Annotated in this window: 44 protein-coding genes and 1 tRNA gene (1 of these 45 running past the window's edge); 22 read left to right on the top strand and 23 right to left on the bottom strand. The window is 37.7% G+C overall.

Annotated features, from left to right (window positions below):
* Both R2Q16_RS10205 and R2Q16_RS10200 read left to right on the top strand, forming a co-directional pair.
* On the top strand, positions 1-621 hold the final stretch of the coding sequence (locus tag R2Q16_RS10205; protein ID WP_316736856.1) for a LysM peptidoglycan-binding domain-containing protein. It extends 903 nt beyond the left edge of the window; 621 of the gene's 1,524 nt are visible here — the last part of the coding sequence; the start codon falls outside the window, past its left edge; it ends in the stop codon at positions 619-621.
* Positions 614-1,255 (top strand): uridine kinase, encoded by a 642-nt coding sequence (locus tag R2Q16_RS10200; protein WP_316737663.1) that lies wholly within the window; start codon positions 614-616, stop codon positions 1,253-1,255. Before R2Q16_RS10205 ends, R2Q16_RS10200 begins: the two co-directional genes overlap by 8 nt.
* A 37-nt stretch (positions 1,256-1,292) precedes the next feature.
* On the opposite strand, the gene R2Q16_RS10195 is transcribed toward R2Q16_RS10200, so the two are convergent.
* From R2Q16_RS10195 to R2Q16_RS10180, 4 genes are all read right to left on the bottom strand, one after another.
* A complete protein-coding gene (locus R2Q16_RS10195; RefSeq protein WP_316736855.1) occupies positions 1,293-1,955 on the bottom strand; it encodes a 3-oxoacid CoA-transferase subunit B in 663 nt (220 codons plus the stop codon).
* A 70-nt stretch (positions 1,956-2,025) separates the two neighbouring features.
* A complete protein-coding gene (locus tag R2Q16_RS10190; RefSeq protein WP_316736854.1) occupies positions 2,026-2,727 on the bottom strand; it encodes a CoA transferase subunit A in 702 nt (233 codons plus the stop codon).
* A gap of 300 nt (positions 2,728-3,027) precedes the next feature.
* Positions 3,028-5,406: an endonuclease MutS2 gene (locus R2Q16_RS10185; RefSeq protein WP_316736853.1), complete on the bottom strand. Its 2,379-nt coding sequence runs from the start codon at positions 5,404-5,406 to the stop codon at positions 3,028-3,030.
* 2 nt (positions 5,407-5,408) lie between these two features.
* Complete coding sequence (locus R2Q16_RS10180; protein WP_316736852.1) at positions 5,409-5,789, bottom strand: DUF4296 domain-containing protein; 381 nt, start codon at positions 5,787-5,789, stop codon at positions 5,409-5,411.
* A gap of 69 nt (positions 5,790-5,858) precedes the next feature.
* Between R2Q16_RS10180 and R2Q16_RS10175 the strand changes: the two genes are divergently transcribed.
* From R2Q16_RS10175 to R2Q16_RS10160, 4 genes are read left to right on the top strand one after another with little or no spacing between them, the layout of a single operon-like run.
* The gene (locus tag R2Q16_RS10175) at positions 5,859-6,560 is read left to right on the top strand and encodes a YggS family pyridoxal phosphate-dependent enzyme (protein ID WP_316736851.1); all 702 of its coding nucleotides are present in this window, start codon (positions 5,859-5,861) and stop codon (positions 6,558-6,560) included.
* 56 nt (positions 6,561-6,616) lie between these two features.
* A complete protein-coding gene (locus R2Q16_RS10170) occupies positions 6,617-7,084 on the top strand; it encodes a GNAT family N-acetyltransferase (protein ID WP_316736849.1) in 468 nt (155 codons plus the stop codon).
* Positions 7,085-7,087: 3 nt separating this feature from the next.
* On the top strand, positions 7,088-8,356 hold the full coding sequence (locus R2Q16_RS10165) for an aspartate kinase (RefSeq protein ID WP_316736847.1): 1,269 nt from the start codon (positions 7,088-7,090) through the stop codon (positions 8,354-8,356).
* Positions 8,357-9,544 (top strand): THUMP-like domain-containing protein, encoded by a 1,188-nt coding sequence (locus R2Q16_RS10160; RefSeq protein ID WP_316736845.1) that lies wholly within the window; start codon positions 8,357-8,359, stop codon positions 9,542-9,544. It begins immediately after the preceding gene.
* 59 nt (positions 9,545-9,603) lie between these two features.
* On the opposite strand, the gene R2Q16_RS10155 is transcribed toward R2Q16_RS10160, so the two are convergent.
* The 4 genes from R2Q16_RS10155 to R2Q16_RS10140 form a co-directional block, all read right to left on the bottom strand.
* Positions 9,604-9,801 carry a cold-shock protein gene (locus R2Q16_RS10155; RefSeq protein ID WP_316736844.1) on the bottom strand — a complete coding sequence of 66 codons (198 nt, stop codon included), beginning with the start codon at positions 9,799-9,801 and terminating at the stop codon, positions 9,604-9,606.
* 177 nt (positions 9,802-9,978) lie between these two features.
* Entirely contained in the window at positions 9,979-10,614 is a 636-nt protein-coding gene (locus tag R2Q16_RS10150; protein WP_316736843.1) for a peroxiredoxin, read from the bottom strand.
* 190 nt (positions 10,615-10,804) lie between these two features.
* Entirely contained in the window at positions 10,805-11,899 is a 1,095-nt protein-coding gene (locus R2Q16_RS10145; protein ID WP_316736841.1) for a trypsin-like peptidase domain-containing protein, read from the bottom strand.
* An 8-nt stretch (positions 11,900-11,907) separates the two neighbouring features.
* The gene (locus R2Q16_RS10140; protein ID WP_316736839.1) at positions 11,908-12,474 is read right to left on the bottom strand and encodes a sigma-70 family RNA polymerase sigma factor; all 567 of its coding nucleotides are present in this window, start codon (positions 12,472-12,474) and stop codon (positions 11,908-11,910) included.
* A 206-nt stretch (positions 12,475-12,680) separates the two neighbouring features.
* On the opposite strand from R2Q16_RS10140, the gene R2Q16_RS10135 reads away from it, so the two are divergent.
* The 5 genes from R2Q16_RS10135 to R2Q16_RS10115 all read left to right on the top strand — a co-directional run bounded on the left by R2Q16_RS10135 (position 12,681) and on the right by R2Q16_RS10115 (position 15,623).
* Entirely contained in the window at positions 12,681-12,896 is a 216-nt protein-coding gene (locus R2Q16_RS10135) for a hypothetical protein (RefSeq protein WP_316736837.1), read from the top strand.
* Between the two features lie 95 nt (positions 12,897-12,991).
* A complete protein-coding gene (locus R2Q16_RS10130) occupies positions 12,992-13,189 on the top strand; it encodes a hypothetical protein (protein ID WP_316736835.1) in 198 nt (65 codons plus the stop codon).
* A gap of 110 nt (positions 13,190-13,299) precedes the next feature.
* The gene (locus tag R2Q16_RS10125; protein WP_316736833.1) at positions 13,300-13,512 is read left to right on the top strand and encodes a hypothetical protein; all 213 of its coding nucleotides are present in this window, start codon (positions 13,300-13,302) and stop codon (positions 13,510-13,512) included.
* 131 nt (positions 13,513-13,643) lie between these two features.
* Entirely contained in the window at positions 13,644-14,990 is a 1,347-nt protein-coding gene (gene purB, locus R2Q16_RS10120; protein ID WP_316736831.1) for an adenylosuccinate lyase, read from the top strand.
* An 81-nt stretch (positions 14,991-15,071) separates the two neighbouring features.
* On the top strand, positions 15,072-15,623 hold the full coding sequence (locus R2Q16_RS10115) for a NifU family protein (protein WP_316736830.1): 552 nt from the start codon (positions 15,072-15,074) through the stop codon (positions 15,621-15,623).
* Positions 15,624-15,698: 75 nt separating this feature from the next.
* Here R2Q16_RS10115 and R2Q16_RS10110 read toward each other — a convergent pair whose 3' ends face one another.
* The 5 genes from R2Q16_RS10110 to R2Q16_RS10090 form a co-directional block, all read right to left on the bottom strand.
* Complete coding sequence (locus R2Q16_RS10110) at positions 15,699-16,490, bottom strand: inositol monophosphatase family protein (protein WP_316736829.1); 792 nt, start codon at positions 16,488-16,490, stop codon at positions 15,699-15,701.
* 55 nt (positions 16,491-16,545) lie between these two features.
* On the bottom strand, positions 16,546-17,697 hold the full coding sequence (locus R2Q16_RS10105) for a prolipoprotein diacylglyceryl transferase (RefSeq protein WP_316736828.1): 1,152 nt from the start codon (positions 17,695-17,697) through the stop codon (positions 16,546-16,548).
* Positions 17,698-18,126: 429 nt separating this feature from the next.
* The gene (mtaB, locus tag R2Q16_RS10100) at positions 18,127-19,449 is read right to left on the bottom strand and encodes a tRNA (N(6)-L-threonylcarbamoyladenosine(37)-C(2))-methylthiotransferase MtaB (protein WP_316736827.1); all 1,323 of its coding nucleotides are present in this window, start codon (positions 19,447-19,449) and stop codon (positions 18,127-18,129) included.
* A 91-nt stretch (positions 19,450-19,540) separates the two neighbouring features.
* Positions 19,541-20,107, bottom strand: coding sequence for a UbiX family flavin prenyltransferase (locus tag R2Q16_RS10095; protein WP_316736825.1), 567 nt, complete (start codon positions 20,105-20,107; stop codon positions 19,541-19,543).
* Positions 20,108-20,606: 499 nt separating this feature from the next.
* Complete coding sequence (locus tag R2Q16_RS10090) at positions 20,607-21,485, bottom strand: OmpA family protein (RefSeq protein ID WP_316736823.1); 879 nt, start codon at positions 21,483-21,485, stop codon at positions 20,607-20,609.
* 295 nt (positions 21,486-21,780) lie between these two features.
* Here R2Q16_RS10090 and R2Q16_RS10085 point away from each other — a divergent pair, with 295 nt between their 5' ends.
* A complete protein-coding gene (locus tag R2Q16_RS10085; RefSeq protein ID WP_316736822.1) occupies positions 21,781-22,080 on the top strand; it encodes an RNA-binding protein in 300 nt (99 codons plus the stop codon).
* A gap of 185 nt (positions 22,081-22,265) precedes the next feature.
* On the opposite strand, the gene R2Q16_RS10080 is transcribed toward R2Q16_RS10085, so the two are convergent.
* Together R2Q16_RS10080 and xth are read right to left on the bottom strand one after the other, a co-directional pair.
* Positions 22,266-22,541 carry a hypothetical protein gene (locus tag R2Q16_RS10080; RefSeq protein ID WP_316736820.1) on the bottom strand — a complete coding sequence of 92 codons (276 nt, stop codon included), beginning with the start codon at positions 22,539-22,541 and terminating at the stop codon, positions 22,266-22,268.
* A gap of 112 nt (positions 22,542-22,653) precedes the next feature.
* Positions 22,654-23,424 carry an exodeoxyribonuclease III gene (gene xth, locus R2Q16_RS10075; protein ID WP_316736818.1) on the bottom strand — a complete coding sequence of 257 codons (771 nt, stop codon included), beginning with the start codon at positions 23,422-23,424 and terminating at the stop codon, positions 22,654-22,656.
* Between the two features lie 87 nt (positions 23,425-23,511).
* Here xth and R2Q16_RS10070 point away from each other — a divergent pair, with 87 nt between their 5' ends.
* A complete protein-coding gene (locus R2Q16_RS10070) occupies positions 23,512-23,637 on the top strand; it encodes a hypothetical protein (protein WP_316736817.1) in 126 nt (41 codons plus the stop codon).
* 18 nt (positions 23,638-23,655) lie between these two features.
* Here the strand turns inward: R2Q16_RS10070 and msrA are convergent, their stop codons facing one another.
* Both msrA and R2Q16_RS10060 read right to left on the bottom strand, forming a co-directional pair.
* The gene (gene msrA, locus R2Q16_RS10065; RefSeq protein WP_316736816.1) at positions 23,656-24,147 is read right to left on the bottom strand and encodes a peptide-methionine (S)-S-oxide reductase MsrA; all 492 of its coding nucleotides are present in this window, start codon (positions 24,145-24,147) and stop codon (positions 23,656-23,658) included.
* Between the two features lie 164 nt (positions 24,148-24,311).
* Positions 24,312-24,396: transfer RNA gene (locus R2Q16_RS10060), tRNA-Ser, on the bottom strand.
* Positions 24,397-24,651: 255 nt separating this feature from the next.
* Here R2Q16_RS10060 and R2Q16_RS10055 point away from each other — a divergent pair.
* Complete coding sequence (locus R2Q16_RS10055; protein WP_316736815.1) at positions 24,652-24,852, top strand: hypothetical protein; 201 nt, start codon at positions 24,652-24,654, stop codon at positions 24,850-24,852.
* A 33-nt stretch (positions 24,853-24,885) separates the two neighbouring features.
* Here the strand turns inward: R2Q16_RS10055 and R2Q16_RS10050 are convergent, their stop codons facing one another.
* On the bottom strand, positions 24,886-25,167 hold the full coding sequence (locus R2Q16_RS10050) for a hypothetical protein (protein WP_316736814.1): 282 nt from the start codon (positions 25,165-25,167) through the stop codon (positions 24,886-24,888).
* A gap of 210 nt (positions 25,168-25,377) precedes the next feature.
* Between R2Q16_RS10050 and R2Q16_RS10045 the strand changes: the two genes are divergently transcribed.
* The 3 genes from R2Q16_RS10045 to R2Q16_RS10035 all read left to right on the top strand — a co-directional run bounded on the left by R2Q16_RS10045 (position 25,378) and on the right by R2Q16_RS10035 (position 26,845).
* A complete protein-coding gene (locus tag R2Q16_RS10045; RefSeq protein ID WP_316736812.1) occupies positions 25,378-25,620 on the top strand; it encodes a hypothetical protein in 243 nt (80 codons plus the stop codon).
* A 14-nt stretch (positions 25,621-25,634) separates the two neighbouring features.
* Complete coding sequence (locus R2Q16_RS10040) at positions 25,635-25,850, top strand: hypothetical protein (protein ID WP_316736810.1); 216 nt, start codon at positions 25,635-25,637, stop codon at positions 25,848-25,850.
* Positions 25,851-25,999: 149 nt separating this feature from the next.
* Complete coding sequence (locus R2Q16_RS10035) at positions 26,000-26,845, top strand: alpha/beta hydrolase (protein WP_316736808.1); 846 nt, start codon at positions 26,000-26,002, stop codon at positions 26,843-26,845.
* Between the two features lie 9 nt (positions 26,846-26,854).
* On the opposite strand, the gene R2Q16_RS10030 is transcribed toward R2Q16_RS10035, so the two are convergent.
* Complete coding sequence (locus tag R2Q16_RS10030) at positions 26,855-27,052, bottom strand: hypothetical protein (RefSeq protein ID WP_316736805.1); 198 nt, start codon at positions 27,050-27,052, stop codon at positions 26,855-26,857.
* A gap of 182 nt (positions 27,053-27,234) precedes the next feature.
* Here R2Q16_RS10030 and R2Q16_RS10025 point away from each other — a divergent pair, with 182 nt between their 5' ends.
* Both R2Q16_RS10025 and R2Q16_RS10020 read left to right on the top strand, forming a co-directional pair.
* Entirely contained in the window at positions 27,235-29,211 is a 1,977-nt protein-coding gene (locus R2Q16_RS10025) for an ATP-binding protein (RefSeq protein ID WP_316736803.1), read from the top strand.
* Positions 29,212-29,291: 80 nt separating this feature from the next.
* Positions 29,292-30,326, top strand: a complete 1,035-nt coding sequence (locus R2Q16_RS10020; protein WP_316736800.1) for a basic secretory protein-like protein — start codon at positions 29,292-29,294, stop codon at positions 30,324-30,326.
* Positions 30,327-30,375: 49 nt separating this feature from the next.
* Here the strand turns inward: R2Q16_RS10020 and R2Q16_RS10015 are convergent, their stop codons facing one another.
* The 3 genes from R2Q16_RS10015 to R2Q16_RS10005 are packed head-to-tail and all read right to left on the bottom strand — an operon-like array spanning position 30,376 to position 52,469.
* Positions 30,376-32,343, bottom strand: a complete 1,968-nt coding sequence (locus tag R2Q16_RS10015; protein ID WP_316736799.1) for an OmpA family protein — start codon at positions 32,341-32,343, stop codon at positions 30,376-30,378.
* 39 nt (positions 32,344-32,382) lie between these two features.
* Entirely contained in the window at positions 32,383-33,354 is a 972-nt protein-coding gene (locus tag R2Q16_RS10010) for a type IX secretion system membrane protein PorP/SprF (protein WP_316736796.1), read from the bottom strand.
* A gap of 56 nt (positions 33,355-33,410) precedes the next feature.
* On the bottom strand, positions 33,411-52,469 hold the full coding sequence (locus R2Q16_RS10005) for a Calx-beta domain-containing protein (protein WP_316736794.1): 19,059 nt from the start codon (positions 52,467-52,469) through the stop codon (positions 33,411-33,413).
* 686 nt (positions 52,470-53,155) lie between these two features.
* Between R2Q16_RS10005 and R2Q16_RS10000 the strand changes: the two genes are divergently transcribed.
* On the top strand, positions 53,156-54,508 hold the full coding sequence (locus tag R2Q16_RS10000) for a hypothetical protein (protein ID WP_316736792.1): 1,353 nt from the start codon (positions 53,156-53,158) through the stop codon (positions 54,506-54,508).
* A gap of 196 nt (positions 54,509-54,704) precedes the next feature.
* Here the strand turns inward: R2Q16_RS10000 and R2Q16_RS09995 are convergent, their stop codons facing one another.
* Complete coding sequence (locus tag R2Q16_RS09995; RefSeq protein ID WP_316736790.1) at positions 54,705-56,576, bottom strand: helix-turn-helix transcriptional regulator; 1,872 nt, start codon at positions 56,574-56,576, stop codon at positions 54,705-54,707.
* A 211-nt stretch (positions 56,577-56,787) separates the two neighbouring features.
* On the opposite strand from R2Q16_RS09995, the gene R2Q16_RS09990 reads away from it, so the two are divergent.
* Positions 56,788-57,120 carry a DUF4870 domain-containing protein gene (locus R2Q16_RS09990; RefSeq protein WP_316736788.1) on the top strand — a complete coding sequence of 111 codons (333 nt, stop codon included), beginning with the start codon at positions 56,788-56,790 and terminating at the stop codon, positions 57,118-57,120.
* 166 nt (positions 57,121-57,286) lie between these two features.
* On the top strand, positions 57,287-57,671 hold a 385-nt coding region (locus tag R2Q16_RS09985), incomplete at its 3' end, for a hypothetical protein (protein ID WP_316736787.1).

The raw sequence follows: 57,671 nt of genomic DNA, 5'->3' as shown, positions 1-57,671 counted from the left end.
CCTTCAGATATTGTCACTGAAATCCCTCCGGTTAAAGAAACAACTGCCCCTGCAATTGTTAAAGAAACACCAAAAGAAGAAAGCTTTATTTATAATGTTGGTAGCGGAGAAACTATTTTTTCAATTGCTAAAAAATTCAACCTTACAGCTTATCAAATTAGAACAGCGAATAAGTTAAATGATAATGCCGTAACTGTTGGGCAAAAATTATTAATTCCTAAAGCACCTGAACCTAAATCTGTTGCTGAGTTGGCAAAACAAGAACAAGAAAGTAATCCGGATAGTACCTCATTTAAAGACCCAAAATTGCGTGGTGCGCCAAGCAGATACGGCTTAAGTCAGATAGATGAAAAAGGTGCGGCCGTTTCCATTTCTGACCCGGATTTAGATGCGAGCAAAATGTTGGTTTTACATCGCACTGCGCCAATTGGAACCATTATAAAATTAACCAACCCAATGACTAATCGTACTGCTTTAGCCAAGGTTGTTGGTAAATTTACAGAGAACGAATCGACAAAAGATGTTATAATTGTAATGACTAAAGCTGTGGCAGACTCTTTAGGCGCTTTAGATAAAAGATTTTACTGCAATTTAACGTACGGTGTGCATGAGCTTGAATAAAAAACCATTTATTATTGGTATTGCCGGAGGAAGCGGTTCCGGAAAAACTTTTTTTTTAAACTGTTTTCTTCATCATTTCAAACAAGATGAGGTTACTCTAGTTTCTCAGGATGATTATTACATCCCGGCAGGAGAAATGACCCAGGAGGAAAACAAACTTTATAATTTTGATTTACCATCTACTATTGATAGTGAACAATTTTTAAAAGACATTAAGCAACTGATGAACGGAGAAGTTGTTTACAAAAAGGAATATAACTTTAACAATCCCTTAGCGGTTGTAAAAATTCTAGAAATCAAATCAGCTCCAATTATAATTGTTGAAGGTTTATTTATCTTACATTTTAAAGAAATCGCAGCTTTATTAGATCACATGATTTTTATTGATGCTGATGAACAAGTTGCATTAGACAGACGCATTAAACGTGATGGTTTGGAACGCGGTTATCCGGAAGATGATGTTTTATACAAATGGCACAACCATGTTTTGCCAGCCTATAAGGAATATCTGCTTCCCTATAAAAATACTTGCCATAAAATAGTATTGAATAACACAGATGAACCTGAAGAGATTATTGCCGTTACAGAAGAAATATCCGTTGAACTAAGAAACAGTATTTTAATTGATAATTAACAATAAAGGCCTCGAAAAATTCGAGGCCTTTATTGCTTTAGTTTAAGCTCATTTCTGGAATTTCGCCTTCTACAATTAACTTACCTAAAGTAGATTGCTGAATAAAATCGATACCAACACCAGGTGCTCTCTCTAGAAGCTTAAAACCTCCTTCTGGTAAAATATCTAAAACAGCTAATTCAGTTACCACTTTCTTAATACATTTAACGCCTGTAAGCGGTAAAGTGCATCTAGTTAACAACTTACTCTCTCCTGCTTTATTTATATGTTGCATGGCAACAATTATGTTTTTTGCTGATGCCACCAAATCCATAGCACCGCCCATACCTTTAACCATTTTGCCCGGAATTTTCCAATTGGCGATATCGCCATTTTCTGAAACTTCCATTGCTCCCAAAATGGTCAAATCAACTTTTTGAGCCCTTATCATGCCAAAGCTCATGGCAGAATCAAATATAGACGAGCCTGGCAAAGTGGTAATGGTTTGTTTCCCTGCGTTGATTAAATCTGCATCTTCTTCGCCCTCAAAAGGAAATGGCCCCATGCCTAACAATCCATTTTCTGATTGAAGTACAATATTTATATTATTGGGTATATAATTTGCAACCAGTGTAGGAATCCCTATACCAAGGTTAACATAATACCCGTCTTTTATTTCTTTAGCTATACGCTGTGCGATTTGTTCTTTGGTTAAACTCATTGTTTTTTAATGATTGAATTTCGAATTAAAGAATTTTGAATGGATGACCAATAGTCAATTGAGAAAAGGACTAATTATTCTTTCTCATCGTTCTTTGTTCAATTCTCTTTTCGTAATCTTTTCCCTGAAAAATTCTGTGGACGTAAATTCCTGGTGTGTGAATATGATCTGGGTCAAGTACCCCTGCTTCAACTAATTCTTCAACTTCGGCAATGGTAATTTTACCTGCCATTGCCATAACCGGATTAAAATTTCTACTTGTAGAACGGAAAACTAAATTTCCTGCTGTATCGCCTTTCCATGCCTTTACAATTGCGTAATCTGCATCAAAAGCATATTCCATTAGGTATTCCTTACCATCAAAATTTCTGATTTCTTTACCTTCGGCAACTTCAGTACCTACACCAGCCGGCGTAAATATTGCAGGCATTCCATAACCAGCGGCTAAACATCTTGTAGCCAAAGTTCCTTGTGGAATTAATTCAACTTCGAGTTCTCCACTTAGAAGTTGTCTTTCAAATTCAGCATTTTCACCAACGTAAGAAGAAATCATTTTTTTAACCTGATGTTGTTTTAACATCAACCCAATTCCAAAGTCATCTACTCCGGCATTATTAGAAATACACGTTAAATCTTTTACGTTTTTACTAACTAAAGCATTTATACAATTCTCCGGGATGCCACAAAGACCAAAACCACCAAGCATTATTGTAGCGCCATTAGATATATCTTGGATTGCCTCTTCAGCTCCTGACACAACTTTATTTATCATTTTATGAATTTTTGGTTAGGCCACTAAAGTACAAAACATAATCTTAAATCTACCGTTAAGTATAAAACACCATTGAAGAATAATCAATTGGAATTATTCTAAATAACTTTATCTTTGTGCAGCAATGATTTACGAGAGAGACGACAAAACATTTATTATCCCAACTGACCCTGAATTTCAAAAAGGCATTGGATTTATTTTTAGCTGCATGGCAGAGCATAAAAAATGCTGCGAGAAATTTAAAAAAGGGAAACGCTGTAAAAAGTGCCCCGGTAATAAGAAAAAATAGTATTCAGATTTTTAATTGAGGTAAACGTATGTTATTCCATCGCCTCCTCTATCTGCATGTTCATCTTCCATTCTATTTACCTGACTATATTTTCTTAGGTATTCGCGTATCATTTTCCTTAAAATTCCATCGCCTTTTCCGTGTATTAATTTAATTGACGGAAAACCGAGCATTATCGCTTTGTCTAAATATTTCTCAACTTCAAAAAGCGCATCTTCAGTTCTTTTACCACGTAAATCCAATTCGGCCCTAAAACCAGAAACGGCATCATTCATTCTACCAGCGAAAGAATTGCCTAAACTTTGAACTGCTTTTTTCGCTTCGCGATTACTAATTTTCTGTACACGGTTCTTTTTAACATTCGAGCGCAAATCGCCTATGGCTAAAACTAAATCATTACGATTAATTTCTAAAACGAGACCTGTAGTTTCACTGTCATTAAATTTCACATAATCACCCACTTCAATTTCACCACCAAGAACTATGGGTTGTGGTTTCGGTTTTTCTACTTTAACCTCATTTTTCACCAATTCCTTTTGTAGATTCTGCCTTAATTCTTTGGTAACTAATTTATCGGCTTGCTTCTCTTTTATCTCCGCGATGGTATTTTCGACCAGTTTATTCGCATTTTTTATAATATTTTGCGCTTCCTGCTTAGCTTCTTTGATTAAAACTCTTCGATTCTCATCTAAAAAAGTTTTAAGCTTTTCATTTTCGGCAACTAAATTTTTAGCTTTATTTTGTTGATTTGCTAAACTTACCTTCGCATCGTAAATGGTTTTCTTTTCACGCTCCAAATCAACCAACATGGTATCAATCCTATTTTGATTTGAACCTGTTTTTTCTTTTGCCAACCGAATAACTTCTTGCGGCAAACCGATGTTTTGTGCAATTTCAAAAGCATAAGAACTTCCGGGTTTTCCCATCTCTAAAATATACAAAGGTTTCATTTTGGAATTATCAAACAACATCGAAGCATTTTCCAAACCACTTGTATTACCAGCGAACAGTTTTAAATTAGAATAGTGAGTTGTAATTACGCCACGCACTTTTTTATTATTCAAGACCTCTAAAACTGCTTCAGCCATTGGTCCGCCGAATTGTGGGTCTGTTCCAGTTCCAAACTCATCAATCAAAACCATTGTTTTTGGCGATGCGTGTTCTACGAAATAACGCATCTTTTTTAAATGCGCACTGTAAGTACTCAAATCGCTTTCAATCGATTGGTCATCACCAATATCTGCAAAAATATTTTCAAAAATTCCGACTTCACTATTTGCATCAACAGGAATGAGCAAACCCGTTTGTAGCATAATTTGTAATAAACCTACGGTTTTCATACACACCGATTTACCACCTGCATTTGGGCCAGAAACCAATACGACTCGGGTTTCCGTATCAATATGAATATTCAGCGGCGTTACTGTTTTTTTATCAGCAGCAAAAGATAAAAGCAGCAAAGGATGCCTTGCATTTATAAGTTTCACCTTTGGTTCTTTTAACAAACCCGGCATTTCGGCCTCAATTTCTATTGCAAATAAAGCCTTAGCTCTAACAAAATCTAATTTGGTAAGAAAACCATGATAAGATAACAACAGAGGCGAATATGGCCGCAATTCATCCGTTAAGGCAATTAGAATTTTAATAATTTCTCTGCGCTTGTCGAATTCTAAATCACGGAGTTTATTGTTTAGGGCAAAAACTTCCTCTGGTTCAATATAAACGGTCTGTCCCGTTGCCGATTCATCATGCACAAAACCCTTAAGCTTACGTTTATTTTCAGCTAAAACCGGAATACACATTCTTCCGTCACGAATCGTTAAACTTCCATCAGCAACCCAATTGTTTGCAATAGCTTGTTTATAGATAGAATCCATCCGCTTCCTTACGTCTTGCTCCGCCTTAGCAATCGAAGCTGTAATTTCCTGCAGTTCTTTGGATGCATTTGGTTTAATCTTTCCCTTTGGATCAATTACCTGTTCAATTTTGCGCAGAATGTTTTTTTCAATTGGAAGATGCTCAAATAATGCTTCCAGCGTTGGATAAACCTCGGCTCTTTCTTCGAAAAATCTTAAAACCGAAAAAACAGTTTGAAGCGAAGTGTAAATTTGGAACCACTCATCCTCCAGCAAATAAGTGCCTTCTACTCTTATTTTTTCTATTAATGATTTAATATCAAAAAAGGTATTGATTTGAAGCGGCTCTTGATTTTGAATGATACTTTTAAACTCATTGGTTTGACGCAAAAATTTATCAATCTGGTCAAAACGAGTCATAACTTGCATTTTCGATACCATGGTTTGCCCCATAATACTCAAACAATGCTTACTAATTAATTGCTTAATTTCTAAAAAGCCTAAACGCTCTAAACAATTTTCGGGATACAACATACTTATTTTACTTCCGTAGCCTTAACTAACTTAGTTTTTTTAGTTGAGTCGGCTTTCTCCATTACAACCTTTTGCTTCTCCAATTTGGTGGAGATATTTTTATAAACTTCTGCCAATTCTGCCGGATGAGCATAATAATATTTCATGCTTTGAGCGTGTTTGGCCGAATCAATTCCATATTTTTTAAAAATCCCCTTATAATAAGCTGATGCTACTTTTTTCGATGAATCCAAATTGCTAATCGTCGAAATGTATCCATCAACTACGTGAATATCATATAATATCGGTTGAATTTGCTCAGGAGGAATTATATTATTCGGCCTCTTTTCTTTGCAGGCAAACAAAAAAGTTAAAGCCAATACAAAGCATTTCAAAATTCTCATGCTTAATTAATTATTATTTTTTGCCCAAATTGCGGCAAGGTTGTTAATTTTACACAAAAATAGGTATAAATGAGCATAGCTGATAATCTTAAAAAATATAAAAACGAAGTAGAATCTGATAACGTGAAACTGATTGCAGTTTCAAAAACACAATCTAACGAAGCTATTTTAGAAGCTTATAATGCCGGACAAAGAATTTTTGGTGAAAACCATGTTCAAGAATTAGCAGATAAGGAAACTCAATTACCGAAAGATATTGAATGGCACATGATTGGCCATTTGCAAAGCAATAAGGTTAAATATATTGCGCCATTTGTATCGTTAATTCATGGAGTTGATAGCTTAAAATTATTGCAAGAAATAAATAAACAAGCTAAAAAGAACAACCGAACAATTGACTGTTTACTGCAAGTTTATATTGCCGATGAAGACACAAAGTTTGGCTTAGGCTATGATGAAATTATCGAAATTCTACGTTCAACGGAATATGCCGAGTTAAAAAATATTCGCATAACAGGATTAATGGCAATCGCAACCAATACCAAAAATGAAAAACAGATTACCATAGAATTTAATGAGCTAAAAGTGCTTTTTGACGGCATTAAACAAAGTTTTTTTAAGGATGATGATACTTTTAAAGAAATATCGACAGGCATGAGTGCCGATTACAAATTGGCTATCGAAGAAGGCAGCACTATGGTGAGAATTGGGAGCAGCATTTTTGGAAAAAGAATTATTAAACATTTTAAAGCCAATTCATCGGCTAACTAAATATGAAATAGCTATAGGCTATTCCTTATGACCTTTAAAGACAAAATTGTCTACATATGAATGTAAATATAAGACTGGCAGTTGCTGATGATTGCCAAAGATTATTGGAGTTAATAAATGAACTGGCAGTTTACGAAAAAGCACCCCAAGAAGTTACCGTTTCTTTGGAACACTTTATTGAAGCGGGCTTTGGCAAAAATCCGGTTTGGAAAGCCTTTGTAGCCGAAGTTGATGAAAAAATTGTCGGTTTTGCCTTATACTATACACGTTATTCTACCTGGAAAGGTTGCAGGTTATATTTAGAAGATTTTATCGTCACCGAAGATTTTAGAGGAAAGGGCATCGGTAAAATTCTTTTTGAAGCCGTAATTAATGAAGCCAAAAACGGAAATTATAGCGGCATGGTTTGGCAAGTGCTCGACTGGAATGAACCTGCGATTAATTTCTACAATAAATATCATGCAAGCTTTGAAGCGGGTTGGTTAAATTCATCATTGTCTGCATCGCAACTTAAAGATTTTTAAATTATGGATATTTTTAAGTTTGGTGGCGCATCGGTTAAAGATGCTGATGGTGTAAAAAATTTAGCGAACATTGTTCGAGATTACAAAAACGGTGAATTACTAATTGTAGTTTCTGCAATGGGCAAAATAACCAATAAGCTAGAAGAACTAAATTCTGCTTATTTGGCGCAAAGCGAAACAACCCATTCGATTTTTGAAGAGGTAAAGCACTTTCATTTTCAGATAATTGAATCGTTATTTGAAGGCAAACACAATTCGGTTTATGATGATGTTGCCAATACTTTCGTAGAAATTGATTGGCTTTTGGAAGATGAACCAGATAATGACCCCGATTATATTTACGACCAAATTGTTTCAATTGGCGAAGTAGTTTCAACTAAAATAGTTGCAGCCTGGCTAAATGAAACAGGCAACAAAGCGCTTTGGGCTGATGCCAGAAACTACATAAAAACGGATAATACTTATAGAGAAGGAAAAGTGGATTGGGATAAAACTCACCAAATTATTGAAAAAGATTTAAAGCCTTTACTGCTTCAAAATATAATCGTTACGCAAGGTTTTATCGGCGGAACAAGCGAAAACTACACAACCACATTAGGGAGAGAAGGTTCTGATTACTCTGCTGCAATTTTCGCTTCTTGCCTAAATGCCAACGTACTTACCATTTGGAAAGATGTTCCCGGTGTTTTAAATGCAGACCCTAAATGGTTCGATGAAACTGAAAAAATTGATCAGTTATCTTACCATGATGCGATTGAGCTTACTTATTATGGCGCAACAGTAATTCATCCAAAAACTATAAAACCGCTACAAAACAAGGGAATTCCGCTTTTTGTACGTTCATTTATTTCGCCTGAAGGTAACGGAACTGCAATAACAAAAGAGAATAATCCCTTGCCTGTTCCATCATTTATTTTCAAGGTAAATCAGGCTTTAATTTCAATTTTCCCTAAAGATTATTCTTTTATAATTGAAGAGAATTTGAGCAAAATATTCGATTTATTTCATAAGCATCGAGTAAAAATCAACACAATGCTAAATTCTGCTATTAGCTTCTCAGTAAGTGTTGATGATAATGAAGAAAAGATTACCAGACTTATTAAAGACTTATCAGCGCAGTTTACGGTAAAATACAATAAAGATTTAGAGTTGGTTACCATCAGATATTACAACCAGCAAACCATTGATAGGGTAACTTTGAGCAAAGAAATTTTGTTAGAAGTTAAAAGTAGACATACTTGCCAAATGGTAATGAAAAACAAAGTTTCTTAAATGATGAATCAGGAGATTTTAGATGATGCAGTGCAGAATTACATCAATTTAAACTTAATTGGCGATGTAAATAAAATTGCTTTATCTAAATCTCCATTTAAAAATATTTCAGCAGCTGAGGTCGCAAATCAGATTTCTGCAAAGAAAAAAGCTGAAAAAAAGTTACCAACCTGGTTTTCTACTGCAAAAATCTATTATCCGTCTACCCTTTCTATCGAACAAACTTCATCAGAGGTTACAGCAAAATATAAATCTAAATTAGCCAAAGGCGATACTTTAATTGACCTTACCGGCGGTTTTGGAATTGATGCTTACTATTTTTCTAAAACAGTTCCTAAAGTTACACATTGTGAAATCAATCAAGATTTATCGGCAATTGGAAAACACAACGCTGAATGTCTGGTTGTAAAAAACATAAACTTCCAGGCAGTTAACGGATTGGAATATCTTGAAAATAATCAGCTAACCTACGATACTATTTACATTGACCCTGCCAGACGGGCAGAAAAGGGAAAGGTGTTTTTGCTGAAAGATTGTACACCTGATGTAATCAGTAATTTTGATAAAATCATAAGCCGTTCGGAAAGATTAATTATCAAAACAGCACCATTACTAGATATTTCTGCAGGTTTATCTGAACTGAAATGGGTAAGTGAAATTCATATCCTGAGCGTAAAAAACGAATGCAAAGAATTGGTATGGGTAATTGATAAAAACTTTAAAGGGAGTACAAAAATCATTGCGGTTACGCTAAACGAAATAGAAAAGGAATTTAGTTTTTTACTTAATGATATAAACACAAACGCCGTTTATGCAGATGAAATAACCCTTAATACGTATATATATGAGCCTGATGCTGCTTTATTAAAATCGGGAGCTTTCAATTTAATCGGGGTAAAATATGATTTAAAAAAACTGCACCAACAGACACAACTTTACGTTTCTCAAAAAATAGAACAGACTTTTCCTGGTAGAATATTTAAAATAAAGTCAATTATTAAGGGAAACGAGCTAAAAAAGCAGAAAGAATTGTCAGGAAATGTTATCGTAAGAAATTATCCTGCCAAAGCAGAAGAGTTGGTTAAAAAATTCAAAATAAAAAGTGAAAAAGATGCCTTTCTAATTTTCACTAAAAATCTACAAAATGAATTAATCATTATTTCGGCAGAGATTGTTCAGTATTATTAACAAAAAAGTCTTCCATAAATATGAAAGACTTAATAGGGATGCTGAGAAATATTATCGTTTTAAACTTTCTTAACATTTACTGCTTGTAAACCTTTACGGCCTTCAGCCACTTCAAATTCAACCTGATCGTTTTCTTTCAAACTATCAATCCCACCTAAAACATCCTTAAAATGTACAAATAAATCTTTATTGTCTTCTTGAACAATAAATCCAAATCCCTTTTGGGTGTTAAACCATTTAACTATTCCGGTAGCCATAAATAAAATAAAAAATAATAAAAATATTAAACCCTTATTGCAATGTTTTTAGTCTATAAACTACCAATTGAAAAATAATTTGATAAAACAATCAGAAAAAGCGTTAATTCTAAAACAAAAGCAACCAAATATAATTAATACACAATATAAATTCAATAAATAGCTCTAAAAATTAAATTATTTATTCGGCTGAGGAGTAGTTCTCAAATATGGCTTAATAATTTTATGCCCTTTTGGAAATTTAGCAGGAATATCTTCAGTTTTGATGCTATTTACTACTATAACATCCTCTCCATCCTGCCAATCTGCCGGTGTAGCCACACTATAATTAGCTGTTAACTGCAAAGAGTCGATAACCCTTAGAACTTCATTGAAATTTCTGCCTGTTGAAGCTGGATAAGTAATGATCAATTTTACTTTTTTATCAGGGCCAATAACAAATAATGAACGAACAGTTAAAGTTTCTGACGCATTAGGATGAATCATATCATATAAATTCGCGACGGTTTTGTCTGGGTCCGCAATAATTGGAAACTCTACAGAAGTATTTTGCGTTTCGTTAATGTCGTTAATCCAACCTTTATGCGATTCTGCGGTATCAACACTAATTGCTAAAACCTTAACATTACGTTTCTCAAACTCGCTTTTTAAAGCTGCTGTGCGCCCAAGTTCAGTTGTGCAAACAGGTGTATAATCTGCCGGATGCGAAAATAAAACACCCCAACCATCACCTAAATAATCGTAAAAATCAATTTTACCTATTGATGTATCCGCCTGAAAATTTGGTGCGATATCGCCTAATCTAATACTCATAATTATATTTTTAATTTAAGTTGATAAACAAATCTAATCAATAGAATAGTAAATACATAGATTTTATATAATATTAAAGCAATCTCTTAACTTATTAGAATACTATCGATATTTCTATGAAGATAGCAATAAAAAAACCTTGAAGGTTTTGGCCAACAAGGTTTTAAGCATATTAATTTGTTTGGGTAAATTAATTATAAACTTTAATCATGAAAACGTAGTCTTGCAATTTTTCAATCTGCTTAGCACGTTTTAAACCAGATAATGCATTTTTTCTGTTTGCTGAAATTTTCTTTCCTAAAGAATCTTGAGGAATTGCTCGCATTGCATCTAAAATATATTTTGATTTGATTGCAAATGATGCGCCTTCAGCAGAAGTTTCTTTTCCACTAATTATACCAACCAAATTACCATTGTTATCTAATAATGGACCGCCACTGTTACCCGGATTTAATGGAATTGCTACTTGATATTGTGTGGTATCACCAATAAAACCACTTTTCGAACTTACATAGCCCTCGCCTAAAACTGCATCGTCTTTAGGATAACCCCAGGTGTACACGTTCTCTCCCACACCTGTGCTGTTCCTTTTAATAGTATATGGCAAAGCTGATAAGTTTTTGAAACTTTTATCATCAATTTTCAAAATGGCAATATCATATTCTGGGTCTTTTAAGATAACCTTTACTTTAAAAGATTCGCCTTGGTTATTTTGAATGTAAACTGAATCGGCACCATTAATAACGTGCAAGTTAGTTGCAATGTAACCATTTGTAGAAACGGCAAAACCGGTTCCGCCGAAATTACCAGGATCTGATTGCTTATTTGCCGGAGCATTATTGTTGCTTATTTTACGAATGAGGTTATTTTGAGTTTTTACTGCATTTGTAACTTGCTTACTCAATTGAACGTACTTGTCAGCCTGTTGGCTATTATGTTGAATAGAATAAATCGACACAAAAGATAACACGATAAATGAGGCCGCAACTGCAATAGCTGACCTATGCTTGCGCCATAACTGAACAACTTTAGACGGATGCGGACCAACTGCTGCTGCAATAGTTTCAACATCAATCTCAGCATGGATTTTATCCAGTTGCTCCTTTAGTAAAAGTTGTTGGGCGTATTCTTCCATTGTATGTAAGAATACTTTATGTGAAACTACTTTATGATCAACACTTGCATCATTCCGGCGCAACTGCTCAAAAGCTTCTACCTCTTGTGCATTAAGTTTACCTAAAAGGTAATCTTCAATAATTGCATCTAACTCTAAATCGTTTCTCATTTCTATTACTAATGTTGAAAAAATATTTTCTTTAATCTTTGCAGGCACTTATACTTTTGTGTTTTTGCATTATCGGTATTGGTATAACCAAACTTTTCGCAAATGTCCTGCATCGATAAATTGTGGATATAAAAATCCTGAATAATGGTTTTGCAAGGTTCTCCCAAATGTTCTAAAGCAGACTGCATCTTCACAAAAGCGGCGTCCTTCTCCTCGTGATGCTCTACATCTTCATCAACAACAAATACATCTTCATAATCAGTAATGTTACCAGCCTTTTTACTGTTTTGGGCTAATTTTTTAAGCCAAATACGACGGCAAACCGAATATATATATGTTTTAAGTTTGCTACTCAGCTCGAAATCGCCTTGTTTTATTTTATTATATAAAACAATAATCGCTTCCTGATAAACATCTTTCGCATCATCTTCATTCCCGTTATTATTAAGTATAAACTGCAATACCATTGCATAATACGCTTTATATAACTTGTTAAGGGCATCTTCTGAGTTATTTAGGATACCTAAAATAACTTCTCTATCTGTTGGAACTGAACTCTTTAAACCGTTATTCACCAGTTAATACATTTTTCTTTAAATAGTAACCCAATATTAGATAAAAAAAATATCTATATCTATTAATATCCACTTAATACTATCCACATTAAAACAGTAACCCACAGCCGAAAAAAAATATTTTCATTTTTTTTAAAATAATCGGGTTACCTTTTTACCTTTGCGGCATTAATGGTAAATTAATTAATACTTAAAAAAATTCAAAAATGAAAAATGCATTCAAATTAGGCTTTTTAGCTTTAGCTTTATCTTTATCAGTTGTTGCTTGTAACTCAGAGAAATCTGCAGAAGGTACTGATTCTACAGCTGTAGATACTACTGTTGCTGCTACTGCTGATTCAGCTGCTGCAACTGTTGATTCTGCTGCTGCTAAAGTTGATTCAGCTGCTGCTAAAGTTGATTCTGCTGCTAAAGCTCACTAGTCAATATTTAAAAGACAAAATAAAAAGGCTTTTGGGTTTTCTCAAAAGCCTTTTTTGATTTAATCCGTTTTTATCTTATCTAAAATTTATCGAAAATGAAAAACACATTCAAATTTGGCTTTTTAGCATTAGTAATTTCATTATCGGTTGCGGCATGCAGCTCAGAAAAGAAATCAGATGAAATTGATACAACATTAGTTGATTCTTCTACAATTGCTCCTCCGGCGGCCACTTCTGTTGATACAAGCACGGTTGACACAATCACAACAGACTCTACAAAAAAACCATTGTAGCTTGAAAAATAAAATATTTTAAAAAAAATAAATAGTTGGGTTACCTTTTAAATATTTAGGTATTAACTGGTAATTAAAACGATCATAAAAACCTTAAAACAAATTTAAAAATGAAAAATGCATTCAAATTAGGCTTTTTAGCTTTAGCTTTATCTTTATCAGTTGTTGCTTGTAATTCAGAGAAAAAAGCTGAAGGTGCTGATTCTTTAGCTACTGATACTGCTGCTGCAACTCTTGATTCTGCTGCTGCAACTGTAGACTCTGCTGCTGCAACTGTTGATTCAGCTGCTGCTAAAGTTGACTCTGCTGCTAAAGCTCACTAGTCAATACAAAAAATTTAAGAAGGCTTTGATTAATTTCAAGGCCTTTTTTGTTTTCTAAGAATTCTTACCAAACAAAAGTCCTCGAAATTCATCAATTGTAGTAAATTTGCGACTTAAATATATTTCGCATAATGAATTTAACCGCACTACAAGCAATTTCACCAGTTGATGGTCGTTACAGAAAAACAACCGAAAGTTTAGCCGCCTACTTTTCAGAAGAAGCACTAATTAAATATCGCGTTTACGTTGAAATTGAATATTTTATTGCATTATGCGAAATTAACCTCCCAGGTTTAGAAAAATTTGATAAGTCACTATATCCACAGTTAAGACAAATTCACGAGAATTTCTCAGAAACTGATGCATTAGAAATAAAAGAAACCGAAAAAGTAACCAACCACGATGTTAAAGCAGTTGAGTATTTTATCAAAGCTAAATTTGATGGCTTATCTTTACAAGATTACAAAGAGTTCATCCATTTCGGTTTAACTTCGCAGGATATTAACAATACTGCCATTCCTTACTCAATTAAATTAGCGCTAAACAATAGCTACTATCCTGCAATTCAATCTTTAATTGAAAAAATTAAGGAACTTGCCACAGAGTGGAAAGATATTCCGATGTTGGCGCACACCCATGGGCAACCAGCCTCTCCTACTAAATTGGGTAAAGAGTTTTTAGTTTTCGCAGAGCGATTAAATATTCAACTTAATGCATTAAAAGCAATTCCGAACAGTGCAAAATTTGGTGGCGCAACCGGAAACTTTAATGCGCACCATATTGCCTACCCACAGATAAATTGGATAGATTTCTCCAATAAATTGGTAAATGAAACGCTAGGTTTAACCAGAGCGCAACACACCACTCAAATTGAACATTACGATCAATTTGCTGCCCAATGCGATGCTTTGAAAAGGATCAACAATATCATTATCGATTTAGATAGAGATATCTGGACATACATCTCAAAAAATTATTTCAAACAAAAAATTAAGGCTGGCGAAATTGGCTCATCGGCTATGCCGCATAAAGTTAACCCGATTGATTTTGAAAATGCGGAAGGAAATGCGGGTATCGCCAATGCGTTATTTGAATTTTTCGCAGCTAAACTTCCAATTTCTCGTTTACAGAGAGATTTGACAGATTCTACAGTTTTAAGAAATGTTGGTGTTCCATTCGGTCACACCTTAATCGCTATCAATTCTACACTTCGTGGATTGAATAAAATTTTATTAAACGAAGCTGCTTTACATGCAGATTTAGAAGATAATTGGGCAGTTGTTGCCGAAGCTATTCAAACTGTACTAAGACGAGTAAATTATCCGAATCCGTACGAGGCTTTGAAGGAATTAACGAGAACCAATTCAAAAATAAACGCAGCCAGTATTGCTCAATTTATTGATGGTTTAGCAGTTTCTGAAGAAGTAAAGGCAACTTTGAGAACAATTACGCCATTTAACTATACTGGAGTATTCTAATATTAAATTGACGCTAAACAGACAGCAAGAAAAAGCTTTATTAATCTTTATTAGTAATTTTGTTTATCAAATTAGTTAGACATGACCATTAACGTATATACAGAACAAACTCCAAACCCGGCAACCATGAAATTCATGGTTAACAAGCTTTTAATTAACGGAAGTGAAGATTTTGCAACTAAAGAAAGTGCAGAAACTTCGCCGTTTGCTAAAGAATTATTCAAATTTAACTTTGTGGCAGGCGTGTTTTTTGCGAGTAACTTTGTTACGATTACTAAAACTGACGATGCCGAATGGGCAGATATTGAAGCGATTTTAAAAGAGTTTGTTAAAGGAGCAGTAGAATCTGAATTAAAAATTAAAGAAGCAACAGCTGATGAAGCACCAAGTTTTGAAGGTTCGGAAACTGAAATTAAAATTCAGCAAATTTTGCACGATTACGTTCGCCCTGCGGTAGAGCAAGATGGTGGCGCAATTACTTATAAATCTTTTGATGAAGGCGTTGTTACAGTAGAGCTTCGTGGCTCTTGCAGTGGTTGTCCGTCTTCTACAATTACATTAAAATCTGGCATTCAAAACTTACTTCAAAGAATGGTTCCGGAAGTTACTGATGTTGTATCAGAGGCTATGTAAAGATTTTTATATCTTATTAATAAAAAAAGCTTATCTAACGATAAGCTTTTTTGCTTTTTATCAATCTGCAAATGGCTAATTAAAATATTTTTTAATTGCCACCAGCATTTCTTTAGTTACTTTACCATTTGTAGCCACAATTTCCCTCGTTCCAAAGAAATCGTTTCCACCAGAAAAGTTATAAACTTCACCGCCTGCCTGTTGTACAATAAAACATCCTGCGGCAAAATCCCAGGGCTGTAAATTATATTCAAAAAAGGCATCAAAGCGACCGCAAGCCACGTAGACCAAATCAGTTGCAGCAGAGCCCATTCGCCTTAAACCATGCGTTTTTTGCATCATTTCTTCCAACAATTTTAAATATTGCGGTTGTTTATCAAATTGATAATATGGAAACCCTGTTGCCAATAAGCTAGATTTTAAATCAGGGTTTGATGAAACTTGTATCTCTTTCTTATTCATAAACGCAGGCGCACCTTTGTACGAATAAAACATTTCACCACGATTTAGTTCATAAACAACGCCCAAAACAGCTTTATCATCTTCATACAAAGCGACACTAACGGCGTAGGTTGGTAAACCATGTATAAAGTTTGTGGTACCATCCAATGGATCAATAATCCATTTATAAGTTTTACCTTCCCGATTAATGGTTTTTTCTTCGGTTAGAAAGCCTGCATCAGGAATCAGTTTTTCGAGATTTTGCACAAGTTTTTGCTCTGCCGTTTTATCAACGTACGAGACCATGTCGTTCAAACCTTTGTACTCAATCTTTTGCGCATCAAATTGCATAGATTCTTTCCGGATAAAATTTCCGGTTAATCTAACAATTGATATCACTTTATTGCATAGTAATTCGTAATTCATAATGATTTAACAACCAAATTTTAATGTTGTTGATTTTAAATGAATTTAAAGAGGATTAGGCCAGTTTATTTTTATTTCTTAACGAATAAAAACAAAGAACAATTCCGCCTACGACTAAAAAAGTAGAAATCATTTCGGCTTGCGTAAATGACAAACCAAACACATGATATTTCGAATTAACACGAATTAATTCAATAAAGAAACGCTCTAAGCCATTTAATATCATATAAATCCCAAACATTAAGCCTGGTGCTTTTATTTTATCTCTTATCTTCCATAAAAAGGCAAATAAGATTAAGCAAATGATCACCTCGTAAATTGGTGTCGGATATACACCTTGTGCCAGTTCGTTACAAAATTTACCTGCACCACAACCCGGAATCGGGATACCTTCACCAACAACGTTATTTGGATATTTGTAAGACCATAACCAATCTGGCAACCACGAAAAAGGTTTCGGATTTGGGTTAACAATACCCCAATCTCCATCTCCAGATAAATGGCAGCCAATTCTTCCAACGGCATAAGCGAGCATCATTCCTGGTCCGCCAACATCAAGCATATGTAATGGCTTAATTCCATTACGTTTTGCGATGATTAAAACAGCCGCACCACCGCAAATTAAACCACCATAAAAAGTTAAACCACTAAATGAAAGCAATCTTTCAATTGGGTTTTTCACAAAATCATCCCAATACTCTAAGTTATCGAAAAACTTCGCCCCTAAAAAGCCCCAAACCGCTGCCCAAACAATTAAATTACTCATTAATTGGTACGGACGAATCGTAACCAAAGTTTCCTTTGGATTAGCAAGTTTGTTCTTCTCTTTTTCTTTATAATCCCAATAAGCAAATAATACACCCAAAAATAAACCACCAAAAATATTCCCTTTGGCAGACATTAAAATGGATTGCGCATCGCTAACAAAAAGGCTGTAATTAAGAAGTGCATATATTAATTTATAGCCAATTATGAATCCAAAAAGGCCGTTTAAAATTAAATCTTGCGTTGTTGCAGGTTTACCAATAACAATTGTTTTTTTTATTGGATGCAAAATTCCTAATGCCTCTTTGCGCTTTAATTCTTGCGTAAAAGCCCAATAACCAGCAACAAATGCAAGCGCCACAAATACACCAAAAGTGTTAAATGGAAGTGGCAGATTAATGCCCAAAAGATATTCTAAAAAATGCGATACGGTAGGAAACATACAAATAATTTGATGCGAAGATAGGAAAGAAAGCTGAAAGACTAAAGCTGAAATAATCACCTCTAGAAAAACAAATTTTAGGATTTTGGAAAGCAATTTCCGGCAAGAATAGGTTATAATACTCCTGCGCTACGCTCCAATCTTTTTATGAAAAATAAAAAAGGATTTCTGCTTCGCTCAGCTTTATTTTACCCCTGCAGTTTTTTATAGGAATTGCAGGAAGCAGACCCAAATTAATTGCAGATGCCTATGTTAAATAAACGGGATAGCAGCGGTATCCTTTTTGGCTTTGAGACGAAACTTACGAAGTCTCAAAGCATCCATACCCATTAGACTTCGTAAGTTTCTTAAGAGCCAAAAAGATTTAGCGGATAGCCCGACCAACCTAAATAAAGCTTGTAAATTGCTTTTCTAATAAATTTGATATTATTAATGATGTGCGTAAACCGTTTCAAGTTCTGCAACTTCAACATCACCATCGGTAGTAATTTCGATAAGTTTAACGGCTTTAAGCTCATTAACCATAACCGGATCATATTTAGCTCGAACTTTAACATAGTTTTTTGTAAAACCATGCATGTAGCCCATTTTTTGATCAGCTTCGAATAATACCTCTCCCTCCGTCCCGATTTGCGATTCGTAAAAAGCACGGCGTTTTTTATCGGATAAAATATGAAGCATTTTACTTCTCTCATTCCGTTCACTACCTGCAACAACGCCTTTCATTTCGGCAGCAACCGTTAATTCGCGTTCAGAATAGGTAAATACGTGTAAATAAGAAATATCCAACTGGTTTAAAAACTGATAAGTATCTAAAAAATCCTCTTTAGTTTCACCAGGAAAACCAACAATAACATCAACCCCGATGCAGCAATGCGGCATCACTTCCTTAATCTTAGCAACACGCTCTACATATAAATCTCGACGGTAACGACGACGCATTAAACCTAAAATTTTATCAGAACCTGATTGCAAAGGAATGTGAAAATGAGGAACAAACCTTTTTGATGTCGCCACAAATTCAATAATTTCGTTGCTTAAAAGATTTGGTTCAATTGAAGAAATACGAATACGTTCAATGCCTTCAACTTCATCCAATGCCTTAACTAAATCGAAAAATTTATCTTCACGTCCTCCATTTCGGATACCGAAATCGCCTAAGTTTACGCCAGTAAGTACAATTTCTTTAACGCCACTTTGCGCAATAATTTTTGCCCGGTTAACAACATTTTCGATGGTATCGCTCCTGCTTGCACCACGAGCCAGTGGAATTGTACAATAAGTACATGGGTAATCGCAGCCATCCTGAACTTTCAAAAAAGTACGCGTTCTATCTCCAATTGAATAAGAAGCAATAAAGTTATGGTTAACCTTTTCTATATTTTGTTGATGAACAATGGCTTTTGGTTGTTTTGTTAAATCAGAAATAAACTCAACAATTCTGAATTTTTCTGCAGCCCCTAAAACCATATCTACACCGTCTATTTCGGCAATTTCTTGTGGTTTTAATTGTGCATAGCAACCAACAATAGTTACATAAGCATTTGGCGAATGCTTTAAAGCTTCCTTTACAACCTTGCGACATTTTTTATCGGCATGTTCTGTAACGGAGCAAGTATTAATCACATAAACATCAGCTGCATCCTGAAATTCGACTACAGCATAACCTGCATCGGTAAATAACCGACCAATAGTAGAAGTTTCAGAGAAATTTAGTTTACAACCTAATGTATAAAATGCGACCTTTTTCATGTAGCCTGCAAAGATACAATTTTGATTTAAGATTGTTGATTAACGATTTTAGATTGCTATAACCTTACAGTAAGATAACAAATTACAAAGTTTAATCCTCATTCCAGCGGTAGCTTTTCTGTTCAAAACCTGCTAAATCTAAAACCCTGCTTACAACCGTATCTGCAACCTCTTCCATCGTTTTGGGTAAACTATAAAACGATGGGTTTGCCGGACAAATAATTCCGCCTGCTTCGGTAACGGCTTTCATATTGTTGATGTGAATTAAGCTGAAAGGTGTATCTCTAACAACAGCGATTAGTTTTCTACGCTCTTTTAGAACTACATCTGCAGCTCTTGAAATTAAATCATTAGAAATACCATGCGCAATTCTACCGAGCGTACCCATAGAGCAAGGTATAATAATCATTGTATCGTATTTGGCAGAGCCAGACGCAAATGGTGCGTTGAAATCACTTTTGTGGTAAAATTTAAAATCATAGTTTCCGTAATCGTTATTTCCTAGTTCAAACTGCCAAACTTCCTTCGCATTATCGCTCATTACAACGCCAACTGCTTCTATTTGTGATTTTAGCGCTTTCAACTTATCAAAAAGTACCTTTGCATATATCGAGCCGCTTGCGCCTGTTACGGCAACAATTATTTTCTTTTTATCCATATCAGTTACAAAAATAAGCTTTATAAATTTGACAAAACAAAAAAGGGCCAGAACAAAGTTCTGACCCTACATCTACCTATGAAAAACATACCCTCGAAAGGGTAAGAACAAATATATATATATTTTTAAAAAAAGATAATTGATAAGTGTTAAATTGAATAAAAAACACAATTATTTTTACTCAATTCACACAAAATACTGATTTACAGAATATTAATTTTAAAATATTTTAAAACATTTTGCATAAAAAAGTGTGACGTTTACACTAAGTAACCGATAAATGTAATGTATATCATCTTAATACAACTAACAAATAATACATAATTTTAAACAGTTCTGCTTAATAATTAAAATTATTGATTGATTTTGAAGCAATGAGGTAATTATTTATTGAGATTACCGATCGTTATAAAGTGAATTATAGAGATTTTTCATATGAGTTTGAAACAAAAAAACCTCCCGATTTTCATCGGAAGGTTCATATAATTGATAATCAGAATTATTGTTTTGGTGCAGTAGCAGCAGGTTGTTCTGGTGCTTTGCCAATTAGTTCCATAAATTGGTCTAATTTCGGCGTAATAATAATCTGCGTTCTTCTATTTTTAGTTTTCCCGGCAGGTGTATTGTTATCTGCAATTGGGTTATACTCACCTCTACCACCTGCGGTTAAACGTTTAGGATCAACAGCAAATTTGGTTTGTAGTGTTTGAACAACAGAAGATGCTCTTAAAGCACTTAAATCCCAGTTGTTTCTAATGTTAGTTTGCGCAATTGGCACATTATCCGTGTTACCTTCAATCAATACATCGTAAGTATCGTAATCTTTGATAATTTTTGCGATTTTACTTAAGGTTTCAGCAGCTTTATCAGAAATTTCATAACTACCAGATTTGTACAGCATGTTATCAGCTAAAGAAATGTAAACTACGCCTTTTAAAACCTGAACATCAACATCACCCAATTCTTCTCTACTTAATGAACGGGTTAAATTATTGGTAAGAACCATATTGAGTGAATCACTTTTGTTTTTGGCATTTATTAATTGCTTAATGTATTTATTTGAACTGTTAATTTCATCAACCAACTTAGAAATATTAACATTACCTTGATTACTTGAATTTAAACATTTAGTTAAAGCATCTTGCAATGCAGCAGTGTTTGCTTTTTCTGATGCAATTTGTTCTTCTAAGCTTTTAACGCGGCTGGTTGCACCTGTAAGCTCTCTTTGACTATCTTGATATTTGTTGCTTAACTCCTGATTTCTTTCTCTCAATTTATCGAAAGTAGTTTGTAATTCGGCGTATTTCTTATTACTTACACATCCTGAAACCAGGATAATGGAAAGCGCCAGTAAAGGGATTGATTTGTAAAGTTTCATAACTTTTATTTTTAAATTATAAATTTTCTAATTCATTACAACAACCGTTCCCTTTTAAAGTTTTAATTCAAAATTTAAGTTTTATTAACTTTTAATCAGGCCTTTAACATTTCCTAAAACTGAAAGATTGCCTTTCGATATCTATTTTAAACGCTTTCAGAACTAAAATTTAGGTTCTAGCAATTCAAATAAAATAGATAAATCGATTTAGTGGAGCAATTGAAGAATTATTGCTTGTTTGTTCAGCTTAAAAAAATTATCTTGCATCTCTAAAACAAAATAAGACCGATTATCTATGACGAAGCTCTTTGTAGGCGGGTTGCGACCTGATATTAGTGAAATGGATTTGGCCATGCTTATTGGTCTCTACGGAAATATCGAAACCATTAAAGTTGTTCGCGATAGGGCTACAAATAAATGTAAAGGTTACGCTTTTGTAGAAATGCTTAAAATTGATGATGCTCAAAAGGTTATTTCCATCCTTAACGGAGAATCATACAAAGGAAATGTTTTAAACATTAAAATATCTGAAGATGAGCCTAATAAGGCCTCAAAACCTCCAAAAAAGTTTATTGCTAGAAAGCCAATAAGATAAAAACAAAAAATGCAGAATCTAAAGATTCTGCATTTTTTGTTTTTATTCTAAAATAGAATTAAAAATACTTTGCATGTATTAGAAAAAATACTTAATCTTACACTTCATTAATTACTGTTTTGATAAACACTGATTAATTGTTTGTTAATGGAGGATATTTGATGTCCTCCATTTTTTATTTTAATCTATTTTATAGAAGAATACCAATTTATTGGATGTGAACGAAGATTCATTCCATCACTTTCAATATGATATAAAATAATTGGTTCTGAAAAATCAACAAATCGCTCAATCTTTCTCGAAAGTTTTCCTAAAAAATCTATGCTGGAAATTCCTTCTTTAAGATGAACATAGATAACCGTGGCAGTTTTAAACTCAAAACGTTCTACAACTCCTGGCCATTCAGCTTTAATTTTATTTAAAAAGGCCGTAATTTTCTTCTGATTTTTGAGGATATCCATAAGCTTTAGATTTTAATAAGCTTAATGTAACCATTATTTCAGTTAAAAATGTCTTCTAAATCTTACACGTCAAAAAAATTACAGAGTAAAAAATCCGTCACACAAAAAAGTGCTAAAGTATTTCTATCCAAACCGGACCATGGTCGCTTGTTCTCTCCCATCCCCTAACCTGCCTGTCTACTCCACCTTGCTTTAATCGCTCCAAAAGTTTAGCATTTAACAAAAAGTGGTCAATTCTTAAGCCTGCATCTCTGCCGTAGGCATTTCTGAAATAATCCCAAAAAGTAAAAATTTTATCCTCTGGATAAAGCTTTCGCAAAGCATCGGTCCATCCTTGTGCAATTATGTTATGAAATGCAGTTTTTACTTCTGGTCTAAAGAGCGCATCATCCACCCACCTTTCAGGTTTATAAACATCAAAATCTGTTGGTATCACATTAAAATCACCACAAATTACGGTAGGCAAATTAAAATCCAAAAGCTTTTGAGTGTGTTTTGATAAACGCTCTAACCAAGCCATTTTATAATCTAATTTTACACCCGGTGCCGGATTTCCATTTGGTAAATATAAACAAGCAATAACTACATCATCAATCATTGCTTCAATGTAACGACTTTGCAAATCTTCATCATCACCAGGCAAACCTCGCCTTAATTCTTTAATTTCTTTTCCTCTGGCAAGTATTGCTACGCCATTCCAACTTTTTTGTCCATGCCAAATTGCATTATAGCCTGCATTTTTTATTGCTTCAAGTGGAAATTTTTCATCCGGAGCTTTCAACTCTTGTAAACAGGCAACATCTGGCTGGGTTTCTTCTAACCAGCGCAGTAAAACCGGCAAACGCCCATTTATACCGTTAACATTATAGGTGGCAATTTTCATTGTTAGGTATTTTCAATTTTAACAGCAAATTATCATATTAACTGTAGCATTACAACAGCTTTATGCGTTTTCGTAGAAATTAATCGCATGAAAGAGCATATACTTCCATTACTTAAAACAATTGTCGGAATATTATTGGTCATTACAGTTGTCCACGTTGCTAAGTTTGTGAATGCTAAAACGGAAAGCATTAGAATTACCAAAAATCACTAAATGATTATTTCTACAATTCTAAGCTAGTTTCCAGTCTGGCCGTTCAAAATGACAGGTATAACCGTAGGGAATCTTTTGAAGGTAATCTTGATGGTCTTCTTCTGCATTCCAAAAATCGCCTGCCGGCACAACCTCCGTTACAACCTTACCGGGCCAAATACCTGAAGCATCCATCTCCGCAATTAATTCTTTTGCAACAGATTCTTGCTCTGGCGATAAATAGAAAATTGCAGAACGATAAGATGTGCCAACATCATTGCCCTGTCTGTTTTTAGTACTTGGATCATGAATCTGGAAAAAATATTCAAGAAGTTTTCTGTATGATAATACCGAAGGTTCAAAATCAACTTCTATTCCCTCTGCATGCGTTCCGTGATTTCTATATGTTGCATTTGGCACATCACCGCCTGTATATCCAACTACAGTAGACTTTACACCAGGCAAATGCCTGATAAGCTCTTCTACGCCCCAAAAACATCCACCTGCCAATATTGCTTTTTCTGTTTCCATAATTTTCATTTATACATGAAGGTACGCAGCGCTTGAATCTTAAGCAAATTGAAGGAATTGTAATTACATGCTTTAGACAATTTCAGGAAGAAATACGCTGTGAATACATTTATAAAACGTATTTAAATGAAAAAAGGAGATTGAAAAATCTCCTTTTTTTGATGCGGAAAGCGAGGGATTCGAACCCCCGGACCTATGACAGTCAACAGTTTTCAAGACTGCCGCATTCGACCACTCTGCCAGCTTTCCGCTGCAAAAGTAATCATCTAATTGATATCTGCACAATAAATAATCATATTAGGCCCACTTTTTTGCTAAGCTTATGATTATCAAGCAAAATATTTTCTTTCGCAAATGCGCTTAAAGGAAATTCACATTTCTAAAAAAACATCTTTAAAGCCATTAAATTTTCGATTTATATTTTTTCTTTCTGTAGATTAAGCACTTACAATTTCTTAACAGAACCGGATAAAAAAGAAACACAAAAGCCTTTAATTTTGCGGTATGGCAAATCAAAACATTAGCAAATTATTGCAAAACAAGATAGAGTTATTAAAGGTTGAAGTTGAAAATGCTCAGTTAGAATTAAAGAAATGGGAAACCATGGCCGATGAATATAACGCACAACCAGATAAGTTTGAACTAATTGCAACCTTACTTGTAGGTGATGCTACTGAAAGCAAAAAACCAAGAAAAAAAGCATAAAGGGTTTCTATTATAAATGAATTATTGGCGTAATTAAGCACTTACGCCAATTTCATGGCAATTGAAACGAAGCTGGTCCAGAGACGCTCCGTCATTGTTCAAGATAAAAATCTCAAGAGCATGATTAAAATCAACAAGCGCACCGAGCTTTGGCATTAAACTCGATGTAAAAGAATACTCATCAATGTTTTCTAATAGTTGAATAAAAACTAAACTGTTACTCACAAACCTTACCCCGTCAATAAAACCTGGCCATTCAAGTTTTATTTTTTCGATAAATGCATGTGTTTTGTGTCTTTCTATTAATCCAACCATAGCGCTAATAAGATTTATACACAAATATAGGCACACCTACATTGAAGTATTTAATCACAGATAAGAATTGGAAAAATAGTATTTGACATATATCACGAATACATTAAAATACAGCAATTATTGTAAAGAATTACCCTGCAAAATTCTTTATTGTTTTAAAAGGGTAATATTACGGTAAGCGGAAAATTGCATATTGCTAATTTTGTACATATGGAAGCGCTGGCTAAATTAAACCTCTTAAAATCCTTTTTAAAAAAAATTCAATGTCTTCAGGGATACGGAGATATGAATTCTTACGTTATAGCTTACGAATATAAACAGTTGACAAAAACACAAGATAATAAAGTCGACAAAATTATAGACGCATTTTCATCGCCAAGAACTTGGTATGCGGGGAAAGTTAAATTTATTGATGTTATAGAAACTCACATCGGAGATATCTATAATTTATAAAAGTGTAAACGATAATGAATAAGCAGCGTTTAGTATTGCTTTTTCTATTGCTAATTATTTTTAGCAGTGGATGCAAGAAAAAAATTTGTGGGGTAATTTCAGCCATCAGCACTGAAACCTCACCTGCAGATGGACTACCTCTGTATAAAGTTTATCTTCAATCTGGAGAAATTGTTCCAATGAGGTCAAAGAATGGTTTGGAGATTGGTCAATCCTACTGCAACGATTAGATAATGCTAAACTTCCGAGTTTTCTAACACCACTTCCTTCTTACTTTTTTTATCTTTTTGTAATATTTAGCTTAGAAAACCTATAAGTGCACCTGTAAGGAATATTGTACCTATATTTATTTTTAATTAGATAAATACAGGAATACAATATGAATAATATCTTAGAGCGAAATCATGTAAATATAATTGGTAAAGGAAACAAAGTTTTAATGATGGCGCACGGTTTTGGATGCGATCAGCGAACTTGGAAGTTCATAACCGATGCATTTCTGGAAGACTATAAAATTGTATTGTTCGATTACGTTGGTTCAGGAAAATCTGATATCAATCAGTATGATTATCACAAATATTCTTCATTAGAAGGTTACGCTTGTGATGTTGTAGACATTATTGAAGCTTTAAATTTAGAGGACGTTATTTTTATTGGCCACTCGGTAAGTGGAATGATTGGCGTACTTGCCGCCATTCAAATGCCTGATGTTATTAGTAAATTAATCTTCATCGGTCCTTCTCCACGCTATATTAACGATGAATCTTACTTTGGTGGTTTTGAAAGAGACCAAGTAAATGATTTATTCAAATTTATGGCAGAAGATTACCTAGGTTGGGCAAAATATTTAGCACCAAACGCGATGAGTAATCCCGAAAAACCTGAACATACCGAATTTCTGCAACAATGTTTTGAAGCCATGAACCCTAAAGTTGCACTAGAATTTGCAATGGCTACTTTCAATTGTGACTACAGAGATAAATTACAACATCTGAAAACACCTAGTATTACATTGTTGAATGATAATGATATTATTGTGCCATTATCCGTTGGAGATTTTATCAAAAGACAAACGCCTTACAACAGTATTCATTTGTTAAATGCAACCGGGCATTACCCACACATTACTGCGCCAAAAGAAACCATTGATGCCATAAAATTATACATCAACACCAATAACGAAACAGGTTCTAATACCCTTCAATATTCTCAATCGGTAAATTAGCGTATAAATTTAAAGCACCATGGCTGATGCTAATGAAATGGCATTTTTTAAATTATGCCTGCATCTTAAAAGATAATCGGTACTAATTGCATCAATTTTTGAATGAACAGTATCCGCTTGCGTATCTGCAAAAAATATCCGGTTACTTAATTTAGAGGTAAATCCTTCTGCAATTTTCACTTCTATTTCTATACCCGATGCTTTCATTTTATATTTATATCAAAAGCGAATTTACATCTATAATCAAAAAGTAAGATTAACTCAGTATTAATTCTCAGTATCAGACTTGTTTCAATTTTTCTGAGGATGAATATATCAGATATTCACAAACAATAATGACTCCTAATTTTTTAAAGCTTAAAATGCAATCATTATCTTTGTTATAGTTTATGACCGATTCTAAAAATAACTTTGCCAAGGCTTTCAGCGATAATATGCTTCTGGAGGTACTACAAAATACACAGGAAGCTACTGCCATTTATACAAACGATGATTTATTTATCCGCTTTGCAAATAACGCAATGCTTAACATTTGGGGTAAAGAACGCTCCGTTGTAGGTAAGCATTTTGAAGAGGCCATTCCGGAAATAGTAGGCCAGCCTTTCACCGATTTGCTGAAGAATGTCTGGAAAACAGGCGTTAGTTATTATGCTTCTGATACCCCTGCAGATTTAGTGGTTGATGGCGAACTACAAACCTTTTATTTTGATTTTGAATATAGGGCATTGCTCGATGATAATCAAAAAACATATTGCATCATCCACACCGCCAGAGATGTTTCTCAAAGAAGGGCATCGTTACTCCTTTTAAGTGAAAAAGAAGAAGAAGAACAAGCAATTACCGAAGAAATGGCTGCCACGGTGGAAGAATTACTTTCCACAAATGAGGAGCTGAATAAATCGATGGTTATGCTTGCGGATAGCAGGGAGCACATAAGAACCATTATCGAACAAGCACCCGTAGGTATTTGCGTACTTGAAGGCGATGATTTAGTTATAGAAATTGCAAATAAAGTTATTTTAGGAATTTGGGGGCGTAATGAAGCCGATGTTTTAGGGAAACCGCATGAACTTGCAAGGCCCGAATTAAAAGGACAGCCCGTAAACAAATGGTTAAGAGATGTTTACGAAACCGGAATAGCTAAAGTAAATAATGTTTTCAAGGTGATGTTATACCATGAAAATGGATTACGCGAAGCTTTTGTAAATTCTATTTATCAGCCGATTAAATCTTCATCAGGACAAATAACAGGCGTACTGGTTATATTAGAAGAGATTACGAAACAAATACTGGCTTCTCGAGAGCACGAAAAAGCACAACAAATGCTTTCTATGGCTATTGATGCCGGAGAACTAGGCACTTTTTATTACGAACCTGATAGCAATCTTTTTTCTGGAAATGATTTACTGAAAAGCTGGTTCGGTTTAGCTAGTGATGAAAAGTTAGACTTAGGAATAGCCATTTCTGCAATACACGAGGAAGATAGAGAATATGTAAGCCAGGCAATTTCTGAAGCACTGATTGAGGAATCTGGTGGCCGTTATACCATTGATTATAGAATTAGAGCCAACCCGACAGCCGAAATAAGAACTGTACAGGCCATTGGCCGCACTACCTTCGATGCAAACGGAAAAGCCTTAAGTTTAAACGGAACGCTACGCGATGTAACCGAACAAAAGAAAGACGAACAACGCAAGGATGATTTCATCAGCATGGTTAGCCACGAACTGAAAACACCGCTAACTTCATTAAACGCTTACATTCAACTTCTGCAAAGAACAGCAATTAAGCAAGATGATAAAGGCTTGGAAGGTGTTTTAGAGAAAGCACTTAAACAAATCAGAAGTATGACTTCCATGATTAATGGTTTCTTAAATGTATCGAGATTAGAATCGGGAAAAATGGCGATTGAAACTTCGTCATTTAATATAAAACAACTTTTTAACGAGCTTGAGTCTGAGCTTTGCTCAACCGTTCATACGCATAAGCTAGAATTCAAAACTTCAGGCGATATATTTATAAAAGCCGATAGAGATAAAATCGGTCAGGTTATTCAGAATTTGGTTGGCAATGCAGTAAAGTATTCACCTATGGGTTCTACAATAACCCTTAATTACGAAGTAAAAGCCGATGATATCATTTTCTCAATAGAAGACAGAGGTATGGGAATTGCTGAAGAAGACCAGGAATACATCTTTGAAAGATATTACCGTGTAAAAAATCAGCATATGGGCTCAATTGCAGGCTTTGGAATTGGTTTGTATCTCTGTAAAGAAATTATTGAAAGACATGGAGGCTCTATTTGGCTGCACAGTGAATGGGATAAAGGCACAACTTTCTATTTTCAACTCTCAACAGCGCTATAGCGGTCTAAGCATAATTTGTAGCTTCATTTTTACAGGATATCTTTTTAACATCGCTTATTTTTAGCCAAAATTTAATCCCTATGTTAAACAAGATATCTGGCATGGCACTTTTAACCATGCTTTCGGCTGCCGCCTTTGCGCAAACGAGCCCAAATAATACTGGTACTACACAACCTCAGCGTCGTAATGCACCGCGACCTTATGCGATCACAATTGACAACAGTACTAAAGTAAGTTTAGATACTGCAAAAGTAAATGCAGCATTTATGGAAACTTACCCTGCTTTTGCTGCCGCAGATGGTTACAGAACAAAAAGAGAAGTAACCATGCGGGTTATTGATACCGCAAGTAAATTTACTTTAAAAGCGATACCAGGAGAAATTGTGGTAAACAGCAATTGGATAAAAAAGAAAAAGAATTTTGATAATTTCCAGACAAATTTACAACAGGCACTTCATAAAAACTGGACATCGGTTGATACCATAAAAAACGAGGATTATCAGCTCGTTTTCATCAACAAAAATTCAGCATTTAATCCTGTAATTCAGAAAGAGCTTATCGAAACTTATTTTAAGGTATTTCCTACTTTGGTGAGTACATTCAATCCAAAAACAACACATCAGGTTTTATTTGTAACAGATACAGCTTACAAAGGCGTTGCAGAAGCAAGCGGCAACCGCATTCTATTCAGCACTACATATATGAATGCACATCCTACAGATATTGATATTGTAACCCATGAAGGTATGCACCTGGTTCAAGGTTATGGTTATGGCTCTGGTCCGGTTTGGCTTACCGAAGGCATAGCCGATTTTATCCGCTACAGATATGGCGTTGATAATATTGGCTCGAAATGGAAGTTACCTGAACTTACCGAGAAACAGAACGAGAAGAAATATGAAAACAGCTATCGTGTAACCGCTCGTTTTTTTGAATGGATAGACCAAAAGGTTAAACCGGGTTTAATCATTGAAATGGATAAAGAATTAAGAAACAAAACCTACACTAAGGATACCTGGGTCAAGCTATCTGGAAAATCAATTGATGAGCTTTGGGATGAATATGCCAAAAATCCTGAATTGCAGCTAAAGTATAGCGGCAAAGAAAGAATATAAACCTCGCTAACAAAAAAGCCGCAATGTAAATTGCGGCTTTTTTGTTGAATTACTGCCTGGTTATCTTAAATTCTGTTCTTCTATTTTGTTGGAACTCTGCTTCCGAACATTTCACGCCGTTAAGGCATCTGTTTACCGGCCTTGTTTCGCCGTAACCTTTAGCAACAATTCTGCTCCTACTGATGCCTTTTGATACAATATATTGCACTGCTGACTCTGCTCTTTTTTGAGATAACGTCAAGTTATAAGCATCCTTACCTCTACTATCCGTATGCGAACTCAGCTCAATATTAATGGTCGGATTTAATTGTAAAATATTAACCAGTTTATCCAAATCAACCATAGCATCCAGGCGAATGTCCCACTTATTATAATCGTAGAAAACATTCTCAAGTCTTATCGCCTTGTTAATTTCGATAGCATCTAAACTGAAGTTTTGATGTAAGGTTGCAGAGCTTGTAAGATTTTTGGTGGTTGCTGCGCCTACCTCGGCAAAGTAACCTACTTTATTTGCTAAAATAGTATAATCAGAATCCTTAGCCAATGTAAAACTGTAAAAACCATTTGCATCGGTTTCGGCAGTTAAGGTTTGTTTATCAGCTTTGGTTAATAAAATTTTTGCACCAGCTATTGGCTGATTATTCTTTTTAGCACTAACCTTTCCATCAAGTTTAAAAACCAATTGTGGAGGAAATTGAACGGTGTAAATATCATCACTACCCAAACCATCAGCACGATTTGAAGAGAAAGAGTAAACCTCGCCCTTTTCATTTAGTTTAGCACTAAAATCATCCTGAGCAGAATTGATTGGATAACCTAAATTTTGAATTTTAGTGAAATGGTTGTTGTTCCATTGTGCAAAATAAATATCCAAACCGCCCATGCCAATCCTACCATCACTAGAAAAATACAGATTGCCTTTTGCATCCAAAAATGGTGTACGCTCATTTCCATCGGTATTAACATCTATCAAATTCACCGGATTTCCCCAGTTGCCATCTGCATTTTTCACGCAGAAATAAATATCAGCTCCACCTTTTCCACCTGGCATATTCGAAGAGAAATACAATGTTTTTCCATCAGGTGTGATAAACGGATCGCCAACGGAGTAATTGTTCACCTTATTGTAAGCAAATGAAACGGGCTTAGTCCAGTTCCCAGAAGCATCTTTTGTACTGCTGTAAGTTTCTACGTTAATGGTGTACGATTTATTTTTCAGGTTTTTCAACTCATCCGGAACTTTGGTTAGTGTAAAGAATATGGTTTTCTCATCAGCGGTAAAACTAGCCGCACCAACATGATAATCTGTTCCGGTATTGATAGCGAAATGACGTAAGGTATCGCTGATGGATGGTTTGAAATATAAACTCAGATAGTTATGCCCTGTCCATCCGTAAGTATTTTTATCTATTGATTTTACCCCATCAAATCTTAAAAAAGGCTTACTGGGTTTCTCTGCTGAGTTTAAAACTTTGTTAATTCTATCTGATGTAAACACAAAACCATTTTCATATTTTACAGCTCCCCAATCAGATTGAGCACTGTTTAATTCAGATTGGTTAAGGATTTTAACAGCCATTGGATGTTGCATCCATTTCACAGCCGAATCGCAAGAGGCAACCCAAATGTTTAAATCTTTTTTGACTGCATCTTTTGCCTTACTACCATAATTTAGATATTGAATTTTCGCCTCAGCATATTTGGAATTGATTTGCAACGCCTTTGCATAACCTAAAATATCTTCTGGCTTAGCTTCAGGCATTTTACTTATGGTTTCATACCATTTTTCTGATTGACGAAAATCATTCATCAAGGCATAAGATTTTGCAATTCGTTCTGCAACAAAAAGCGTTGGTTTCTTTTTATACGCTTGCTGATAAAGCTCAACAGCTTTGCTGTAGTTAAAAAGCCCATACTGTTGATTGGCATCATTTAAAGCGTATTGTGCATTAGCCCGATTGCCAAAAAAAATGAAGAGGCAAAACAGCAGTGATATATGTGGTAGAAATTTATTCATCGTTTCTTAATAATTAAAATAAATTATTTTGTTCAGCCATTAAAAAAACCTTGGTGTACTCATTCTTACGTTCGGTTTAATAAACGAGAATGCAATCGAAATTTCGTGAGTTCCACCGCTATAGCCTTGCAAAGGACCAACTGAGAAATCATAAGCATATCCAATTCTTAACTTTTGTGAAGGGAAGATTTGTATCGCTGCAGTTGCCGAATTAAGTGGCGATAAATCTCTTTGCAGGTAACTCTTATCATACAATTTAATACCTGTGCGGTAAGAACCACCCAACCAGATTAAGTCTTTTATCATTAAAAAAGCATTCACATCTAAACTGGTTGGTCCACCCCTATCATCTTTAATTAATAGTGAAGGTTTAACCTGAAAATCCTGATTGATGGGTAGCAATGCGCCGGCAGTTAAATAATAATGTGGTTTGGGTTGAGGGATAAATGCATATCTATCTATATCAATATATTGAGAAATTAAATTATCGGCTGATAGACCCGCATAAAATTTATCATTCGAGAAATAAACACCTGCCCTTGCATCAGGAACAATTGTACTTTCCGTTCCAATTGGCTGACCAACTTCCGGACGGTTTGGGTTTAACATCGAACCATCTATTGAAAGATTAACCATACCTGCGCCAACACCCAACGCCAACCTCGAACTGCCATCATCGTTCATTCTTATTCTGTAGGCATAGTTTCCGTAAACACTCAAGTTGGTTTGCGCACCCAATTTATCGCTCGCAACCTGAAGCGCTAAACCAACGTTTCCATCATTGGCAATTGCATCCACGGCTAAGGCCATACTCCGTGGCGCCCCCTGAATGCCAGTCCATTGTGTACGATAGAAACTATGAACATTTAATACCTCTTTATAACCAGCATAAGCTGGATTAATATAAATGCCGTTAAACATATACTGGCTGTATTGCGCATCCTGCTGTGCAGCGGCAATTTTAACCATCAATAGTAATGAAACACTTAGTAATAATATTTTTCTCATCATCTTACATCTTTAAAACGCATCAGTACTTAAAAGCACTGATGCGCTTAAGTCTATACCTATTTTTTAAATGCCCTGATTAAAGTAATATATCCTTTTAACACCTCAGTTTGATTAGTTTGAGGATTTTTAATGCGAAGCAAATAATAATATGTGCCTTCATTTAAGCCTTCGCCTGTCCAGTTATTTTGGTAGCCTTTAGCCCTGAATACCTCATTGCCCCAACGGTTAATGATCTGTAATTCGTTATCACGATATTGGTCTAAACCAATGATTTCGAAAGTGTCATTTTCACCATCACCATTTGGTGTAAATAAATTCGGAATGGTTAAACCCGCTAAGTTAGAACTTAGGTTTACAGATGCTACGTTCGTATAGTAGCCATAAGCATCCTTAATTCTGTAGCTAAAAGTATCATCCCCTACAAAACCAACATTAGGCGTGTAAGTTATCGTTCCATCGGCATTAACACGAACGGTTCCGTTTCTAGGCTGACTGGTAATCTCAATGGTTAATCTATCGAATGAAGAATTACCAGGATTATCATTTCCTAAAATATTGATGGTAACCGGAGAATTTACTGGCATTTTAGCAACATCATCAACCGCCACAGGCGATTTAGGGAAGCTGATTACCGTTGCCGAATTGTTATTTTCAGCTGTACCAGATACATCGCTTACGGCTACACCGGTTAAACTTCTCGCATTTACTGATGCAGAGTTGGTTACCGTACCTAAATCTTTGTCAGCTTGTGTAAGTGTGTAAACCTGAGTATCATTAACGGTTGCGCCCGGCGCTAAACCACCTGGTACTGAAATTACCTTCGCATTTATACCAAGTTTCGTATCGGTTAGCGTAATGGTATTTAAAGTAACATTACCAATATTTTTGATTGCAAAACCATACGTTACCTGGTTGCCGCTAAATGTTGCCGTTTTAACCAGCGCTATTCCAGTTACACCAGTTACCGGGGTAACGGTTGGTGTATCGTTATTCTCAGCAGTACCCGAAATATCAGCTACCGTAACATTTGCAGGCGTTTGACCAGTAACTCTTGCAGTATTGGTAACACTTCCGGCATCTTTATCAGCAAGTGTTAAGGTGTATGCATAACTATCAGTTACAATTGCACCCGGTGATAATGTTCCAGGAATTACCCTGTTTAAGCCAAGCTTAGCATCTGTTAGGGTAATAATGTGTAAGGTAACATTACCGGTGTTTTTAATGCTGAAGTTGTAGTTGATGCTATTTCCATCGGTGCTTAATACACCAGTTTTAACCAGTGTAATCATTGATGCCGGAGCAATCGGGGTTACGGTTGCATCATCAATAACCGGTGTGTTCGGATCATCAGACCTCGCTTTGCTTACCACAACACCTTGTGGGTCTAGTGCAGTTACACTAGCCTGATTACTGAACGAACCTGCATTAACTTCTGTTAAAGTAATCGTGTGTTTAGCGGTTACCGTTACACTGCTACCAGGCGCTAAAGTGGCAACCGTTGCAGGACTTATTGAACCTGCATCTGCACCAGCATCAGCGACTACGACATTACTTAAAGTAACTGTACCTGTATTCGTTACCACGATGTTGTAATTAATTACATCACCAGTTTTACTAACCGTATTGCTTGCAGCTTTTGTTAAGATTACAGAAGCCGTTTTAGTTAATGATGCAACCGTCGCATCATTTGCAGCAGGTGTATTAGGGTTATCCGAAACTTTAGTGTAGTTATTACCTTGTGGGTCGGCAAGCATTACAGATGCCTGATTGCTTACTGAACCTGCATCTAAATCTGCTTGGGTAATGTTATGCGCCGCATTAACCGTAACGCTAGCACCCGGAGCCAAACTCGATACCGGAATGGTCGCTACAGTTGCATTAGCATCTGTTATGGTGATATTTGATAAAGCTACATTTCCGGTGTTCGTAATCACCAATTTGTAGTTTAATGCTGCGCCAAGTGTTGATGGAATTGCACCATCAATTGCTTTTGTAAAAGTAAACGCTGGTGCGCCAACTAAATTAACCGTAACCGGAATAACAACCTGTGCAGTTCCGCCTTTACCATCGCTTACCGTAACCGTAAAGCTATCTGTACCAATGTAACCTGTAGCCGGACTGAAGGTGAATGTACCGTCAGGATTTAAAGTAACCGTACCGTGAGCAGGCGGTGTTGTTAATGCAAATGTTAAAACATCACCATCAACATCACTTGCGGTTATTGTTCCATTCGCCGGAGTATTTTGGTTGGTAACAATTGGCTGTGCACTTGCAACAGGCACATCGTTTACCGCAGTGATGGTAACATTAACCACAACGGTTACCGAACCACCGTTTCCATCGCTTACGGTTACAGCAAAAGCATCTGTTCCGAAATAATTAGCAGCTGGTACGAAAGTGTAAGTTCCGTTTGAGTTTAAGGTTACCGTACCGTGAGCAGGTGGCATACTTAAGGTATAAGTTAATGGGTCGCCATCGGCATCAGTTGCCACAATAGAGCCGTTAACCGGAGTATCTTCTGCCGTTGTTATTGGTTGTGCAGTTGCAACAGGTGCATCATTTACTGGCGTAACCGTTACATTAATGGTCACAACTGTCGAACCGCCATTACCATCACTCACCGTTACCGTAAATACATCTGGTCCGTTGTAATCTGCCGCTGGCGTATAAGTGTAAGTACCATCCGCTTTCACAACTACAGTTCCATGAGCCGGAGCAGCGGTTAAAGTATAGGTTAGCAAATCGCCATCCGCATCTGTTGCCGTTATTGTGCCATTAAATGGTGTATCTTCTAATGTTGTAATATTTGGCGAAACCGCTACTGGTGCGTCATTTACAGCTGTAATGGTTACGTTAATGGTTACGGTTGTCGAACCACCTTTGCCATCACTCACCACCACGGTAAATACATCAGTTCCATTATAATTCAATGTCGGTGTATAAATGTAAGTACCATTAGTATTTAATACCACCGTGCCATGTCCTGGCGCATTACCAACAGTAAATGTTAGCGGGTTACCATCAGGATCACTTGCAGTAATCGTTCCGTTCGCTGGTGTATCTTCTGCTGTAGTTAAAGCTGAAGCCGAAGCAATTGGCGCACGGTTATCAAAAATATTCACCACCGCAGGAATAGTGCTCGCTGTAATTAAACCATTATTCGTTGCAGAATTCATGGTTAATATAACCGTTTCTGTTCCTTCAAGCAAGTCATCATCCAACACATTAACATCTAAACTAACAGATGTTTGTCCTGCCGGAATAATAATCGATGTGCCAATACTGGTGTAATCTACACCTGATGTTGCTGTACCCGAAACGGTAAAGGTAATCTGAGTATCGGTTGATGAAACATTGTTCAGCGTAAAGGTGAACCTACCCGGAGTTGATGGCTCAGAACCGTTTGCTGCTGTAACCACAATGATGGTTCCGGTTGTATTGTCGATAATATTTATCGTTGCCGGAGTTGTTGATGCCGTGATAGAACCGTTATCTGTACCAGTTAATGTAGCAATAACCGTCTCATTCCCTTCAACAAACGAATCATTTAACGTTCCAATGGTTATGATTGCAGAAGTTTGTCCTGCCGGAATCGTAACCACTTTACTTGCAATTGCGGTATAATCACTGCCCTCTGTTGCCGTACCCGTTAAAGTATAGGTAATTTGAGTATCTGTTGATGATGGATTACTGATACTTACCGTAAAGGTTCCGTTAACAGGGCCATTTTCTTTTCCATCGATACCGGCTACAATACTTGCAATTGCAGTATCGTTATCGGTAATGGTTGTATTAACAGTTGCTGTTCCAATCGTTACTAAACCGCCGGTTACATTGCTGATGGTGGCCGAATAAGTTTCGTTTGGTTCAACCAGGTTATCATCCGTAATTGGAACCGTAAAGGTTAAGGTTGCACCTGCTAGTGAACCTGCCGGGAAGGTTAAAGTTCCTGCCGTTGCAGTATAGTCTAAGCCTGATAAGGCCGTTCCGTTTGCAGTAGAATAATCAACCGTAAACGAATTTTGAACTGCTGTACTGAGCGTTACCGTGTAGGTTGCTAATCCGGCACTTTCATTAATAGTAGCCGGACCAGTTAAGCTAACTGTGGCGGTATTATTGTCAGTGATATTTAGAGTTGCCGCAACATTACTAAGGGTAATCAACGGATTATTCACAGAGAATAATTTAGCAATAACCGTTTCAGTACCTTCAACAACTTGGTCAGCAACTACCGGAATATTAAACGTTGCAGTTAATTGTCCTGCCGGGATGCTTACCGTTTTAGTTACAATTGTGGTGTAGTCACTGCCTTCGGTTGCGGTTCCACTCAAAGTATAAGTAAGTACAGTTTCCGTTGCGGATGGCGTGCTTAACGTAACCCTGAAAGTTCCCGCAACAAGATTCGCCTCTGCACCATCATTAACTGCAGTAATGGTCGCAATTGATGAACCACTATCTGTAATGTTAATGGTTGCCGGAGTAGTGCTTGCCGTAATTGAGGCATTGTTAGTTACCGGATTCATCGTTACAATCACCGTTTCTGTACCCTCAATTACATTATCGTTTAATACTGGCACCGATAATTTAAGTACCGTTTGTCCTGCAGGAATGGTAATTGAAGCACCAATCGAAGTGTAATCAACACCACTTGTTGCCGTACCGCTAACGGTAAAGTTAACTTGTGTATCTGTTGTTGATGGATTACTTAAAGTGAAGGTAAATTCTCCTGGTGTTGCAGGTTCAGCACCATCAGCACTAGCAATTACTGTAACCGTTGCACTTGTATTATCTAAAATATCAATTCGTGCAGGCGTATTATCTGCAGTAACTGTTGCGTTATTAGATGCTGTCAATGTAGCAATAACAGTTTCTGTTCCTTCGATAAGATTATCTGCAACAACCGGAATGTTTATGGTTGCAGTCGTTTGTCCCGCCGGGATGGTTACTGTTTTAGTGACTATCGTTGTGTAATCCGAACCTTCAGTTGCAGTACCACCTAAAGTGTAGGTTAACTGTGTATCTGTAGATGATGGATTACTAAGCGTAACAATGAAAGTACCCGAAACCGGACCGTTCTCATTACCACTAACACCGGCAGCAATTACGGCTGTAGCCGCATCATTATCAATAATGGTTAAGGTTGCTGTACCGTTTGCAATTTTCACCAAACCGCCAGATACATTCGTAATAATCGCACTGAATGTTTCATTTGGTTCAGCTAAATTATCATCAATAATCGGCACAGTGAAAGTTAAGCTTGCGCCCGCCGCAGAACCTGCCGGGAAGCTCAATGTTCCGCTTGTAGCCGTATAATCTAATCCGGCAGTTGCCGTACCATCTGCTGTAGTGTAATCAACGTTAAAGCCATTTTGAACAGCACCACTTAAAGTTACTCTGAAGGTTGCTGTTCCCGCAGCTTCATCAACACTAACCGTCGTTACAGAAATGGTTACCGAAACCGTATTATCATCTATAATATTGATGCTTGCTGGTGTATTACTCACCGAAATTGCAGGGTTATTAGAACTTACCAAAGTAGCAACCACAGTTTCCGTTCCTTCAACTACTGCATCGCTTAAAGTCGGGATGGTAATGGTTGCAGAAGTTTGACCAGCAGGAATTGTAATTGTTTTAGCAATCGTGGTGTAATCAGAACCTTCTGTTGCCGTACCACCTAAAGTAAAGGTAAGCTGCGTATCTGTTGCTGATGGGTTACTTAAATTAACGGTAAAACTTCCGTTTATCGGCCCGTTCTCATTACCATCAGTGTTCGCAAGAACCGTTGCTATTGCGGTATCATTATCTGTTATTGATATGGTTGCAGTTCCTGTGCCAATAGTTACCACGCCACCCGTAATGTTACTCAGGTTGGCTGTAAATGTTTCAGCGCCCTCTACCAGATTATCATCCGTAATTGGAACAGTAAAGGTTAAAACTGTACCAGCCGGAGCATTTGCAGGGAAACTTAACGTACCACTTGTAGCCGTATAATCCGAACCTGCAAGTGCAGTTCCATTAGCAGTGACATAATCTACAGTAAATGCATTTTGAACCGCATGATTAAGCGTAACCGTAAAGGTAGCCGTACCCGCACCCTCATTTACAGTAGGGTTTGATGAGATACTTACTGTAGCCAAATCTTCATCCAGAATATTAATTGTAGCTGGCGAATTGCTTACCGTAATTGCAGCATTATCCGAACTTACAAGTGTTGCAATAACGGTTTCAGTACCTTCTGCCGAAGCATCTTCTAATACCGGAATTGTAATTATTGCACTCGTTGTATTCGCTGGAATAACAATAGTTTTGGTTACCGCCTGGTAATCTGAACTCTCTGTTGCCGTACCGCCTAATGTAAAGGTTAATGTTGTTGGCGTTGATGATGGATTACTTAAAGTAACGTTAAATGTTCCGTTGATTAATCCATTTTCGTTTGCATTATTACCGCTGGTAATGCTTGCTATCGCGGTATCATTATCTGCAATGTTAACCGTAGCCGGACTTGTACCGATGGCGACATCGGCACCACTTACATTACTCAATCCAACAGTAAAGTTTTCTGTTGGCTCTATCAAATTATCATCGATAATTGGAATAGCTACTGTTAAAACAGTTCCGGCAGGAGAATTTGCAGGGAAAGTTAAGGTTCCGCTCGTAGCGGTATAATCTAATCCTGCTATTGCTGTACCGTTTGCAGTTGCATAATCTACCGTAAAACTATTCTGTACAGCTACGTTTAGTGTAACCGATAAGGTAACAAAACCAATACCCTCGCTTACGCTCGGCGCACTAATTGAAATACTTACGTTAGCCGTATTTGCATCAATAATGTTTATCGTTGCCGGAGTTGTATTTACTGAGATCGCCGGGTTATTTGATGTACCCAGGGTAGCAATCACGGTTTCTGTACTCTCTGCAACTGCATCGGCAATAACCGGAATGTTAATCGTTGCAGTGAGCTGTCCTGCCGGGATGACTACCGTTTTATTCGTAATCGCCGTGTAGTCTGTGCCCTCGTCTGCAGTACCACCAAGGGTATAAGTAATTTGTGTATCTGTTGATGATGGATGTGTTAAAGTCACAATAAATGTTCCGTTTGCCGGACCAGTTTCATTTCCATTTGAACCGGCTGCAATACTTGCAATAGCAGTATCATTATCAGTAATGGTTACCGTAGCCGTTGCATTCGCAATGGTTACCAAACCACCTTGAATATTGCTTATCGTAGCCGAGAAGGTTTCTGATGGCTCAACCAAATCATCATCAATAATCGGAACGGTAAAAGTTAAGGTCGCTCCTGCCGCAGAGTTTGCAGGGAAGGTTAACGTTCCGCTTTTCGCCGTATAATCCGAACCTGCAATCGCAGTTCCATTAGCAGTAGCATAATCGAAGCTGAAGCTGTTCTGTACCGCACTACTTAAAGTAACGGTAAAGGTTGCCGTGCCCGCAGCCTCACTTATTGTTGGTGTGGTGCTAATGCTGACAGATGCCGTATTATTATCTAAAATATTGATACTCGCAGGCGTATTATCAACTGTTATTGCACCGTTATTAGTTGCGGTTAAAGTAGCAATTACCGTTTCTGTACCCTCCACAATTGCATCAGTTAATACAGGAATCGTAATGGTTGCCGTTTTCTGACCAGCTGGAATCGTTACACTCTTCGTTGTAATCGTACTGTAATCGCTGCCCTCAGTTGCTGTACCACTCAACGTATAAGTAATCGTTGTTGGGCTTGACGAAGCATTGCTTAAGGTTACGATGAATGTTCCTGCAACAGGACCGTTTTCATTTCCATTCACACCGGCAGCAATCGTTGCAATTGAATTATCATTATCAACAATATTAACTGTTGCAGGTGTTGTACTTGCTGTAATCGAAGCATTGCTAGTAGCCGCAGCCATCGTTAAGATAACCGTTTCAGTACCTTCAACAATATCATCATCCAATACAGGAACAGATACCGTTACCGTTTTCTGACCAGCCGGGATGGTTACCGTTGTTCCAATAGAAGTATAATCCGTTCCACTAATTGCCGTTCCGCTTACCGAATACGTTATCACCGTATTGGTGGTCGACACATTATTCATGGTGAAGGTAAACTGACCAGGTGTATTTGGCTCTGCCCCATTCGCTGTAGCGGCAACCGTAATGGTTGCTTTGGTGTTATCAATAATGTTGATGGTTGCCGTAGCCGAATTTACACTTACCAAACTATTGTCTGATGAGGTTAATCTGCCAATAACCGTTTCATTTCCTTCAACAATATCATCCACTAAGGTAGGAATGGTAATCGTTGCCGAAAGCTGACCTGCAGGAATCGTAACCGTTTTGGTTACAATGCTGCTGTAATCTGTACCTTCGATTGCTGTACCCGATAAGGTAAAGGTCAAATGTGTTTCAACTGAAGAACGATTACTTAAAGTCACCACAAATGTTCCGTTAACCGGACCGTTTTCATTACCGTTTACACCAGCGGTAATCGTTGCTACAGAGGTGTCATTATCGGTAATATTAACCGTGGCCGGAACAGTGCTTGCTGTAATTGCAGCATTATTGGTTGAGGCTTGCATTGTTAAAATAACCGTTTCAGTACCTTCTGCTATATCATCATCCAATACAGGAACAGAAATTGTAGCAGTAGTTTGTCCGGCTGGTATCGTAACTGATGTGCCGATTTGTGTATAGTCTACACCGCTTGTCGCTGTACCCGATACGGCATAAGTAATAACCGTATTCGTGGTCGATACATTGCTCAAGGTAAAGGTAAACTGACCTGGTGTGCTTGGCTCTGCACCATTTGCAGTAGCCGCAACCGTAACTGTTGCAGTTGTATTATCTAAAATATTTATCGTTGCCGGGCTGGTATTTACACTGAACTGAGGATTTGCAGAAGCCGTTAAGGTTGCAATCACCGTCTCGGTTCCTTCAACAATATTATCTGTTCTTACCGGAATAATAATTGTACCCGTAGTTTGTCCTGCTGGAATGGTAATGGTTTTAACCGCAATCGCAGTATAATCACTTCCTTCAGTTGCAGTACCACCTAGCGTGTAAGAAATTTGAGTATCCGTAGATGATGGATTACTTAAAGTAACCGTAAATGTTCCGTTAACCGGACCATTTTCATCTCCCTGGTTACCAGCTGCAAGCGTTACTAAGGCAACATCATTATCCGTAATGTTTACAGTTGCTGGCGCTACATTTGCCGTTATACTAGGATTATTGGTAGCAGCCACCATCGTTAAAATTACCGTTTCTGTAGGCTCAACAATATTATCATCCAGTACAGGTACAGTCAACGTTGCAGTTGTTTGTCCTGCCGGGATGGTTACCGTTGTACCAATTGCAGTGAAGTCTAATCCGCTGGTTGCGGTGCCACTTACACCAAATGTAATTTGTGTATCCGTAGAAGAAACATTACTCAAAGTGAAAGTAAACTGGCCCGAAGTACCTGGTTCAGCACCATTTCTGCTCGCAGTAATACTTACCGTAGCCGTTGTATTATCAATAATATTGATGCTTGCAGGCGTATTACTCACACTAACAAGCGTATTGTTTGATGCGGTAAGCGTAGCAATAACCGTTTCAGTTCCTTCAACAATTGCATCTGTTAAAACCGGAATGGTAATCGTTGCAGTGGTTGCCAATGCAGGAATAGTAATGGTTTTAGTTACAATTGTGCTGTAATCACTACCCTCCGTAGCAGTACCACTTAAACTATAGGTAATTTGGGTATCAACTGATGAAGGCTTGCTCAAAGCAACCGTGAATGTTCCGTTAACCGGACCATTTTCGTTACCATTTACACCAGCAGCAATCGAAGCTACTGAAGCATCGTTATCAATAATTGTCGTAGTTGCAGTTGCATTACTAATAACCACTACACCTCCGCTAACGTTACTTATTACCGCACTGAAAGTCTCACTTGGCTCAGCAAGGTTATCATCAGTAATGTTTACCGTAAAGCTTTGCGTGTCACCGGCCTGAGAATTTGCAGGGAAACTTAAAGTTCCATTTCTTGCAGTATAATCCTGTCCGGCAATTGCTGTTCCATTTTGGGTAGTATAGTCTACAGTAAATGCATCCTGTACATTGCTGTTTAGTGTTACCGTGAAAGTTGCAGTTCCGGCGCCTTCATTAACCGTAGCAGCCGTTGATATACTTATACTTGCCGAACTTGCATCTAAAATATTGATGGTTGCATTCGTATTATTAATCGTAACGCTAGTATTATTTGAAGTATTGATTCTCGCAATTACCGTTTCTGTTGGCTCTGCTAGTGCATCTTGCAACACAGGGATGGTAATTGTGGCGGTCGTTTGTCCGGCCGGAACAATTACAATTTTATTGGTAATGGTCGAATAATCTAAACCTTCAGTTGCAGTACCGCTTAGCGTGTAGCTAATTTCAGTATCTGTAGATGATGGTTTGCTTAACGTAACAATAAACGTTCCGTTCACCGGACCAGTTTCATTACCATTTACGCCTGCTGCTAAAGTGGCTACAGAAGTATCATTATCAATAATAATAACCGTTGCCGTTCCAGTACCAATCGTTACTAATCCACCCGTTACACTGGTTAAGGTTGCAGAGAAATTTTCGTCTGGTTCTACAAGGTTATCATCCGTAATTGGAACAGAGAATGTTAAGGTACTTCCTGCGGCAGAACCGGCAGGAAAAGTTAAAGTTCCAATTGTAGTGGTATAATCTAAACCTGCAAGAGCAGTCCCATTTGAAGTTCCATAAGTAACACTAAATGCATTTTGTACCGCAGTGCTCAAGGTTACCGTAAAGGTAGCCGTTCCATCGCCTTCATTAATCGTTGCTCCGGCAGAAATACTTACCGTTGCGGTATTATTATCGATGATGTTAATGGTTGCAGGACTGCTATTCACCGTTATCGAGGCATTATTTGAAGTACCAAGTGTAGCAATAACAGTTTCAGGGCCCTCAACAATTGCATCTGAAGATACCGGAATGGTAATCGTAGCAGAAGTTTGCCCTGCCGGGATGGTTACCGTTTTCGTAACAATTGTTCCGTAATCAGAACCTTCTGTTGCCGTTCCGCTTAACGAATAGGTAATCGTAGTTGGTGTTGATGATGGATTACTTAATGATACGATAAATGTACCATTAACCGGACCATTTTCATTTCCGTTTACACCCGGTGCAATGCTTGCAATCGAGGTATCGTTATCGGCAATATTAACAGTAGCCGGAGCCGTACTGGCTGTAATCGCAGCATTATTTGTAGCGGCAGTCATGGTTAAGATAACCGTTTCCGTACCTTCTACAATATTATCATCTAATACCGGAACACTAACAGTTGCTGTTTTTTGGCCTGCAAGAATGGTTACCGAAGTACCGATAGAAGTATAATCTACACCACTTGTTGCCGTTCCGCTAACCGTATAGTTAATTATGGTATTTGTAGTAGATAAATTACTTAAGGTAAAAGTAAATAAACCATTGGTTGATGGCTCTGCCCCGTTCGTGGTAGCCGCAACCGTAACCGTTGAAGTTGTATTATCTAATATATTTATGGTTGCAGCTGTAGCGCTTGCGGTAATTGCAGTATTATTTGTTGCACCCAGGGTCGCAATAACCGTTTCCGTACCTTCAACAAGTGCGTCTGTTAAAACAGGAATGGTTATGGTTCCCGTAGTTTGCCCTGCCGGGATGGTAATTGTTTTTGTACCGATGGTACTATAATCACTACCCTCAGTTGCTGTGCCAGATAATGTATAGGTAATCTGTGTATCTGTAGCAGATGCTTTACTTAAGGTTACCGTAAAGGTTCCATTAACCGGACCATTTTCATTTCCATTAACACCTGGCGTAATGCTGGCTACTGCCGTATCATTATCAACAATCGTTACTGTTGCGCTGGAAGTTGCAATGGTTACTAAACCACCTGTAATGTTGCTGATTGATGCTGAGAATGTTTCAGATGGCTCAACAATATTATCATCAATAATCGGAACCGTGAAGGTTAATGTTGCACCACTTGCAGAACCTGCCGGGAAGTTTAATGTTCCGTTTCTTGCGGTATAGTCACTTCCATCAATAGCTGTTCCATTAACCGTAGTGTAATCTACGCTGAATGCATTTTGTACAGCACCGTTTAAGGTTACCGTGAAGGTTGCGGTACCTGCACCTTCATTAACACTGGTTGGTGTTGCTGAGATACTAACGGTTGCAACATCATTATCGGTAATTGTTCCGATACCCTGTGCCTGAGAAATGGTTACCGGACTAGTTGCACCACTTAAGGTAACGTTAAAGCTTTCTGATGGTTCTCTTACGTTATCATCGGTAATTGCAATTGAAATGGTTTGAGTTGCACCATTAACCGAACCTGCAGGGAAAGTAATTGAACCTGTTTTGGCGGTATAATCAGAACCCGCTAAAGCAGTATTATCTGAGGTAGCATAGTTTATAGTCGTCGCATTTTGGATATTCCCCGTTAAAGTTACCGTAAATACCATATTACCAACGCTCTCTAAAGCAGTAACACTATTGATGGCTACACTTGCAGCATCATCGTCTGTTATTGTGGCGGTACCTGTCGCACCCGCAGCAGGAATGGTAACCGGAGAACCTGCACCAATACTATTTAAGGTAACGGTAAAAGTTTCTGTTGGTTCTGCAATAGCATCATTTAAAATCGGAATGCTAAAGGTTTGCGTTGCACCATTAACCGAACCTGCCGGGAAAGTAACCGAGCTGCTTGTTGCAGTATAGTCAGAACCCGCAATTGCTGTACCGTTTGCAGTAGAGTAGTTTACCGTAAATGCATTTTGAACATTACCGCTTAATGTAACCGTAAAAATTGCATTGCCTGCACTTTCTGTAACCGAAACGTTGTTAACCGCAACTGTCGCAACATCATTATCCACAATATTAATTGTGGCTGGCGTAGTGCTTGCAGTAATTGCAGCATTATTGGTACCCGTCATGGTTAAGATAACGGTTTCCGTACCCTCTGCTAAATTATCATCTAAAACAGGTACACTTAACGTAACGCTGGTTTGTCCGGCTGGAATCGTAATTGATGTACCAATCGAAGTATAATCTGTGCCGCTTGTTGCTGTTCCGCCAACTGTAAAGTTAATGACTGTATTAGTTGAGGAAACGTTCGACATAGTAAAGGTGTATAAACCATTAGTCGATGGCTCAGCAGCATTATTGGTGGTCACTACCGTAACGGTAGCGGTTGTATTATCTAAAATATTGATGCTTGCAGGCGTATTGCTGATGCCTACAGTTGCATTATTGGAAGCCGTTAAAGTAGCAATCACGGTTTCCGTTCCTTCAACGATGTTATCGGTTCTTACCGGAATGGTTATAGTTGCAGTAGTTTGTCCTGCCGGGATGGTTACTACTTTAGTTGCAATTGCAGTATAATCGCTTCCTTCAGTAGCGGTTCCACCTAATGTATAGGTAATTTGCGTATCTGCCGATGCAGGGTTGCTTAAAGTAACGGTAAAAGTTCCGTTAACCGGGCCATTTTCATTACCATTTACACCCGCTGTTATGGTTGCAGTTGCCGCATCATTATCAATAATGGTTGTTGTCGCAGTTGCATTTGCAATCACAACAGCACCTCCGGTGATGTTACTTAAAGTTGCACTAAAGGTTTCGTTTGGCTCTGCGATATTATCATTGATAATTGGCACAGTAAAGGTTTTAACCGTTCCTGCGGCAGAACCAGCAGCGAATGTTAAGGTTCCGGAAGTTGCGGTATAATCAGAACCGGCTAGTGCTGTTCCGTTTACTGTCGTGTAATCTACCGTAAATGCATTTTGAACTGCATTATCTAAAGTAACGGTGAAAGTTGCCGTACCAGCACCTTCATTAACAGTGGCCGCAGTTGATATGCTTACACTTGCCGTATTTGCATCAATAATATTAATCGATGCGGCAGTTGCACTCGCAGAAATTAAGGCATTATTCGTTCCGGTTAGAGTAGCAATTACCGTTTCCGTACTTTCTGTAATGTTATCTGTTAAAACAGCAATTGTAATCGTTCCGGTTGTTTGTCCTGCCGGGATGGTAATGGTTTTAGTTGTAATTGCTGTATAATCACTGCCTTCTGTTGCTGTACCACCTAATGTATATGTAATTTGGGTATCTGTTGAAGATGGATTGCTTAAGGTTACAATAAACGTTCCGTTAACCGGTCCGCTTTCATTTCCATTTACGCCTGGAGCAATGCTCGCAATAGCGGTATCATTATCTGCAATCGTTAAAGTTACAGGACTTGTATTTGCCGTAATGGCTGTATTATTAGTTGCGGCAACCATTGTTAAAACAACAGTTTCCGTACCCTCTACAATATTATCATCTCTAACCGGAACCGCTAAAGTAACACTGCTTTGTCCTGCGGGAATAGTAACCGTTGTTCCAATCGAGGTATAATCTACTCCGCTTGTTGCTGTTCCGCCTACCGAGAAGGTAATTTGAGTATTCGTAGTTGAAACATTGCTTAAGCTAAAAGTGAATAAACCATTGGTTGATGGCTCGGCTGCATTTGTTGTAGCCGCAACGGTAACAGTAGAGGTTGTGTTATCGATGATGTTAATAGTTGCAGGCGAATTGCTTGCCGAAACTAAAGGATTGTTTGATGAAGTCAAGGTAGCGATAACCGTTTCCGTACCCTCAACAATATTATCGGTTCTTACCGGAATGGTAATCGTTGCAGTGGTCTGACCAGCAAGAATTGTTACGGTTTTCGTTGTGATTGCCGTGTAATCGCTGCCTTCTGTTGCTGTACCACCAAGCGTATAAGTTAAAGTGGTATTTGCAGTGGTTGGATTGCTTAAGGTTACAATGAATGTACCATTAACAGGGCCATTCTCACTTCCGTTTACGCCTGGTGCAATGCTGGCTACCGAAATATCATTATCTAAAATATTTAAAGTTACCGGAGTTGTACTCGCTGTAATTAGAGCATTATTTGTCGCAGCAGCCATGGTCAAAATAACCGTTTCTGTGCCTTCGGCGATATTATCATCAATTACCGGAACAGAAAGAGTTACTGATGTAGCACCAGCCGGAATGATTACCGACGTACCAATTGAGGTATAATCCACGCCACTTGTTGCTGTTCCACCTACCGAATAGGTAATGGTGGTTGGTGTAGCGCTTGCCTTTGTCATGGTAAAGGTAAACAAACCATTGGTTGATGGCTCTGCCGCATTCGTTGTTGCGGCAACACTTATCGTGGCAACATCATCGTCCAAAATGTTTAAAGTAACTGGTGTTGTACTGGCCGTTATAGCCGCATTGTTGGTTGCTGCCGTCATGGTCAAAATAACCGTTTCAGTACCTTCAACAATCTGGTCGTTTATAACCGGAACGGAAACCGTTGCCGTTGTAGCCCCTGCCGGGATGGTTACCGAAGTACCGATAGAAGTATAATCAATCCCGCTCGTTGCCGTACCGCCTACTGAATAAGTAATGGTGGTTGCAGTTGTGCTGGCTTTGCTCATTGTAAACGTAAACAAACCATTGGTTGATGGCTCTGCCGCATTCGTTGTTGCTACAACAGTTACTGTAGCTACATCATCATCAGCAATGGTTAGCGTAGCCGATGCAGGCGTTACCGTAACGTTCGGATTATCGGTTGCCGCTGTAAAGGTTAGAATCACAGATTCAGTACCTTCAACAAGCTGGTCGTCTGTTACCGTAATAGGAAGGGTTACACTTGCAGTATTTGCAGGTAGAACGATAGAGTTAGTAATCGTTGCATAATCCGTTCCGTTTGTAGCTGTACCTCCAACGGTATAAGAAATGGTTACCGGGGTAGAACTTACTTTACTCGCAGTAAACACAAATGAACCGTTGGTTGATGGTTCTGCAGCATTATTAGTCGCAACTGTAATCGTTGCAACATCATCATCCAATAGGTTCATCGTTACCGGAGCAGTACTCGCAGTAATAGCCGTATTGTTTGTTGCGGCAGCCATCGTCAAGATAATGGTCTCAGTACCTTCAACAATCTGGTCGTTAATTACCGGAACGGATACAGTTGCCGTTGTTGCACCTGCCGGGATGGTTACCGTTGTACCGATTGACGTATAATCTACGCCGCTTGTAGCTGTACCGCCTACCGAATAAGTAATGATGGTTGGTGTAGAACTAACTTTGCTTAATGTAAAAGTGAACAGACCATTCGTTGATGGCTCAGCTGCATTTGTAGTTGCGGCAACAGTAACCGTTGCCACATCATCATCCAACAAATTCATGGTTACAGGTGTGGTACTTGCTGTAATCAAACTATTGTTCGTTGCAGCAGTCATCGTTAAAATAACCGTTTCTGTACCTTCAACAATATTATCATCAATAACCGGAACCGATACTGTAGCACTAGTTGCACCTGCCGGGATGTTTACGGATGTTGGTATAGCCGTATAATCTGTTCCACTGGTTGCAGTACCACTAACCGTGTAGTTTACAATGGTTGGTGTAGCACTAACTTTGCTCAATGTAAAGGTAAATAAGCCATTCGTTGAAGGCTCAGCTGCATTTGTCGTGGCCACCAAACTGACAACCGAAACATCATCATCAGCAATGTTTACTGTAGCCGTTGCGTTGGCTGCCGTTGGCGTAACGGTTACGCCATTGGTTGCGCTAGTTATCGTTACAATAACAGTTTCTGTACCTTCAACAATTTGGTCGTTGATAACGTTTACCGGAACAACTACAGATGTACTTCCTGCCGGAATGGTTGCAGTACCCGTTAAGGCTGTATAATCGGCACCAGGTGTTGCAGTACCCGCAACAGAGTAACTCACTACAGTAGCATTTGTGCTTGAGTTTTGAATGCTGATGGTAAATGCACCATTGGTAGCAGGCTCTGAAGCATTAGGTGTTGAGGCCACAATACTTGCGTAATTGTTTACCGCTACCGCACTGTTATAAGCAATGTTGTTACAGGTTTCGTTCGCTGTACCATTCTTACACTCCTGATGTGGGTCGGTTGGTGTGCCCGAAGTATTCGGGTCGGTCGCATCCGGGTCGGTGGTATCGGCCGGTCTAAGCATACTGGCTTCAACCGCAATCGTTTGGCCGCCAAGCGCTGTACCAACCGTACCAATAATGGTGTAAGTGGCTGTAGAACCACTCGACATATCTAATTTAGCGCCAAAAGCATTTCCTGTATTTGTAGCCGAGCCTGGTTGTTGTACAACCGTGCCCGTAAAAGAAGTGATATTGGCAGAGGTTATGTTAAATCCGGCTGGTGCCGCAAACCTGAAACCTGCCCCCGAAACCGAACTTGTACTACCTGTGCTGCTATTATTTAAATTCTCTACAATTACAGTATAAGTTACTGTACTGCCTATAGCGACAGGATTTGTAAACGTTGGGGTGATGCTTCTTGTTCTTAAATCAGCAACGGCGATATTAATCGCTACTGGCTGATTAACCGGGGTAGCCTCGATATAGGTATAAGTGTCCAGGGTCTTTTCATTACCAAAATCAAAACCTCCTGTACCGCTATTACCTGAACCTCCAGTCGTGCCATAAGCACCCCACTTGTGCCCGTTTGAGGCAGAAGATACACCTGTTGTTTGCACAGCTGGATTAGAACTTCTTGGTAAAGTACCCGCACCAGAAATTGGTGAATCATCCCATGAAACCTTATCGCTGTAAACGGTTGGATCAGTACTGGTCGATTGAATGGCATAGGCTGAATTGGTAAGCTCTACAATAATCCCGTTCGGATTAATCTCCATATCAATAAACGGAAAGTGTACCTCAGCAGCAAATAACCGCACCGTAACGGAACTGATGGTTGTACCCGCAGGCAAAACATTTCCATTACCGTCTCTACCATCCCAAACAACCGAATTTGAACCTGCAACAGCATCTCCATTTAAAACTCTTGGAACCGGCGCTGGAATCGTTATCTGGTAAGTACCATTTTCGCTAGACGTAAAATTTATGGTTCCTCCTTTTTGCCCTGCCTTATTTGGTGTACCTTCCGCACCTGTCAGCGAAACCCCGGTTATCACGGGGTTGACCGAAACCCGCCTCAACCAGGTGGTGGTAGGCGTTGTTCCAATAGTTACCGGTTGATCACCGAGTGGCAAATCAGCAGATGGTGTAGTGTAAAATATTTTGTGGGTAACCTGTATAGAAGGACTGGTTATATCTTGAGTAGTTGGATCATTAACCGCCGCAATTACCGCTGCACGATCAGAAGCATTTAAACTTTTAAAGGTTGGTGCACCATTAGCATCAACCAAACCTTTATTGTTGGCAAAGAACGTAAAACCAGCACCGTGAATACCATTGGTTTTAACCCGGTATGCCCTTCCGTTTTTGGTAAGCACGTAGGAAGTGCCATAAAAACCTGTAGTGAAATCATTATTGATAACAAAAAGATTTAGCAAATTAGTGTAAACCCTGCCCGGAATAAAAGCTGTACCACCCGAATTGGTTACCGAAACATCCCATGCAGCAATTAAACTCTGACTATTCGCTGTGGTTGGAGCAGCCCAATCTACATTGGAATTAACATTTGTACTGGTTAACTCTGCATTCAAGACACCCGCAGCTGCAGGATCGCCAACAGGTAAAAACTCTACTTTATAGATACCCGTGGTACCCGCTGTAACATATGCAGGTAAATATCGGTTTGTGATATTATCAGCAGCTGTAAGTTTAGGACCAGCCGCCTCATTTGCCCTATTGGTAATTTTTCCGGTTGTTCCACTGGTCGGTACAATTGAACTTGCACCTGCTGGAGTTGTAATTCTTATTGCAGCATTACCTACACCAGCCGCACTAAATGCCATCGCAATTTTTTCACCTGATACCGCATAAACATAATGCGTACCTAATGATTTAAAGGGCCATGAGTTAATAGTCCCAGCATCCGTAATATTACTATTGCTATATAAAAAAGCCCTTCTGCCAATCGGAGTTCCTTGATATAAATCCTTACTACCATCAGCATAGGCGGCACCAATATAACTGAGCAAAACAAGGAAAAAAGCGCTGAATTTCTTTAGGTTAAACCTAACTAAGCGAGGCGATGTAAAACTGGTTTTTACACCGGAAATATTCTTCACAAGAAATGAAAAAAGTAGATTTTTAGTCATAAGCATCACGTTAAAATAAACGCAAAATATAATAGGGTAATGAAATGTTCGGTTTTAAGCCAATTACGAATTATTCCTTATAGTGGTTTTCAAAACACTAAAAAAATTTTTAGCAACTGGAATGGTTATTAATGCCGGAGCGAGCGAATTCGTTTTAGAGGAAAATTTATGGTTAACAAACACAGAAAATGCTGTTTTAAAACAATGCAGCCTTGATATGAAGTGTTTTCCTGTATGGTATTCTGTCGGAACTATTCCGAAGAATTTAGCAATCAAAGAGACGTAAAGCATAGGGCGAAGGATGTAATAAGTCTGATTTTGGTACAAAACTAAATGTTATCCGATAATCCACCAACTGACGCCGTAAAAACACCTGCTTTTTCTATACTAAAAATCATACAAAAATATATTTTTAGTATGATTAATATTACAATAGAAAATTTAGATATTTCGATTTTGATTAGATTTGGCACTTTTCAACTCGTTTTACGACTAATAAGAATACTCCTATTAGTTGTTTGATTTTGGATAATTGGCAGCAATTTTTAACGTACAAATACGTTTGAACCAATTTTCTACTGAAAATAAATGCCTTAAATTAACATATGCCTAACACTAAATAACAAGAGAAAACATTCGAGGCTGTTGCTTTGTTGAATTTATTTAACCTACTCAAAACCCTATTTATGAAGCAGTTTCGATATTTCACATTACAGATTCTAATTTTAATTACCACTGCCCTATCCAGCGCTTGCCAATCTTCCGGTTCTTTTCCAGGTGTATATGCTGGTGTTAAACTTAGCCTCAATCCTTTGGGCGGAGGCATGAACCGAACCGATGTGGTTATCTTATTACGAAAAGACAAGACCTTTACCGATCAGCTCAAAAAGAAAGATTGGAAAACAGCCATAAGAGGCAAATATGAAATTAAAGGTTCAGACGTACATCTTTTATATTCGAACGGCGATAAAGACGAATTTACCATCACCAAAGGAGGTAATTTGGATGCCGGAACCTATACCTTATTCAAAATGGATTTAGACAATAGCGTACCTAAGGGCACTTATGAATTTAAATTTATTAATGGAAGCGGTGGCATCGCAACAGGTACAACCTATGTTGGCACAAGCAGCAGACGAAATTTATCCTTCGATGGGGCTGGTCATTTCACCACTGATAAGCAATCTACAACCGTAATTGCCGGCGATAATATTGGTGGCGGAACAAATACCAAAAGCGATGGAAAGGGCAAATATATCGTTAAAGATGGTACGCTAACTTTGAAATACGATAATGGAAATACGACTACACACAGTTTTTTTGCAAGTGCGGCAAGTGGTAAAAGCAAAGCGATGGCGGTTATAGATGGTAGCTTTTATTTTATGGGTGATGAAGATAAAAAAACGAGCAATAGTTCCAAAAACACGGCTAACACTAAGTTGCCAACTGCCGCAGAAGTTTTTAATGAAACCAGAAAAGTTTATGGTGGTGCAGCACTTGACAACATTAAAACCTACACGATAAAGGCTAGAGTTGGCAATATAGATTTGATATCATATAATGATGTGAGCGGAAACCGATTCCGTAACGAAATGTACCTGCAGGGAAAACTCATCGCTATCGAACAGATTGGGCCAGGCGGAGGTTGGCTTTGGAATAATGGCAAAAAGACAATAAGCGACAAACAACGCCTCCTCGAAACAAAATATAACGATTATATTGGTGTGCTCGGTTTGCTACAAAAAAACCGTGCAGCGTTTTGTAAAGGTAAAGTTCAGGCTACAAAAGATGGTTACCTGGTCGAATTTCAAGTAGAAGGATATCAATATACTTTTCACGTCGACCGGGATTATAATTTGCTAAGCGATAGTTACCAGATTGGCACGAGTACACAATCAAACCGTTACAGTAATAACCGCACAACCGATGGCATTAAAATGCCTTTCAGAACACTAAGCACCAGTGGTAAAAATTCAATAGTCATAAACTACGAAAGCATCTTAATTAACAAACCTTTAACCACAAACTGGAAAGAATAAATTTAGGAACATCGTCATTCCCGCGAAAGCGGGAAACTTAAAGCGTTTAAAAGATTTGATATAACGCCCGTCATTGCGAAGCCAGGCACTTGCGAGCTGAAGCAATCTGTTCAAAAACACCCGTCATTGCGAAGCCAGACACGTGCGAGCTGAAGCAATCTGTTAGTGATTTAAAACAAATTAATTACACAACTATCTAAACATCCTGATAACGCTTATCGTAAGACCTAACCACTACATCCAGGTTCTCCTCTTTCTGCAAACCAAGTTTTTGCTTTAAACGATACCTCGCCATGCGAATACTTTTAGGCTCTACACCAAGTCGGTTTGCAATTTCCTTATTATCCAAACCCATTAAAATGTACGAACATAACTTCAAATCAAGCTTAGTTAAGACCTCTCCCGCCCTTTCCTGCAAAGCACTAAAAAAACCAGGATGTATATCTCCAATGGCATTTTGTTGGTCGGCATTTTCCCTATCCATGCGCAGGTTTTGCGTAATTATTCTGCCAATACTCTTCGCAGCTGTATCGCCAGAACCCTTTGATTTCTCTTTCAATAATTCCAGTATGGTATTCTTTTCTTCTATCTTCAGCGTGCCTGCCAATAACTCACGCTCCAGCCATTCCGTTCTATCTTGCAATAAAGCCTGTTGCGCAGCAATCCTTTCCCGTTCCTGCTCACCCAAAGAAGCCAGTAGCTCTGCTTCCTGCTTTTCTTGTAAAGATATCAACATCCGCTGCTGCGAAGCTTTAAGTTTATAATGGTAAAATCCCAATAACAAAGCCAAAGCAAGAATACTGGCCGACCCAATAGCCACGTATAACCAGTTAATTTGCCGATTCAGGTTTGCCCGCTCACGCAAACCAGCAATTTCTAAATCACGCTGCTCTGACTGGTACTGCTCTTCTAGCTGCTGAACCGTAGCCAATTTTTGCGCATCAAAAACCTTTTTATAATAATCTGTATATCGCTTGTAATAAGCGAGTGCCTTTGCCTTATCGCCACTTTGCTCTGCCAGATTAGCCAGACCAAGCATCATTCTCGAACGTGTAATATCCACGCCGGGCGAAGCTTTATCCAATTCGGTAATTCCGGTGAGCAGGTAATTTTCTGCATTTTGAAACTCACCCCGTTGCATCGCATATTCGCTCATAATACCATAGCAATTGGCTATCACTTCAGGCATATTGGTTTTTCTCGCAACTTTAAGCGCATCGTTTACATAACGGTTTGCACTATCCTTAAAATTGGCCGGAAAATATTTAAAATAAATGTTTGCCAGATTAAGCGCTGTTACCGATGCGTTGCTCTGAATCAGAATCTTATCGTGATTCTGGCGGTAAATAGAGGCTGATTTTTGATAATAATAAATTGCTGAATCGAGCAAAACTCTTTTTTTGGTATTGACCTCAAAAGCAGAGAAAAAACTGTGTGCCAATGTCATATATCCAATTTGAATATCATCTGGATACAGGCTCCTTTTCGACATTTGTAAAGCAGAAACTGCATATTTATGCTGCTTTAAGGTATCACTTCCATAGGCATAAATACTTGCTGCATAATGGTTAATCAAAGTACGATAGCTGAATGCTTTCCTGTCTTGCGAGGCCTTTAATAATTTGTCGGCCCTAATAAATGCCGACATTGCCCCTTCATTGTTATTTTTATTTAAGTCAAACCAGCCCTTACGTAACCAGGCATAGCCGGAGTAAAGCACATGATTTGATTTTTCTGCGCAACGCATCGCACTGTCAATATAGACAGCCGCACGTTTCTCCTGCCCTTTACGCATCAGCAAATGCCCCGCCGAAGCATACGTAAATGCAAGTAAGCCCTGGTCTTGCGCTTTACTGGCCAATGCGGTGGCTTGCATAACCAGTTCGATAGCTTTATTCACATCCGTTTCATAAGTTGCCCTGGCCAGTTCTGCCATTAAAATGGGCTTTTCAGTTCGGTTGGCATTATCCAAAGCTTTTTTCAAAGAATCGATAACCAGAACCTGTGCATGACCAATCACAACGGAAAAAGTAAAAACAGATAATATAACAGCGATTTTCTTTAACATTTAGCAGGTAGTGTAGAGGTTAAATAAGCGTAACGAAACTAAGCGAATATACATGTAACAACGCATTGTGGCTTTTGTTGTAGACGATTTGTAGACGCTCCATTTTCTTTTCGTAGACACATTGTAGTCTGCATTTTTTTGGCTTAAAGCAATGCCAGACCTAATTTTGTACTAAATAATTTTATTTACTCATTCTAAAAAAAAATCTATTATGTCAAACAAAACAATGGCCATTTTGGCTTACGTTACCATCATCGGATGGGTGGTAGCTTATTTAGAGTATAAAAAAAGCACTGAAAGAAACCCCTTGGTAAACTACCATTTAGGACAAGCATTAGGTCTGATGATTTTAACCTTTGTTTTAGCAATTGCGCTTACAGTTGTTTCATTCATCGTCCCAACCTTATCATTCCTGTCGCTAATCTTAAGTGGACTGAGCATTGTATTCTTATTATTGGGTGTAGTAGCAGCCAATAACGAGGTTATCAAACCACTTCCACTTGTAGGAAAATTATTTGAAGGTAAATTCAATTTCGCCAGCTAGGCAAAAAATAGCCCGGTATGTATAAATGAACGAACCACTCATTCAATATCGGCTATAAAATTATGTTGTGATTAATGTCTCTCCAGCCACCGGAGGTATCAGATGCTTTTGCGTTGGTTCTGATATCTCCGGTCTGGCTGTTTTTTGTACAAATAATCATCACCTTATGGAAAGCATAGAAAAATCACCACAGCAAAAACTCCGGAAAAGCGCTATTGAAGCATTAAAATCCGGCGATTTAGCAATAAAATGGGGCATTTACCTTTACGGCATTTATGCATTATTTCTGCTGTTAGAATGTATAGATTTCTTAGCCTATCTGGATACACCTGAACCCGGTTTTCATGCAACCTACGGCATTGTTCATGTTGCATTTTTTATAGTAGAACTGATAGTTTACGCGGCTATTACACTTGGTTTTACCATCCAGTTAAACTTAACAAAAAAGAAGCCTGGTCAGGTAATCACAACCATATTTTTAATTACCGGAGTTAGATTATTTATGATATACTACCTTTATGTGCAAAGCGAACCCGAAGTGCATTTTGTAC

It is taken from the genome of Pedobacter aquatilis, from assembly GCF_032678425.1.
GTDB classification, from domain to species: Bacteria; Bacteroidota; Bacteroidia; order Sphingobacteriales; family Sphingobacteriaceae; genus Pedobacter; species Pedobacter aquatilis_B.
Note: the sequence above shows the minus strand (reverse complement) of the source record. Positions and strands in the feature narration are given on the sequence as shown.

Coding starts and splice junctions, on each gene's coding strand:
- R2Q16_RS10020 (WP_316736800.1), top strand. CDS start 29,292: ATGTTAAACAAGATATCTGGCATGGCACTTTTAACCATGCTTTCGGCT.
- R2Q16_RS10135 (WP_316736837.1), top strand. CDS start 12,681: ATGAAAAATGCATTCAAATTAGGCTTTTTAGCTTTAGCTTTATCTTTA.
- xth (WP_316736818.1), bottom strand. CDS start 23,424: ATGAAAATTGCCACCTATAATGTTAACGGTATAAATGGGCGTTTGCCG.
- msrA (WP_316736816.1), bottom strand. CDS start 24,147: ATGGAAACAGAAAAAGCAATATTGGCAGGTGGATGTTTTTGGGGCGTA.
- R2Q16_RS10150 (WP_316736843.1), bottom strand. CDS start 10,614: ATGAGTATTAGATTAGGCGATATCGCACCAAATTTTCAGGCGGATACA.
- R2Q16_RS10025 (WP_316736803.1), top strand. CDS start 27,235: ATGACCGATTCTAAAAATAACTTTGCCAAGGCTTTCAGCGATAATATG.
- R2Q16_RS10050 (WP_316736814.1), bottom strand. CDS start 25,167: ATGGTTGGATTAATAGAAAGACACAAAACACATGCATTTATCGAAAAA.
- R2Q16_RS10055 (WP_316736815.1), top strand. CDS start 24,652: ATGGCAAATCAAAACATTAGCAAATTATTGCAAAACAAGATAGAGTTA.
- R2Q16_RS10030 (WP_316736805.1), bottom strand. CDS start 27,052: ATGAAAGCATCGGGTATAGAAATAGAAGTGAAAATTGCAGAAGGATTT.
- R2Q16_RS10035 (WP_316736808.1), top strand. CDS start 26,000: ATGAATAATATCTTAGAGCGAAATCATGTAAATATAATTGGTAAAGGA.
- R2Q16_RS10130 (WP_316736835.1), top strand. CDS start 12,992: ATGAAAAACACATTCAAATTTGGCTTTTTAGCATTAGTAATTTCATTA.
- R2Q16_RS10085 (WP_316736822.1), top strand. CDS start 21,781: ATGACGAAGCTCTTTGTAGGCGGGTTGCGACCTGATATTAGTGAAATG.
- R2Q16_RS10160 (WP_316736845.1), top strand. CDS start 8,357: ATGATGAATCAGGAGATTTTAGATGATGCAGTGCAGAATTACATCAAT.
- R2Q16_RS10040 (WP_316736810.1), top strand. CDS start 25,635: ATGAATAAGCAGCGTTTAGTATTGCTTTTTCTATTGCTAATTATTTTT.
- R2Q16_RS10190 (WP_316736854.1), bottom strand. CDS start 2,727: ATGATAAATAAAGTTGTGTCAGGAGCTGAAGAGGCAATCCAAGATATA.
- R2Q16_RS09990 (WP_316736788.1), top strand. CDS start 56,788: ATGTCAAACAAAACAATGGCCATTTTGGCTTACGTTACCATCATCGGA.
- R2Q16_RS10005 (WP_316736794.1), bottom strand. CDS start 52,469: ATGACTAAAAATCTACTTTTTTCATTTCTTGTGAAGAATATTTCCGGT.
- R2Q16_RS10185 (WP_316736853.1), bottom strand. CDS start 5,406: ATGTTGTATCCCGAAAATTGTTTAGAGCGTTTAGGCTTTTTAGAAATT.
- R2Q16_RS10195 (WP_316736855.1), bottom strand. CDS start 1,955: ATGAGTTTAACCAAAGAACAAATCGCACAGCGTATAGCTAAAGAAATA.
- R2Q16_RS10165 (WP_316736847.1), top strand. CDS start 7,088: ATGGATATTTTTAAGTTTGGTGGCGCATCGGTTAAAGATGCTGATGGT.
- R2Q16_RS10145 (WP_316736841.1), bottom strand. CDS start 11,899: ATGAGAAACGATTTAGAGTTAGATGCAATTATTGAAGATTACCTTTTA.
- R2Q16_RS10180 (WP_316736852.1), bottom strand. CDS start 5,789: ATGAGAATTTTGAAATGCTTTGTATTGGCTTTAACTTTTTTGTTTGCC.
- mtaB (WP_316736827.1), bottom strand. CDS start 19,449: ATGAAAAAGGTCGCATTTTATACATTAGGTTGTAAACTAAATTTCTCT.
- R2Q16_RS10170 (WP_316736849.1), top strand. CDS start 6,617: ATGAATGTAAATATAAGACTGGCAGTTGCTGATGATTGCCAAAGATTA.
- R2Q16_RS10095 (WP_316736825.1), bottom strand. CDS start 20,107: ATGGATAAAAAGAAAATAATTGTTGCCGTAACAGGCGCAAGCGGCTCG.
- R2Q16_RS09995 (WP_316736790.1), bottom strand. CDS start 56,576: ATGTTAAAGAAAATCGCTGTTATATTATCTGTTTTTACTTTTTCCGTT.
- R2Q16_RS10070 (WP_316736817.1), top strand. CDS start 23,512: ATGAAAGAGCATATACTTCCATTACTTAAAACAATTGTCGGAATATTA.
- R2Q16_RS10110 (WP_316736829.1), bottom strand. CDS start 16,490: ATGAATTACGAATTACTATGCAATAAAGTGATATCAATTGTTAGATTA.
- R2Q16_RS10125 (WP_316736833.1), top strand. CDS start 13,300: ATGAAAAATGCATTCAAATTAGGCTTTTTAGCTTTAGCTTTATCTTTA.
- R2Q16_RS10015 (WP_316736799.1), bottom strand. CDS start 32,343: ATGAATAAATTTCTACCACATATATCACTGCTGTTTTGCCTCTTCATT.
- R2Q16_RS10000 (WP_316736792.1), top strand. CDS start 53,156: ATGAAGCAGTTTCGATATTTCACATTACAGATTCTAATTTTAATTACC.
- R2Q16_RS10175 (WP_316736851.1), top strand. CDS start 5,859: ATGAGCATAGCTGATAATCTTAAAAAATATAAAAACGAAGTAGAATCT.
- R2Q16_RS10045 (WP_316736812.1), top strand. CDS start 25,378: ATGGAAGCGCTGGCTAAATTAAACCTCTTAAAATCCTTTTTAAAAAAA.
- R2Q16_RS10010 (WP_316736796.1), bottom strand. CDS start 33,354: ATGATGAGAAAAATATTATTACTAAGTGTTTCATTACTATTGATGGTT.
- R2Q16_RS10080 (WP_316736820.1), bottom strand. CDS start 22,541: ATGGATATCCTCAAAAATCAGAAGAAAATTACGGCCTTTTTAAATAAA.
- purB (WP_316736831.1), top strand. CDS start 13,644: ATGAATTTAACCGCACTACAAGCAATTTCACCAGTTGATGGTCGTTAC.
- R2Q16_RS10090 (WP_316736823.1), bottom strand. CDS start 21,485: ATGAAACTTTACAAATCAATCCCTTTACTGGCGCTTTCCATTATCCTG.
- R2Q16_RS10105 (WP_316736828.1), bottom strand. CDS start 17,697: ATGTTTCCTACCGTATCGCATTTTTTAGAATATCTTTTGGGCATTAAT.
- R2Q16_RS10115 (WP_316736830.1), top strand. CDS start 15,072: ATGACCATTAACGTATATACAGAACAAACTCCAAACCCGGCAACCATG.
- R2Q16_RS10155 (WP_316736844.1), bottom strand. CDS start 9,801: ATGGCTACCGGAATAGTTAAATGGTTTAACACCCAAAAGGGATTTGGA.